Source organism: Ensifer sp. GW821-FHT05G01, assembly GCF_059419585.1.
Genome location: NZ_JBWKSC010000008.1, coordinates 265,550 through 315,030 on the forward strand (window position 1 = coordinate 265,550; position 49,481 = coordinate 315,030).

Annotated in this window: 54 protein-coding genes and 4 tRNA genes (1 of these 58 cut by a window edge); 22 read left to right on the forward strand and 36 right to left on the reverse strand. The window is 59.8% G+C overall.

Features of this window, described 5'->3' with window-relative positions; translation table 11 throughout:
• Together AC07UR_RS20835 and AC07UR_RS20840 are read right to left on the reverse strand one after the other, a co-directional pair.
• A protein-coding gene (locus tag AC07UR_RS20835) for a DsbA family oxidoreductase (RefSeq protein WP_209792382.1) crosses the window boundary here: on the reverse strand, positions 1 to 128 show its 5' portion. The gene continues 529 nt to the left of window position 1, outside the view; only the first 128 of its 657 coding nucleotides appear in the window; the start codon lies at positions 126 to 128; its stop codon lies off the left edge, out of view.
• An 89-nt stretch (positions 129 to 217) separates the two neighbouring features.
• On the reverse strand, positions 218 to 2,032 hold the full coding sequence (locus tag AC07UR_RS20840) for an extracellular solute-binding protein (protein ID WP_209792391.1): 1,815 nt from the start codon (positions 2,030 to 2,032) through the stop codon (positions 218 to 220).
• 271 nt (positions 2,033 to 2,303) lie between these two features.
• Between AC07UR_RS20840 and AC07UR_RS20845 the strand changes: the two genes are divergently transcribed.
• A complete protein-coding gene (locus AC07UR_RS20845) occupies positions 2,304 to 2,933 on the forward strand; it encodes an invasion associated locus B family protein (protein WP_173419940.1) in 630 nt (209 codons plus the stop codon).
• A gap of 124 nt (positions 2,934 to 3,057) precedes the next feature.
• Here AC07UR_RS20845 and hspQ read toward each other — a convergent pair whose 3' ends face one another.
• The 3 genes from hspQ to AC07UR_RS20860 all read right to left on the reverse strand — a co-directional run bounded on the left by hspQ (position 3,058) and on the right by AC07UR_RS20860 (position 5,413).
• The gene (gene hspQ, locus AC07UR_RS20850; RefSeq protein ID WP_025427014.1) at positions 3,058 to 3,387 is read right to left on the reverse strand and encodes a heat shock protein HspQ; all 330 of its coding nucleotides are present in this window, start codon (positions 3,385 to 3,387) and stop codon (positions 3,058 to 3,060) included.
• Positions 3,388 to 3,599: 212 nt separating this feature from the next.
• A complete protein-coding gene (glnA, locus tag AC07UR_RS20855) occupies positions 3,600 to 5,009 on the reverse strand; it encodes a type I glutamate--ammonia ligase (protein WP_025427015.1) in 1,410 nt (469 codons plus the stop codon).
• A gap of 65 nt (positions 5,010 to 5,074) precedes the next feature.
• Positions 5,075 to 5,413, reverse strand: a complete 339-nt coding sequence (locus AC07UR_RS20860; protein WP_003528058.1) for a P-II family nitrogen regulator — start codon at positions 5,411 to 5,413, stop codon at positions 5,075 to 5,077.
• A gap of 343 nt (positions 5,414 to 5,756) precedes the next feature.
• On the opposite strand from AC07UR_RS20860, the gene AC07UR_RS20865 reads away from it, so the two are divergent.
• Positions 5,757 to 7,232, forward strand: coding sequence for an NAD(P)H-hydrate dehydratase (locus AC07UR_RS20865; RefSeq protein WP_209792393.1), 1,476 nt, complete (start codon positions 5,757 to 5,759; stop codon positions 7,230 to 7,232).
• 82 nt (positions 7,233 to 7,314) lie between these two features.
• Here the strand turns inward: AC07UR_RS20865 and gpt are convergent, their stop codons facing one another.
• On the reverse strand, positions 7,315 to 7,812 hold the full coding sequence (gene gpt, locus AC07UR_RS20870) for a xanthine phosphoribosyltransferase (RefSeq protein ID WP_025427018.1): 498 nt from the start codon (positions 7,810 to 7,812) through the stop codon (positions 7,315 to 7,317).
• A gap of 159 nt (positions 7,813 to 7,971) precedes the next feature.
• The gene (locus tag AC07UR_RS20875) at positions 7,972 to 8,727 is read right to left on the reverse strand and encodes a competence/damage-inducible protein A (RefSeq protein ID WP_209792395.1); all 756 of its coding nucleotides are present in this window, start codon (positions 8,725 to 8,727) and stop codon (positions 7,972 to 7,974) included.
• Positions 8,728 to 8,891: 164 nt separating this feature from the next.
• Here AC07UR_RS20875 and wrbA point away from each other — a divergent pair, with 164 nt between their 5' ends.
• The 3 genes from wrbA to AC07UR_RS20890 all read left to right on the forward strand — a co-directional run bounded on the left by wrbA (position 8,892) and on the right by AC07UR_RS20890 (position 10,276).
• Positions 8,892 to 9,491, forward strand: coding sequence for an NAD(P)H:quinone oxidoreductase (wrbA, locus tag AC07UR_RS20880; protein ID WP_209792397.1), 600 nt, complete (start codon positions 8,892 to 8,894; stop codon positions 9,489 to 9,491).
• A 232-nt stretch (positions 9,492 to 9,723) separates the two neighbouring features.
• A complete protein-coding gene (locus AC07UR_RS20885; protein ID WP_053247390.1) occupies positions 9,724 to 9,966 on the forward strand; it encodes a DUF2188 domain-containing protein in 243 nt (80 codons plus the stop codon).
• 91 nt (positions 9,967 to 10,057) lie between these two features.
• A complete protein-coding gene (locus AC07UR_RS20890) occupies positions 10,058 to 10,276 on the forward strand; it encodes a hypothetical protein (protein WP_077503508.1) in 219 nt (72 codons plus the stop codon).
• Positions 10,277 to 10,360: 84 nt separating this feature from the next.
• On the opposite strand, the gene AC07UR_RS20895 is transcribed toward AC07UR_RS20890, so the two are convergent.
• The 7 genes from AC07UR_RS20895 to AC07UR_RS20925 all read right to left on the reverse strand — a co-directional run bounded on the left by AC07UR_RS20895 (position 10,361) and on the right by AC07UR_RS20925 (position 15,794).
• Positions 10,361 to 10,445 (reverse strand) — tRNA-Leu (locus AC07UR_RS20895).
• A 655-nt stretch (positions 10,446 to 11,100) separates the two neighbouring features.
• Positions 11,101 to 11,223 (reverse strand): hypothetical protein, encoded by a 123-nt coding sequence (locus AC07UR_RS20900; protein WP_256372324.1) that lies wholly within the window; start codon positions 11,221 to 11,223, stop codon positions 11,101 to 11,103.
• A gap of 896 nt (positions 11,224 to 12,119) precedes the next feature.
• Positions 12,120 to 12,365 (reverse strand): DUF982 domain-containing protein, encoded by a 246-nt coding sequence (locus tag AC07UR_RS20905; protein ID WP_173419944.1) that lies wholly within the window; start codon positions 12,363 to 12,365, stop codon positions 12,120 to 12,122.
• A gap of 175 nt (positions 12,366 to 12,540) precedes the next feature.
• Positions 12,541 to 12,798, reverse strand: a complete 258-nt coding sequence (locus tag AC07UR_RS20910; protein ID WP_209792399.1) for a hypothetical protein — start codon at positions 12,796 to 12,798, stop codon at positions 12,541 to 12,543.
• A 161-nt stretch (positions 12,799 to 12,959) separates the two neighbouring features.
• Positions 12,960 to 13,655: an HAD family hydrolase gene (locus AC07UR_RS20915; RefSeq protein WP_234942033.1), complete on the reverse strand. Its 696-nt coding sequence runs from the start codon at positions 13,653 to 13,655 to the stop codon at positions 12,960 to 12,962.
• 13 nt (positions 13,656 to 13,668) lie between these two features.
• Complete coding sequence (locus AC07UR_RS20920; RefSeq protein ID WP_209792401.1) at positions 13,669 to 14,259, reverse strand: hypothetical protein; 591 nt, start codon at positions 14,257 to 14,259, stop codon at positions 13,669 to 13,671.
• 80 nt (positions 14,260 to 14,339) lie between these two features.
• The gene (locus AC07UR_RS20925; RefSeq protein ID WP_209792402.1) at positions 14,340 to 15,794 is read right to left on the reverse strand and encodes a TrkH family potassium uptake protein; all 1,455 of its coding nucleotides are present in this window, start codon (positions 15,792 to 15,794) and stop codon (positions 14,340 to 14,342) included.
• Positions 15,795 to 15,946: 152 nt separating this feature from the next.
• On the opposite strand from AC07UR_RS20925, the gene ilvA reads away from it, so the two are divergent.
• Both ilvA and AC07UR_RS20935 read left to right on the forward strand, forming a co-directional pair.
• Complete coding sequence (gene ilvA / locus AC07UR_RS20930) at positions 15,947 to 17,197, forward strand: threonine ammonia-lyase (RefSeq protein WP_209792403.1); 1,251 nt, start codon at positions 15,947 to 15,949, stop codon at positions 17,195 to 17,197.
• Between the two features lie 86 nt (positions 17,198 to 17,283).
• The gene (locus AC07UR_RS20935) at positions 17,284 to 17,604 is read left to right on the forward strand and encodes an HlyU family transcriptional regulator (protein WP_209792404.1); all 321 of its coding nucleotides are present in this window, start codon (positions 17,284 to 17,286) and stop codon (positions 17,602 to 17,604) included.
• A 215-nt stretch (positions 17,605 to 17,819) separates the two neighbouring features.
• Here AC07UR_RS20935 and AC07UR_RS20940 read toward each other — a convergent pair whose 3' ends face one another.
• Positions 17,820 to 19,802, reverse strand: a complete 1,983-nt coding sequence (locus AC07UR_RS20940; RefSeq protein WP_209792405.1) for a bifunctional 2',3'-cyclic-nucleotide 2'-phosphodiesterase/3'-nucleotidase — start codon at positions 19,800 to 19,802, stop codon at positions 17,820 to 17,822.
• A gap of 233 nt (positions 19,803 to 20,035) precedes the next feature.
• On the opposite strand from AC07UR_RS20940, the gene AC07UR_RS20945 reads away from it, so the two are divergent.
• Positions 20,036 to 21,283, forward strand: coding sequence for a GGDEF domain-containing protein (locus AC07UR_RS20945; protein WP_209792406.1), 1,248 nt, complete (start codon positions 20,036 to 20,038; stop codon positions 21,281 to 21,283).
• 15 nt (positions 21,284 to 21,298) lie between these two features.
• Here the strand turns inward: AC07UR_RS20945 and AC07UR_RS20950 are convergent, their stop codons facing one another.
• Positions 21,299 to 21,760, reverse strand: a complete 462-nt coding sequence (locus tag AC07UR_RS20950; protein ID WP_209792408.1) for an Lrp/AsnC family transcriptional regulator — start codon at positions 21,758 to 21,760, stop codon at positions 21,299 to 21,301.
• Between the two features lie 155 nt (positions 21,761 to 21,915).
• Here AC07UR_RS20950 and ald point away from each other — a divergent pair, with 155 nt between their 5' ends.
• On the forward strand, positions 21,916 to 23,034 hold the full coding sequence (gene ald / locus AC07UR_RS20955; protein ID WP_173421013.1) for an alanine dehydrogenase: 1,119 nt from the start codon (positions 21,916 to 21,918) through the stop codon (positions 23,032 to 23,034).
• Between the two features lie 42 nt (positions 23,035 to 23,076).
• Here the strand turns inward: ald and AC07UR_RS20960 are convergent, their stop codons facing one another.
• From AC07UR_RS20960 to AC07UR_RS20980, 5 genes are all read right to left on the reverse strand, one after another.
• A complete protein-coding gene (locus tag AC07UR_RS20960) occupies positions 23,077 to 23,544 on the reverse strand; it encodes a DUF1203 domain-containing protein (protein ID WP_209792410.1) in 468 nt (155 codons plus the stop codon).
• Between the two features lie 91 nt (positions 23,545 to 23,635).
• Positions 23,636 to 24,199 carry a GNAT family N-acetyltransferase gene (locus tag AC07UR_RS20965; RefSeq protein ID WP_173419955.1) on the reverse strand — a complete coding sequence of 188 codons (564 nt, stop codon included), beginning with the start codon at positions 24,197 to 24,199 and terminating at the stop codon, positions 23,636 to 23,638.
• Positions 24,200 to 24,203: 4 nt separating this feature from the next.
• Positions 24,204 to 25,058 (reverse strand): 3-mercaptopyruvate sulfurtransferase, encoded by an 855-nt coding sequence (gene sseA, locus AC07UR_RS20970; RefSeq protein WP_209792412.1) that lies wholly within the window; start codon positions 25,056 to 25,058, stop codon positions 24,204 to 24,206.
• Positions 25,059 to 25,073: 15 nt separating this feature from the next.
• A complete protein-coding gene (locus tag AC07UR_RS20975) occupies positions 25,074 to 25,823 on the reverse strand; it encodes an alanyl-tRNA editing protein (RefSeq protein WP_209792414.1) in 750 nt (249 codons plus the stop codon).
• A gap of 8 nt (positions 25,824 to 25,831) precedes the next feature.
• A complete protein-coding gene (locus AC07UR_RS20980; RefSeq protein ID WP_176354813.1) occupies positions 25,832 to 26,872 on the reverse strand; it encodes a cysteine synthase A in 1,041 nt (346 codons plus the stop codon).
• Positions 26,873 to 27,196: 324 nt separating this feature from the next.
• Between AC07UR_RS20980 and AC07UR_RS20985 the strand changes: the two genes are divergently transcribed.
• Positions 27,197 to 28,039 carry an SDR family NAD(P)-dependent oxidoreductase gene (locus AC07UR_RS20985; protein WP_209792440.1) on the forward strand — a complete coding sequence of 281 codons (843 nt, stop codon included), beginning with the start codon at positions 27,197 to 27,199 and terminating at the stop codon, positions 28,037 to 28,039.
• Here AC07UR_RS20985 and AC07UR_RS20990 read toward each other — a convergent pair.
• The 5 genes from AC07UR_RS20990 to AC07UR_RS21010 all read right to left on the reverse strand — a co-directional run bounded on the left by AC07UR_RS20990 (position 28,027) and on the right by AC07UR_RS21010 (position 31,894).
• Positions 28,027 to 28,353, reverse strand: a complete 327-nt coding sequence (locus AC07UR_RS20990) for an SMR family transporter (RefSeq protein WP_209792415.1) — start codon at positions 28,351 to 28,353, stop codon at positions 28,027 to 28,029. The genes AC07UR_RS20985 and AC07UR_RS20990 overlap by 13 nt on opposite strands.
• Positions 28,340 to 28,711, reverse strand: a complete 372-nt coding sequence (locus AC07UR_RS20995; protein WP_209792416.1) for an SMR family transporter — start codon at positions 28,709 to 28,711, stop codon at positions 28,340 to 28,342. The genes AC07UR_RS20990 and AC07UR_RS20995 overlap by 14 nt, the downstream gene beginning before the upstream one ends.
• Before the next feature lie 81 nt (positions 28,712 to 28,792).
• Positions 28,793 to 30,046 (reverse strand): SAM-dependent methyltransferase, encoded by a 1,254-nt coding sequence (locus tag AC07UR_RS21000; RefSeq protein WP_209792417.1) that lies wholly within the window; start codon positions 30,044 to 30,046, stop codon positions 28,793 to 28,795.
• Positions 30,047 to 30,151: 105 nt separating this feature from the next.
• Complete coding sequence (locus AC07UR_RS21005) at positions 30,152 to 31,600, reverse strand: cryptochrome/photolyase family protein (RefSeq protein ID WP_209792418.1); 1,449 nt, start codon at positions 31,598 to 31,600, stop codon at positions 30,152 to 30,154.
• 219 nt (positions 31,601 to 31,819) lie between these two features.
• Positions 31,820 to 31,894, reverse strand: a tRNA-Asn gene (locus tag AC07UR_RS21010).
• Between the two features lie 172 nt (positions 31,895 to 32,066).
• Here AC07UR_RS21010 and AC07UR_RS21015 point away from each other — a divergent pair.
• From AC07UR_RS21015 to AC07UR_RS21025, 3 genes are all read left to right on the forward strand, one after another.
• A complete protein-coding gene (locus tag AC07UR_RS21015) occupies positions 32,067 to 32,363 on the forward strand; it encodes a hypothetical protein (RefSeq protein WP_412728408.1) in 297 nt (98 codons plus the stop codon).
• A gap of 302 nt (positions 32,364 to 32,665) precedes the next feature.
• Positions 32,666 to 33,367 carry a thermonuclease family protein gene (locus AC07UR_RS21020; protein WP_209792420.1) on the forward strand — a complete coding sequence of 234 codons (702 nt, stop codon included), beginning with the start codon at positions 32,666 to 32,668 and terminating at the stop codon, positions 33,365 to 33,367.
• Positions 33,368 to 33,818: 451 nt separating this feature from the next.
• A tRNA-Cys gene (locus tag AC07UR_RS21025) sits at positions 33,819 to 33,892 on the forward strand.
• Between the two features lie 888 nt (positions 33,893 to 34,780).
• On the opposite strand, the gene AC07UR_RS21030 is transcribed toward AC07UR_RS21025, so the two are convergent.
• Together AC07UR_RS21030 and AC07UR_RS21035 are read right to left on the reverse strand one after the other, a co-directional pair.
• Positions 34,781 to 35,212 (reverse strand): GFA family protein, encoded by a 432-nt coding sequence (locus AC07UR_RS21030; RefSeq protein ID WP_173419965.1) that lies wholly within the window; start codon positions 35,210 to 35,212, stop codon positions 34,781 to 34,783.
• Positions 35,213 to 35,703: 491 nt separating this feature from the next.
• Positions 35,704 to 35,850 (reverse strand): hypothetical protein, encoded by a 147-nt coding sequence (locus AC07UR_RS21035; protein ID WP_173419966.1) that lies wholly within the window; start codon positions 35,848 to 35,850, stop codon positions 35,704 to 35,706.
• A gap of 624 nt (positions 35,851 to 36,474) precedes the next feature.
• Here AC07UR_RS21035 and AC07UR_RS21040 point away from each other — a divergent pair.
• Complete coding sequence (locus AC07UR_RS21040; protein WP_173419967.1) at positions 36,475 to 36,807, forward strand: hypothetical protein; 333 nt, start codon at positions 36,475 to 36,477, stop codon at positions 36,805 to 36,807.
• Positions 36,808 to 36,926: 119 nt separating this feature from the next.
• Here the strand turns inward: AC07UR_RS21040 and lexA are convergent, their stop codons facing one another.
• Positions 36,927 to 37,646: a transcriptional repressor LexA gene (gene lexA, locus AC07UR_RS21045; RefSeq protein ID WP_209792421.1), complete on the reverse strand. Its 720-nt coding sequence runs from the start codon at positions 37,644 to 37,646 to the stop codon at positions 36,927 to 36,929.
• A 180-nt stretch (positions 37,647 to 37,826) separates the two neighbouring features.
• Here lexA and AC07UR_RS21050 point away from each other — a divergent pair, with 180 nt between their 5' ends.
• A complete protein-coding gene (locus tag AC07UR_RS21050) occupies positions 37,827 to 38,066 on the forward strand; it encodes a hypothetical protein (protein ID WP_209792423.1) in 240 nt (79 codons plus the stop codon).
• Between the two features lie 48 nt (positions 38,067 to 38,114).
• On the opposite strand, the gene AC07UR_RS21055 is transcribed toward AC07UR_RS21050, so the two are convergent.
• The 5 genes from AC07UR_RS21055 to AC07UR_RS21075 all read right to left on the reverse strand — a co-directional run bounded on the left by AC07UR_RS21055 (position 38,115) and on the right by AC07UR_RS21075 (position 40,283).
• Positions 38,115 to 38,402, reverse strand: coding sequence for a hypothetical protein (locus tag AC07UR_RS21055; protein ID WP_209792425.1), 288 nt, complete (start codon positions 38,400 to 38,402; stop codon positions 38,115 to 38,117).
• Between the two features lie 474 nt (positions 38,403 to 38,876).
• The gene (locus tag AC07UR_RS21060) at positions 38,877 to 39,020 is read right to left on the reverse strand and encodes a hypothetical protein (protein WP_171986879.1); all 144 of its coding nucleotides are present in this window, start codon (positions 39,018 to 39,020) and stop codon (positions 38,877 to 38,879) included.
• A 179-nt stretch (positions 39,021 to 39,199) separates the two neighbouring features.
• Entirely contained in the window at positions 39,200 to 39,487 is a 288-nt protein-coding gene (locus AC07UR_RS21065; RefSeq protein ID WP_173419972.1) for a DUF4242 domain-containing protein, read from the reverse strand.
• A gap of 315 nt (positions 39,488 to 39,802) precedes the next feature.
• A complete protein-coding gene (locus tag AC07UR_RS21070; protein WP_173419973.1) occupies positions 39,803 to 39,967 on the reverse strand; it encodes a hypothetical protein in 165 nt (54 codons plus the stop codon).
• A 226-nt stretch (positions 39,968 to 40,193) separates the two neighbouring features.
• Positions 40,194 to 40,283 (reverse strand) — tRNA-Ser (locus AC07UR_RS21075).
• A 277-nt stretch (positions 40,284 to 40,560) separates the two neighbouring features.
• Between AC07UR_RS21075 and AC07UR_RS21080 the strand changes: the two genes are divergently transcribed.
• From AC07UR_RS21080 to AC07UR_RS21095, 4 genes are all read left to right on the forward strand, one after another.
• Positions 40,561 to 41,592 (forward strand): septal ring lytic transglycosylase RlpA family protein, encoded by a 1,032-nt coding sequence (locus tag AC07UR_RS21080; RefSeq protein ID WP_209792427.1) that lies wholly within the window; start codon positions 40,561 to 40,563, stop codon positions 41,590 to 41,592.
• Positions 41,593 to 41,652: 60 nt separating this feature from the next.
• Entirely contained in the window at positions 41,653 to 42,813 is a 1,161-nt protein-coding gene (locus AC07UR_RS21085) for a D-alanyl-D-alanine carboxypeptidase family protein (RefSeq protein ID WP_173419975.1), read from the forward strand.
• Between the two features lie 80 nt (positions 42,814 to 42,893).
• The gene (tmk, locus tag AC07UR_RS21090) at positions 42,894 to 43,574 is read left to right on the forward strand and encodes a dTMP kinase (protein ID WP_327795890.1); all 681 of its coding nucleotides are present in this window, start codon (positions 42,894 to 42,896) and stop codon (positions 43,572 to 43,574) included.
• Positions 43,571 to 44,602 carry a DNA polymerase III subunit delta' gene (locus AC07UR_RS21095; protein ID WP_209792429.1) on the forward strand — a complete coding sequence of 344 codons (1,032 nt, stop codon included), beginning with the start codon at positions 43,571 to 43,573 and terminating at the stop codon, positions 44,600 to 44,602. Before tmk ends, AC07UR_RS21095 begins: the two co-directional genes overlap by 4 nt.
• On the opposite strand, the gene AC07UR_RS21100 is transcribed toward AC07UR_RS21095, so the two are convergent.
• On the reverse strand, positions 44,597 to 44,902 hold the full coding sequence (locus AC07UR_RS21100) for a pyrophosphohydrolase domain-containing protein (protein ID WP_209792431.1): 306 nt from the start codon (positions 44,900 to 44,902) through the stop codon (positions 44,597 to 44,599). The genes AC07UR_RS21095 and AC07UR_RS21100 overlap by 6 nt on opposite strands.
• 179 nt (positions 44,903 to 45,081) lie before the next feature.
• Here AC07UR_RS21100 and metG point away from each other — a divergent pair, with 179 nt between their 5' ends.
• Genes metG through AC07UR_RS21115 form a run of 3 tightly spaced genes read left to right on the forward strand, consistent with a single transcriptional unit; the run spans position 45,082 to position 48,265 of the window.
• The gene (gene metG / locus AC07UR_RS21105; protein ID WP_173419978.1) at positions 45,082 to 46,635 is read left to right on the forward strand and encodes a methionine--tRNA ligase; all 1,554 of its coding nucleotides are present in this window, start codon (positions 45,082 to 45,084) and stop codon (positions 46,633 to 46,635) included.
• 12 nt (positions 46,636 to 46,647) lie between these two features.
• Positions 46,648 to 47,427 carry a TatD family hydrolase gene (locus AC07UR_RS21110; protein WP_209792433.1) on the forward strand — a complete coding sequence of 260 codons (780 nt, stop codon included), beginning with the start codon at positions 46,648 to 46,650 and terminating at the stop codon, positions 47,425 to 47,427.
• Between the two features lies 1 nt (position 47,428).
• Complete coding sequence (locus tag AC07UR_RS21115; RefSeq protein ID WP_209792436.1) at positions 47,429 to 48,265, forward strand: MBL fold metallo-hydrolase; 837 nt, start codon at positions 47,429 to 47,431, stop codon at positions 48,263 to 48,265.
• A 34-nt stretch (positions 48,266 to 48,299) separates the two neighbouring features.
• Here the strand turns inward: AC07UR_RS21115 and AC07UR_RS21120 are convergent, their stop codons facing one another.
• On the reverse strand, positions 48,300 to 49,247 hold the full coding sequence (locus AC07UR_RS21120; protein ID WP_209792442.1) for a phosphoribosylaminoimidazolesuccinocarboxamide synthase: 948 nt from the start codon (positions 49,245 to 49,247) through the stop codon (positions 48,300 to 48,302).
• Positions 49,248 to 49,481 lie beyond the last annotated feature (234 nt).

Below are 49,481 nucleotides of genomic sequence, written 5' to 3' on the forward strand. Positions count from 1 at the left end.
GGGCGCCACTGCACCGCGACCTGCAGCTCAGCGCCGACATTGGCGATCGCCTGGTCGAGCCTCGCCTTTCCCAGATAGCACCACGGGCAGACGACGTCGGAGACGATATCGATGCTGACGGTTTGCATGATGTGGGGTGCCTTTCCTGTTGGATAAAGCTGCGAGATAAGCCGGTTCGATCCGGCTTTCAATGCGTTACCAAAAGGGAACCATCCCTTTACTGTACGTTCTCGTCCCACCAGGCGGGCAGCTGGTAGCCATAGAGCGGAACCGCCTCCGGCCGTCCGATATGCTTGCGCCGGGCGACCCATTGCGCATCCAGGTGGTAGAGCGGCACAAGGTAGGAATTGTTGACCAGCAACCGGTCGTGCGCACGAACGGCTGCGGTGAAGTCCTCTGTCGTTCTGGCCTGCAGGATGTTTTCGACCATGCGGTCGACTTCCTTGTCCGCAACGCCGGCGAAGTTGTCGCTTCCCTGGCGATCGCGCGACTGCGAGGTCCAGCGGCCGACCTGTTCGATGCCAGGCGAGAGCGTGGACGGGAACGACTTGATGATGACATCGTAGTCAAACGATTGGCTGCGTTGCTGATACTGCGAATCGTCGACGGTGCGCACCGAGGCCTTGATGCCGAGCGGCGCCAGGAAGCGCTGGTAGGCGAGGGCGATTTTCTCCTGCCCGGCATTCTGGCTCATGATCTCGAAGGCAAGCGGCGCGCCGTTGGCGTCGACCATCTTGCCGTCCTTGATCTGATAGCCGGCCTCGCGCAGCAGGGAGACGGCCACGCGCAGCACGTTGCGGTCGCGCCCCGATGCATCCGTCACCGGCAGGCGATAGGTGCCGTCGAGGATTGCCGGGTTGATGTGCTCGCGTGCATCGCCGATCAAACCGAGTTCACGGTCGTCGGCAGCGGCACCCAGAAACGAAAGCGTCGAGTTCTGCCAGTAGCTCTGGGTGCGGGTGTAGGCGCTGTCGAACAGGTTCTTGTTGACCCACTCGAAGTCGAAGACCAGCGCCAAGCCCTGGCGGAGCTTGAGGTTGTCGAACATCGGTTTGCGTGTGTTGAAGACGATGCCGAGCATGCCGGAGGGCGTCTTCGGGGTGAATGTTTCCTTGACGACGTCTCCGGAGCGAACCGCAGGAAAGTCGTAGCCGCGGGCCCATTTGGTGGCGCTGCCTTCGGGGTAGATGTCGATCTCGCCCTTCTTGAACGCCTCGAACAGGGAGTTCTCCTGCAGGAAGTACTCGACGGAGATCTCGTCGTAATTGTCGAAGCCGACTTTGGAAGGAAGGGTCTTTGCCCAATAGTCCGGGTTGCGGCGGTAGACGATGCGTTCGCCGGGCTTTACCTCGGCAACGCGATAAGGGCCTGAACCAAGCGGGGCTTTAAGTGTTGTCTGGTCAAACGTCGCCACATCGGTCGCGTGTTTCGGCAGGACCGGAGAGAGCCCAAGCAGCAGCGGCAGTTCGCGATCGGCGTCTTCGGTGAAGGTGAAACGGACGCTGAGGTCGCCGAACTTCTCGAGCTTGGCCACCTTCGCCATGCGGTTGGCAAAGGGCACGCGCCCCTTGTCGCGCATCAGTTCAAAGGTGAAGATGACATCGTCTGCGGTTACCGGCTGCCCGTCAGCCCAGCGCGCGGCCGGATTGATATTGAACTGAATGAACGTCCGGTCGTCGTCCCATTCCACCGACTGGGCCAGCAGACCGTACATGGTGAAGGGTTCGTCGCGGGAGCGCTGCATCAGTGATTCGTAGACGAGATTGCCGTATTCCGGATCCCACATACCGCGCGCCGTCGTGCGCATGCTCTTCAGGATGAACGGATTGAGGCTGTCGAAGGTCCCGACCACGCCGTACGAGATCTTGCCGCCCTTCTTCACATCGGGATTGACGTAGGGGAAATGCTTGTAGTCCGCCGGCAGCGCGGGCTCGCCATGCATGGAAATGGCGTGTACGGGAGCGGCCATCGCGGCATCGCCAAATGCGGTTGCGGCCAACAGGATGGCCAGACCGGAAAGAATTGTGCGCAACGTTATCTCCAGTGAAGTGGCAAATGGCCGATTCCCGGCACGTTACCAATGCCGGTCGACAATTCCAACCGACGCTATACCCAAATTCCGGCGGGCAAGAGGTCAAAAAAAAGCAAGAAACACTGGATAAACCGCACGAGCCAATGTAACAGGTGTTTCCGGAAACGGGGTCATGCATTTGCCTTATTTGGCCAACAGGACAACGGCGGCTGACGATACTCACCTGCGGAACGAATTGTTCCGTTACCGGATTTCAGGAGACGGAATCACAATGTTCTTCAAGTCGAACTTCACCAAACGTGCGGGTCTGGCAACGCTGGCGCTCTCGGTAGCAGCTGCGGGCGTCCCGGGCGTCGCATCTGCCCAGCAGGCTGGTGGCAAGCCTCCGCAGGGTTGGTTCAAGGTCTGCACCAAGCAGGAAGACAACGATGTCTGCATCGTTCAGAACCTCTTGACGGCAAACAACGGTCAGCTCCTGACCGCAGTTGGTCTCATCACCGTATCGGGCAAGGTCAACCGCAAGGTTCTGCAGGTTTCCGTGCCGTCCGCGCGACTGATCCCGACCGGCGTCCAGATGCAGATCGACGGCGGCAAGCCCGTGAAGCTCGACTACGCCATCTGCATGCCGGACAAGTGCGTTGCTGAAGCTCCGCTGTCTGACCAGCTGATCGCAAGCCTGAAGAAGGGCAATGAGGTGGTCTTCACCTCCGTCAACTTCCAGCGCGCACCGAACCCGATCAAGATGGGTCTTGAAGGCTTTACCGGTATTTTCGACGGCGAGCCGATCGAGCAGTCGCAGCTTGAAGAGCGTCAGCGCTTGCTGCAGGAAGAAATGCAGAAGAAGGCTGAAGACGCGCGCAAGAAGCTTGAAGAGGCCCAGAAGGCCGCCAAGCAGAACTAAGCGCTTCGGCTCTTTCGAGAATAAAAGAAACGCCCGGACGATGTCCGGGCGTTTTTCATTTGAGCGAGTGCCGACGGCGCGGTTTCCAGAGTATCCCCAGTGCGTTTATCCGAACGCACGGCCCTTAGTGGCGGAACGTGACCTTGGGCTTGTAGTGCCCGATATCGTCCTTTTCGAACAGGGCGTCGACCTGAGCGTGGCGGATCGGCCGATCGCTCTCGTCGGAAACCAGGTTCTGCTCGGACACGTAGGCGACATACTCGCTGTCGTCGTTCTCGGCGAACAGGTGGTAGAAGGGTTGATCCTTGCTTGGGCGGATCTCCTGCGGAATGGCATTCCACCACTCCTCGGTGTTTGCGTATTCCGGGTCAACGTCGAAGACGACGCCGCGGAACGGGAAAACCCGATGGCGAACCACCTGTCCGATCTCGAATTTCGCGTTTCTCTGTTTCATGACGCAACACATCCTTTCAAGGGATTATCTGGGTTGCCAAACCCAAAACATCAATAGGGTGTCATGCACGGCTTCGTGTACGCCTTCCTGGCCTTCCTGTTTCCCGCTGCAGCGTGGTTGAAAAAAACAAGCCGGCGAGGGTCCCTTGAACCCCGCCGGCTTGCCGCGTCGCTTGCGGACCGGTGCGGCATCCGCCGCCCGGCCCATCGGTCTTAGACCGAGTAGTACATGTCGTACTCGACCGGGTGCGGGGTCATTTCGTAACGCATGACTTCCTGCATCTTCAGCTCGATGAAGGAATCGATCTGATCGTCATCGAAGACGCCGCCAGCGGTCAGGTACTTGCGATCCTTGTCGAGGCTTTCGAGCGCTTCGCGCAGCGAGCCGCAGACCGTCGGGATCTTCTTCAGTTCCTTCGGCGGCAGGTCATAGAGGTCCTTGTCCATGGCCTTGCCCGGGTGCAGCTTGTTCTTGATGCCGTCCAAGCCGGCCATCAGCATTGCTGCGAAGGCGAGGTAGGGGTTGGCTGTCGGGTCCGGGAAGCGGACTTCGACGCGCTTTGCCTTCGGGTTGGTACCGAACGGAATGCGGCACGAGGCCGAACGGTTGCGGGCGGAGTAGGCGAGCAGAACCGGAGCTTCGTAGCCCGGGACGAGACGCTTGTAGGAGTTCGTCGACGGGTTGGTAAACGCGTTCAGCGACTTGGCGTGCTTGATGATGCCGCCGATGAAGTAGAGGCACGATTCCGACAGGCCGGCATATTCGTCGCCGGCGAAGGTCGGCTTGCCGTCCTTCCAGATCGACAGGTGCACGTGCATGCCCGAGCCGTTGTCGCCGAAGATCGGCTTCGGCATGAAGGTTGCCGTCTTGCCGTAGGCGTTGGCGACCTGGTGCACAACGTACTTGTAGATCTGCATCTTGTCGGCGTTGCGAACCAGAGCGTCGAACTTGACGCCGAGTTCGTGCTGGGCAGCGGCGACTTCATGGTGATGCTTTTCGACCGTGACGCCCATTTCGGACAGGACCGTCAGCATCTCGGAGCGCATGTCCTGGCAGCTGTCGATCGGCGGAACCGGGAAGTAACCGCCCTTGACGCGCGGACGGTGGCCGAGGTTGCCGGTCTCATAGTCGGTGTCGTCGTTGGACGGCAGTTCCGAGGAGTCGAGCTTGAAGCCGGTGTTATAAGGATCAGCCTTGTACTTGACGTCGTCGAAGACGAAGAATTCGGCTTCCGGGCCGACGAAGACGGTGTCGCCGATGCCCGATGCCTTGAGGTAGGCTTCGGCCTTTTTCGCCGTGCCGCGCGGGTCGCGGTTGTAGGCTTCGCCTGAAACCGGATCGAGAATGTCGCAGATGATGACCATCGTCGACTGCGCGAAGAACGGGTCCATATGCGCTGTTTCCGGGTCGGGCATCAGCACCATGTCGGACTCGTTGATGGCCTTCCAGCCGCCAATCGAGGAGCCGTCGAACATGACGCCATCGGCGAACATGTCTTCGTCGACACAGACGACATCCATCGTTACGTGCTGCAGCTTGCCCTTGGGGTCGGTAAAGCGCAGGTCGACGAACTTGACGTCGTTGTCCTTGATCTGCTTCAGAATATCGCTTGCAGTCGTCATTTTCCGTAATTCCCTGTGTGAGATGACGAGGTTTTAAGGTGAAAGGGCCGGGCGGCCCTTGAGGATCAGATGGCGTCGAGGCCCGTTTCGCCGGTACGAATTCGGATGACTTCCTCCACGTTGGAAACGAAAATCTTTCCGTCGCCAATCCGGCCGGTTTGGGCAGCATTGCGGATCGCCTCGATGACGGCCTCCGCGTTTTCGTCCGCCAGCACCACTTCGACCTTTACCTTGGGCAGGAAGTCCACGACGTATTCAGCGCCGCGATACAGCTCCGTGTGACCCTTCTGTCGACCGAAGCCCTTTGCTTCCGTGACGGTAATGCCCTGCAGACCGACTTCCTGAAGGGCTTCCTTCACTTCGTCGAGCTTGAAGGGCTTTATGATCGCTTCGATCTTTTTCATGAGAAAATGTCTCTCCGCTTCTCCCTTTAAAGCAGGATCATGCCCGCTCACCCGTCAATATGCACGTTGCATGCCAGTTTTTCTGCAAAATGATTGCCGAGGAGCAAAATTTCTTGGGATTGAGCGATGGTGACTGCATTCCATGCCTTTGGCTTCGGTCGATCTGCCTATTTTTTGTAAGGTTTCTGCCCAGCTTGTTCGGTTTGGGTCGAAGGTCGTGGCATCTGCACCGGGAAAGCACGTTATTTGAGCAACAAATATGTGCAAATGCATCATTGGTGAGCAATCCGGAATCCGTGGACACCACTTGCCGCGGGCTGATGGACGGGGGTAAGTCTGGACCATGCACTCTTTTCTTCGTGATCTGTTGATTACCCCGGCCGAAATGGCCGCAATAGACCTGGCAGCTGCGCGATCGGGGATCGACAGCTTCCTGTTGATGCGCAGCGCCGGGTTTGCTGTCGCTGCGGCTGCGCTCGGGCGCTTTCCGCAGGCACAACGCTATGTCGTTCTGTGCGGACCCGGCAACAATGGTGGTGACGGCTATGTCGCGGCCTCGGCGCTTGTCGAGAGCGGTGCGAACGTTGCTGTTTTTGCCTTCGGTGATCCAGCCGCACTTTCCGGCGACGCCGGCCGTGCACGGCAACTGTGGAATGGCACCATAGATCCACTTGCCTCCTACTTGCCGCAGCCCGCAGATGTCGTCGTCGATGCACTCTTCGGCGCAGGCCTTTCGCGCGATCTACCGGGACCGGTGGTGGAAGCGATCAAGCGGATCAACGGGCGGAACTTGCCCATTATTGCCGTCGACCTGCCGACCGGCGTTGACGGGCGGACAGGGCAGATCCGCGGCGCGGCATTCGCTGCGAACCATACGGTCACCTTCATGGCGAGGAAGCCGGGCCATCTGCTGCTTCCCGGCCGTTCGCTGTGCGGCGCTCTCGAGGTCTTCGACATCGGTATTCCGGCCCGGATCGTGCTCGCGGGGGGGAACGCATTGCGCGTCAACACACCGGCTCTCTGGTCCGACCATGCGGCAAGGCTCGATGCATCGAGCCATAAATTCCGTCGCGGTCATCTCGTCGTCTTCTCGGGCGGGGCGCAGGCGACGGGTGCCGCGCGACTGGCGGCGGCCGCCGGTCTCGCTGCCGGGGCCGGTCTGGTGACGGTGGCATCACCGACGGCGGCGCTCGACATCAATGCCGGGCAACTGACCGCCGTCATGCTGAAAGCGATAGACGATCCGCCGGAGCTCGCGCGCTGGCTGGAAGACACCAGGCTCGGGGCGTTTGTGCTTGGTCCGGGATTTGGAGTTGGTGAGCGCGCGCGCGCCTTTGCGCTAGCGCTCTGCGATCGCGCGCTGGTTCTCGATGCCGATGGCATTACGTCTTTTCAGGAGCACCGGTCGCAATTGTTCGCCCGTCTGGCGGCGGCAACGGGCAGGGCGGTGATGACACCGCATGAGGGCGAGTTTGCCAGGCTGTTTCCCGAGATTGCCCGAGACAAAAACCAGTCGAAGATCGAAAAGGCGCAAGCCGCGGCACATATCAGCCGTGCGACGATCGTCTACAAAGGAGCCGATACGGTGATCGCCAGCCCGGACGGGAAGGTTGCCGTCAATGCCAACGCTCCGCCGTCACTGGCGACAGCCGGATCCGGAGACGTGCTTGCAGGCATTATCGGCGCGCACTTGGCGCAAGGCATGCTAGCGTTCGAGGCTGCTGCCGCCGGAGTCTGGCGCCATGGGGCCGCCGGAGCGCAGGCCGGTCCTGGGTTGACGGCCGAAACTTTGGTGGCATCCATACCGCCGCTTGGCTGAAGCCTACATCGTCATTCGAGCGTGAAAAGAAAACGCCTTCGACACGCTGGCGCGTGACGAAGGCGTACATGACCCGATCGGATCAGCCGCGCGTGCCCTTGGCGATCGGCTCCTGATAGGTGAAGCCCAGATCCCACGGGAAGTAGATCCAGGTATCCTGGCTCACTTCGGTGACGAATGTGTCGACCATGGGCCGGCCCTTGGGCTTGGCGTAGACGGCGGCAAAATGCGCCTTCGGCAGCATGGCGCGAACTTCGGCCGCCGTCTTGCCGGTATCTGTCAGGTCGTCGATGATCAGTACGCCTTCGCCGCCATCCTTGGCGATCTCAGGCGCGATGCCTTTCAGCACCTTCATCTGACCCTGCGTGTCATAATCGTGGTAGGAGGCGATGCAGACCGTCTCGATCATGCGGATGTTGAGCTCGCGGCAGATGATTGCCGCCGGCACGAGGCCGCCGCGGGTAATGCACACCATGGCGCGCCATTCCTGCCCCTGATCTGCCAACCGCCAGGCAAGCGCACGCGCGTCGCGGTGGAACTGATCCCAGGAAACGGGGAAGGCTTTATCGGGCAGGGACATTGATGGGCTCCGGCTTGTCTGGACGAGGTAATGGCGAAGCATCCGGCAGATCGGGCATGTGCAGACGCTTCATCCTGATTTGCCGACATGCAATAGCGGCAATGACGGCCGATGCGCAAGAGCTACGCATCCTTGCCGTGCTCTCCGTAGGCTCTGCTGTCAGGTTTGAACGCGCGAAGCGGTAATCGCATCGATCATCGCCTGCACATCCGCGGCTGCGGCCGACAGAGCCTGCGGATCGCGCGCCCTGACGACGATATCGGTCGAGAAAACCTTGCCGTCGAATTTGGGGTAGGATCCGATGCTGGTTTCCGGGTGGTTCTTCTGCACTTCGGTGAGCGGCGTGCCGATATCGCCTTCGCCATAGGGAGAGCGTACCGATTGCGAGAGCAGCGGCGTGCCGGCCTGCAAGTCCGGCATGATCGCATCGAGCATCGCCTGAAACACCTGCGGCACGCCGGCCATCACATGCACATTGCCAATCGCAAAGCCCGGTGCGGTGGAGACCGGATTTGGGATCAACCGCGATCCCTGAGGCATGCGCGCCATCCGCTTGCGCGCGTCCGAAAATTCCATGCCGCGGCGTTCGTACATCGCGGCAAGCAACGCCATGGCTCGCTCATCATAAATGCAATCGACAGCAAAGGCTTTCGACACAGCGTCGGCCGTTATGTCGTCATGGGTCGGGCCGATCCCGCCTGAGGTGAAGATGTAGTCGTAGCGCGTGCGCAGCGCGTTGATGGCTTCGACGATCGACGCCTCCTCGTCAGGCACGATACGCACCTCCCGAAGGTCGATGCCGACCATCGTCATCATGTCGGCGAGATGGCCGATGTTCTTGTCCTTGGTTCTGCCGGACAACAGTTCGTCGCCGATGGCGACCATGGCGGCAGTAACGATCTTGGGGCTGCTCATTGGCGATCCTGCTTATGTGAGGCGATTGTTCAGTAGCATCTCGTGATTGTTCGAGAATTGAGAACGCTCTGTTGACCGTGTGGCTTCTGGCAACCGGACGCATTTTGATAAATCTTGCACGTGACGGTAATCAAGCGGAATTGCCTGAATCCAAAGGAGCATTTATGGCCAAGGTTCTCGTTCTCTATTATTCGGCATACGGGCACATCGAGACGATGGCTTACGCAGTGGCGGAAGGCGCCAAGTCAGCCGGTGCTGACGTCGTCGTCAAGCGCGTTCCCGAACTGGTGCCGGAAGACGTTGCCAAGGCATCGTACTACAAGGTGGATCAGGCTGCGCCGATCGCTACGGTCGACGAACTGGAGAATTACGACGCCATCATTTTTGGCGCTGGCACACGCTACGGCACGGTCGCCTCGCAGATGCGCAACTTCATCGACCAGACAGGCGCGCTTTGGGCCCAGGGCAAGCTGGTCGGCAAGGTGGGCTCGGTGTTCACCTCATCGGCGACACAGCACGGCGGCCAGGAAACAACCATTCTCGGCTTTATCCCAACCTTGATGCACCACGGCATGGTCGTCGTCGGCCTTCCCTATGCCTTCCAGGGTCAGATGGGTCTTGAGGAGATCAAGGGTGGCTCGCCCTACGGCGCTTCGACCATCACTGGCGGTGACGGTGCGCGCCAACCTTCGGCGATCGAACTCGACGCCGCTCGCTATCAGGGTGCGCACGTCGCCAAGATCGCAGCGAAGCTGTCGGCCTAAGCCACGGAAAAGTCTTGAAAGATCGACGGGAAAGCGGCTCTCGCAAAGGGCCGCTTTCTCGTTTCGGGACGGCCTGTCACATTCTGATTCGCGAAAGTGGCCTACTGGCCTGTACCTGTGTTAATATCCGCCGCGTTCGGCATGAGAATGCCATTGACGAGGAGGAATATTGGGCCGTGCGGCAACGGTCCGCGGAAGGCGGAATTGCCTTTCGGAGTGCAGGGAGAGAAGCATGGCGCGCATTACGTACTCCATCGTTCCCCATGACGGCGGTTGGGCCTACAAGGCAGCCGACGCTTTTTCGGAACCCTTTCCCAGCCGAGAAATGGCGCTGGCGGCCGCCAAGGCCGCCGCAGCCGAACAACAGGTCGGCGGCGACGACGAGGATATCAGCTTCCAGGACGAAAAAGGGAACTGGCACTTCGAACACACCGACGGCGGTGATCGACCTGAGGCAACCGTCGAAGACGGTTGACAGACTTTTCGGACGATTTGAGCGGTCCGTTCCATATCAGCATCTGCGAGAGTATTGCGTCCACTGCGTCGGCATTAGCGGAGGATTTTCAATGCAGCATTACAGCGTTCAGATCTTCACCTGGACCGCCCGCAACGGCGTGCAACAGGTCGGATCAGCAATCGAAGTCGATGCCCTCAATCCGAAGGCTGCAGCCGTCTCGCTGCTGGGCCTGCGGTTGGAGGATAAGGGAGCCTGCACGAAACTGGCGGTCAGGGTGTGGCACGACGATACCCACATGGCCGAATGCGACTGCTTCTACTACCACTGAGCGGCAAATCGATCCCAAGCGACGTTGCGCGACCCGTTCGTTGAACGGGCGTTCGCGCGCGGAAAGTCTCCAACGAGCATTATCTGGTGCGGGCGGCGGGGATCGAACCCGCACAGCCGAAGCCGAGAGATTTTAAGTCTCTTGCGTCTACCAGTTTCGCCACGCCCGCACTGAGTGTTTTCAGTACCTTGCGCTCTTCGGTTTTGGAAGGCCCGAACAACGGAATTTTCGGTGTCGGGTTCATGTGGGTTGGGCTGCCGGCAGTGTGGGGGGCAGCTTCGGACACAGTGGATCGTTGATATGCCCTGGTCACGGCGCGCACCCGCAAAGAGGTGGGGCAGGGCCTTCGCCGACGGCGGCAGACGCGTGCATTGGAAAGGGATCGGGAAGACGTACGGGCGGCCCGCGCCGCCCTTCTGTCTACTAGAAGATCGTTTTTGCTTGGCGGGCTTGGGGCGTTGTTCTGGTTGCCCGAAGTGCTGGTTCGATGGTCGCGAATTCGGCCGGCGGCCAGTTCACCCTCGTTCGTTGCTTTAACGAGGGTCTGCTTTCCGACCGGTGCCGAAGGCACGGCGGTATAGGCGCCGTTCGCAAATGCGAGCGATAGCACGGCGGCAATGACAATCTTCTTCGGTAGTCTCCTTGGTTCGGACCCGGCGCACAACGGTGAGCAAGCGGGGAACCTTGGCGTAGAACGGCCGATGTTTCAGAGACATACGGCAGATGCTGTACTTCGCTCGGGTCGACGTGGCGAGATCCGGAAATAATTATGAAAGCTTGAGGCGATGTCTCCCATCGCCTGCTCCATGCTCGAAGGGTCTAGATCAGAAGTTGGTGGTGATGCTGTGGTTATATATCCGGCTCTGTTCCGCCTTCTTGGCGGCAAGGGGCACCACGACAATGAATGCAACGAGTGCGAGAATGAAAGCCGGTCCAGGAAGTGCCACCAGAGATTTCCCCGATTTATGATTGTCCCCATTATTCGGGAATTAGGCTTAATTGAAGCTGAATGAAGCCTGTCGAAATGCTGTCGAAAAGCGGAAATAGCCGCCGACGTGCCGATGAAATAGCGGCACCGTTGTCATTTTTCATCGGTGATCGGGTCGTTGTCGCGTCCTGAACACGAAATCCGGAAGGAAGAATCTTGGCGGGCAGAGACGTTTCCCCGTTGAGATCCAGAATGATCGCGACAACGTCCGCAGATGCCGCAGCGTCGCCGCTTTCACCAATTGTTCTTCCCTCAAATGGGTGAGCAGGGCCAGAATAGACCGGGTTCGTACTGCGGATGTTCGCCCCCCGTTCGCCATGTTTTAGGTGTCGCTTTAGAGTGGGCGCGACCAATTTTCAGCTTCGATGTCGATTAAGATTCGGCGCACTGGCGGCTGAATATGGAACGACATCTCGAAAACCCGTGGCGAACAGACCATGCGGAGCGCTCGTCGTATTTGCCTTTAAAGGAGTGCGAAAAGTCTGGCTATGATCGCGGGGAGCGGTCCGTTGGTTCGGTGATACTGGAAAGCCCCACTAGCCGTCCGTAAGCTCTTCGGGCGTTGAAACGATTGCTGAATTCCCCAAGGCGCCATCTGCGTACTTGAAGGCAAGTATGCTCATGACGGAGGCGACTATGACCAGCAGGATGATCCGCATTCTTGTTTTTCCGGTTCGTTGCTCTGTCTAGCAACTCCGGTGGAGGCTCGTTGTTCCAACTCGGCGTTCGGCGACCTGTATCGTTCACCTCAACACAACACTGGCCGCTGCCGCCGGCGCCACGGTGCCCGACAGCGCCGTGCGTCTTACGACACGTAAAGCATGCAGTCGCTTGTCGGTGCCGGCAGACGAAGGATTACTCCTCTATGGCAATCCCTGCCTCACGCGCGGCATCAATGAAGGCTTGACGGGCGGTTTCGGCCGATTGCTTGCCCTCGATCACCGCCGCGCATGTATCAAGCGCGCGCGTCAGGAGCGCACTGTCTTCGATCGGCCAGTCCTCGATCATTGCCCAGGATGCTTCGGTCGTATTCGAGATGGTCGTAAATTTGCCCGGCCCCTCCAGGGCCAGGGTTACGGGCTTGTCCCAATTTTCGGCCATGTCGGTTACCTCAATTTCAGCTGGTGGCGGCCCTTAGCACAGATCCGGGCGATTCCGCGAGCAATGCGATCGATACTTATGTTGCGCCGAAGTCGAGCCATCCGCGCCGTAATTTCCGTCAAGCAACCGCATCGGCGAACGCTACCCGGACATCGGTGCGGCCCTTTTTGGTCCCCTACGATGGCTGACGCTTCGATCGCGAGAAATAGAAGATTGTGCCCGCGATCAACGCGCCAAGGCCGTAGGTGAAAAATGCCTGAAAGTATGGAGTGTCTGACGTCAGAAAATAGATCGCTGGCGCAACGAACATCATGACTGTCAAACCGATAAGGCGAGAAGCAAAGATGCTCATGTCCGAGCGTTTCTTGATTATCCACCCGATCAAGATGCTGGTGAATGTCATCACTATGCTGGCTCCGATGAGCTGCGCCATGCTGGTCCTCCATCAAGGTTTCCTCAGGACTTCCGCACATTTCTCCGGTTTGCAAAAGACCAATCGCTCTTCCGGTCAACAATTGATGGTTGCGTTGACGCGTCGGCTGGTACCGGGTTGCCACCAGTTCAATTGGTCGCGCTCACTTCGGCTGTGGCGCGCTATTTGTCCAGCGTCTGCAGCACATCCGGCAGTCCACCGAGATCGACAATCTCACGAAAACGCGGATGGCTGTCCGGCTTGTCGTGATGTTCGAACGCCCAGGTGAGGGCATGCGGTACGTAGATTCCCCAGCTGCCGGCGTCGAGTGCGGGCACAATATCGGATTTCAGCGAGTTGCCGACCATCAGGCTTTTTGATGGGCCGTCGCCGTGATGCGTGAAAATGCGATCATAGGTGGCGACGGTTTTGTCGCTGACGATCTCGACCGCGTTGAAATAGTCGCCGAGCCCTGAGGCGGCGAGCTTGCGCTCCTGATCGAAAAGGTCACCCTTGGTAATCATCACCAGCCGGAATGTGCCATGAAGAGCCTCCAGTGTTTCTTTGACATGGGGCAACGGCTCGACCGGGTGGACAAGCATTTCGCGCCCTGCGGCGAGAATCTCTGCAATCACCGATGACGGCACCCGGCCGTCCGTGACCTCGACGGCCGTCTCGATCATCGACAACACGAACCCCTTGATGCCGAAACCGTAGAGGCCGAGGTTGCGCTTTTCCGCGGCCAGAAGCCTTGCGGGCAGGTTTTCCGTGTCGGCATGCTGCCTGAGCAAGTCAGTGAAGCGCGCCTCGGTTAGGCGAAAGAACTGTTCGTTTTGCCAAAGCGTGTCGTCGGCATCGAAGCCGATTGTCGTAATCATGTCGGGCATTGTCTCACGGTCCGGCGATCTTGAACGGCTGATCGATCGTCGCCGTCTTGCCGCTGTTGATATCGTTGAAGTGGAAGCGCAGCACGTAGTCGCCTGCCGGCGCTCCGGAAACGTCGATTGTCAGGGTCGAATAGATTTCCTGGTTCTTGAGGTAGCCGGTGAAGGTGAAATCGCCGAATGCCTTCTGGCCGGCGAGGACTTTTCCGGCGGGATTGAGGATATCGAAATCGACGGTGAAGCGTGTTTCCAGCTTGTCCTTCACAGCCGCTTGCTTCCAGGTCAGTCCGACTGGCTCGACATAGGAAACGATGGCTTCCCCTGTCTTGAAGACAGTGCCGTCCTTGGGCTCATACATCGCGTAGCCGGCAGGTTCCTTGCTGATGAAGACGGCTTTGCCGATGGAAAAGGGCAGGGTCTGCGAAAAGTCGCCGACCGCCTGTCGCAGCAGCTCTCGCGCCTTGGCCGGGTCGCCGGAGGTTGCCAGTTGTTCGGCCTTGGTGGCAGCCTCGACGAGCGGTCCGGCCATTGCCTCGATGCTTATGCTGAGCATGCTTGCGGCGGTCAGCACCGCCAGCAGTGACCGATATATCGCCATGACGCCCCCCTTTGTCCGGTTGATCCGACTGTCGGCATTTGCCGCATCGAGTCAAGACGATAGGGCCGGCGCGGCGATGGTCAATGTTTCCAGAAGATCGGCGTCAGAATAACGAGCACTGTCAGCACTTCCAGACGACCAAGCAGCATCATGAGCGAAAGAAGGTAAAGCTCGGGATCCTGGAGCGTCGAAAAATTGCCGGCCGGGCCGATCAGGCTGCCAAGGCCAGGGCCGACATTGGAAAGGCAGGTGATTACCGCCGAGGTCGCAGTGATGAAATCGTAGCCGAGCGCACCCATGCCGAGACTGCCCAGCACCCACAGCAGGATATAGGTGGTGAAGAACAGGAAGATAGCGCGCTGCGTGTCGGCATCGACAGTGTTGTTGCCATAGCGCACTGCATAGATCGCATTGGGATAGATGAGCTTGTTGAGGCCGGAGCGAATGGCGTTGAAAAGCACGACGAAGCGATAGGCCTTGATTCCGCCTGCGGTCGATCCCGAGCAGCCGCCCATGAAGGTGGCGATGAAGGCCACCATCACGACGAACGGTCCCCACAGACTATAGTCCTCGCTTGCAAAGCCGCTGGTCGACAGGATCGAGGTGATGTTGAAGAAGGAATGGGCAAGCGCCAGGTGAAATTCGACGCCATTGGTGAGGCGATGGTAGATCGCCACTGCGATCGAGAAAGCCGAGAGGTATCCGAGAAAGACGATGATCTGCGGATCGCGCAGTGCGTCGAGGCGGCCACGCACGACGAGCACGATCAGGATCGAGAAAGGCAGGCTGCAGAGCGCCATGAAGAACGTCGCGGTCCACAGGAGCGGGATGCTGCCGAAATAGGCGAAGGACGCGTCATGGGTGGAAAACCCGCCCGTCGCTACTGTCGACATCGCGTGATTGATGGCATCGAACCGGTTCATGCCCGCCATGTTGTAAGCGACCGTGCAGAGCACGGTGATCGAGACATAGATCAGGAGGAAGGCGCGGCTGAAGCTTGCAAGCCGCGCGAACGGTTTGTCGCTGGTATCGGAGGATTCCATCTTGAAGAACGACATGCCACCCACCCGGAGATAGGGGATGATGAACAGGCCAAGCACGACGATGCCGATGCCGCCGAGCCAACACAGCAGCGAGCGCCAGACGAGCAACCCGGGCGGCGCATCGTCGAGCCCGACGATGACGGTCGATCCGGTGGTGGTGATGGCGGAGACGGACTCGAACAGAGCCTGCGCGAAGTCGAGCTTCAGCGAAGACAGCCACAGCGGGATGGCGCCGACGACCGAAAACACCGCCCAGAGAAGATTGACCAGCACGAACCCGAACTTCTTCGAGAATGGCGGCGGTCCCATCCGCGTTGCCATGAACGTCGCTGCCGACAGGCCGCCTACCATGAAGGCGGAGACGGCAAAGATCTGCCAGTCCGGATGGCCAAAATAGAGATCGACCATCGCGGGCACGAGCATCGCCAGCGAAAGGTACAGGCCGAGTATCGCCGCGATATGCACGGCGTGCCGGATCAGGGTTGCGTTCAAGCGTTCGAATTCCTGGAATGAAACATCGTGATCTGGCGAGGCGCGAGGCGGCAACATTGTCCACCGCCGGGCGATTCGTGTCAAAGCGATGGCCTCAGGCGCTGCAATGTGCAATAGCGGCTGCCATCGGCAAACTCAATGGATGACCTCACGTGACGAAGCAGGATGTTGACAACGCGACCGCGGCGATGCGCGATATTTTCCCGGCCACGCCGCTGCAATTGAACGAACATCTGAGCGGCCGCTATGGCGCCAATATCTACCTTAAACGCGAGGACCTTTCGCCGGTTCGTTCCTACAAGATCAGGGGCGCTTTCAATTTCTTCCGCAAGGTTCTTGGCGCCGGTGCCGCAGGCAAGACCTTCGTTTGTGCCTCGGCCGGCAACCACGCCCAGGGCTTTGCCTTCGTCTGCAGGCACTTCGGTGTTCCCGGTGTCGTGTTCATGCCGGTGACCACGCCGCAGCAGAAGATCGACAAGACCCGCATGTTCGGCGGCGAGTTCATCACGATCCGTCTCGTCGGCGACATTTTCGACCAATGCTACAAGGCAGCCCGCGACCATGTCGAAACGATCGACGGCGTCATGGTGCCGCCGTTCGACCACCTCGACATCATCGAGGGACAGGCAACCGTTGCCGCTGAAATTGCTGAACAACTGCCCGAAGGCGTCAGGCCGGATCTTGTCGTGCTTCCCGTGGGCGGCGGCGGTCTGTCGGCCGGTGTCACCGGCTATCTGAAGGATGAGGTCGCCGCCGACCATTTCGTCTTCTGCGAACCGTCCGGTGCACCGAGCCTCAGGCAGAGTCTTGAAACCGGCAGTCTCGTCACGCTTGAACAGGTCGATAACTTTGTCGATGGCGCGGCGGTCGGGCGGATCGGCGATCTGAATTTCGCAGCGTTGCGGCGCTTCTCAGCCGACCAGGTCATGCTTCTGCCGGAAAACGCAATCTGCATGACGATCATCGACATGTTGAATGTCGAAGGCGTCGTGCTCGAGCCCGCAGGCGCGCTGTCGATCACGGCGCTGGAGGCAATCGGGCGCGACAAGCTTGAAGGCAAGACGGTGGTAGCGGTCGTGTCCGGTGGAAATTTCGACTTCGAGCGGCTGCCCGACGTCAAGGAGCGGGCTATGCGGCACGCAGGCCTCAAGAAGTATTTCATCCTGCGCATGGCGCAGCGTCCGGGCGCCTTGCGCGACTTCCTCAACCTGCTCGGCGACGAGGACGATATCTCTCGCTTCGAGTATCTGAAGAAGTCGGCCCGCAACTTCGGTTCGATCCTCATCGGCATCGAGACCAGGCATGCGGAGAATTTCCCGATCCTGAAGTCGCGGTTCGACGCCGCCGGCCTGCGTTATCAGGACATCACCGAGAACGAGATCCTGTCCAACCTGATCATCTGACAGTTGCCGAGCTGGAAGGCAAAGCCGGAGTGCCAACTCGACACTTTGGCTTTGACAGCTTTCGCCGTCGCGTCTAAGTCTTGCTCATGGCATCATTTTTCTCAAAACTGTTCGGCCGCTCCGGCTCTACCGAAAACGAAGCTCAAGGCGCGTCGGGAAAATCCGAAGCCTATGCGGAGTGCACGATCCGTGCGACGCCGATGCGCGAAGGCTCGCAGTTCCGCCTGGCAGGCAGCATCGAGAAGACTGTCGGCGAAGACGGCGTGCGCGTACGCAGCTTCATCCGCGCTGACCTGTTCACCTCCGAGCAGGATGCGATTGACGCGACGTTCCGCAAGGGGCGCCAGATCATCGACCAGACCGGACCGTCGCTTTTCGCCGACGACGCCTCTTCGCGACAGGTCTGATTCCAAGCTGTCGCACGTTGGCCTTGCTTCCTGAGAATTGAAGACAATACAGTCTGTTGTCGCTGATAGATCATGTTGATCGTCAGCGTGGCGGGCTCATTGGCGCCGGATGGCCGTTCGCCGCTCCGGCTCGCCTGTTGACGCGTTCCGCCAACAGCGAAACGCCCATTTCGCGCTGGTGAGAATGTGCCCCCGTCTTGCGGGGGCACGATGGATCAGAGCTTGATGCGGAAACGGGCAAACCCGTCGGCGGCTTCGCCGGCATCCTCGATCGTCACGCCCTTGACCTCCGACAGGAACTGCCGTGCCTTCGGACCACTGTCGAAGGTGACGCTGGTATTGGCGAGCGGGACGAAGGTCCAGTTGGCATCTGCCGCCGGATTGATGGTTCCCTGGTCTATGATGTAGCGCACCACGACGTCGCGGTTGGTGTCCGGGGCCACGAAGATCACCTTGTCGGTTGCGATGTCGGGGAAATGGCCGCCGCCACCCGCACGGTAGTTGTTTGTCGCAACGACAAATTTCTGGGCTGGGTCAATTGGTTGCCCGTTGAAGCTCAGGTTCTTGATGCGATTTGCTGACGGGTTGATCGCATTGCCGTCCTTGTCGAATTTCGGCGGCTCGGAAAGGTCGATCTGATAGGTGACGCCGTCGATGACATCGAAGTTATAGGATGGGAAGTCGCCGTTGATCAGGGCGACATCGGAGGCCCCGGCCTTGACCTGGTTGAAGATGCCTGCGGACATTTCCAGCCAGTTGCGCACCTGCTCGCCGGTGATGACGACGGCCTGGACCGTGTTGGGATAAAGATAGAGGTCGGCCACGTTCTTGATGGCAATGTCGCCCGCCGGAACGTCGGTGTAGTAGTCGGCACCGCCGCGGCCACCGGCCTTGAACGGCGCTGCCGCCGAAAGCACGGGCAGGTCCTTATGCTCCGTGTCCTTCAGCATGTCCTTGATGTACCAGGTCTGCGCCTGACTGACGACCTGGACCGACGGGTCGTCAGCGACCAGGGCGAAGTAGGAATAGAGCGGCACTGAACTTTTGCCGACGGGGGTGCGGACATAGGCAAGTGTTGCCTCATGCTCCTTTTGCGCCGCCGCCAGAACTTCAGGCTTGTCGGCGACCTCGGCGATCACTTTCTTGTCTTCGCGCCGATAGATCGGGCGCGCTTCACTGGTGGAACTGACGACGCGCCAGGCGCCGCCTTCGCGCTCGATGAGCAGATCGATCAGCCCGAGATGCGAGCCCCAGAATCCGCCCATGACGCCGGGCTTGCCCGAGATCAATCCCTTGGCATTGTCGACGCCGGCAATCTTGTCGAACTTCGGACCGGGGAAGTCGAGATGGCTATGGCCGGTCACGATCGCGTCGATGCCCGCGACCGCAGCGAGCGGTACGGAGGCGTTTTCGAGATTCTCGGCGTAGTCCTGCTGGCCGATGCCGGAGTGGGAAAGCGCGATGACGATATCGGCACCTTCCTCGCGCATCTGCGGAACCCAGGCTTGTGCTGCCTTGACGATATCGCGGGCATTGGCCTTGCCCTCGAGGTGCTTGGCATCCCAGCTCATGATCTGCGGCGGCACGAAACCGATGAGCCCGACCCGGATCGCATGTTCAGTGCCTGCGCCGTCCTTCACCTTGCGGTCGAGAATGACATAGGGTTTGAGGAACAGTTCATCCTGGCGGGCATCGGCTGCGAGTGCGCCCTTCGTCAGGTTGGCGCACACGAGCGGGAAGTTGGCGCCGTTCAGCACCTTGAACATGAAGTCGAGGCCATAATTGAATTCGTGGTTGCCGAGCGTGCCGCAGTCATAGCCGAGCACGTTCATCGCCGCGATCACGGGATGGATGTCGCCATCCTTCATGCCACGCTGATAGGCAATGTAGTCGCCCATCGGATTTCCCTGCAGGAAGTCACCGTTATCGACGAGGATGGAGTTGGTTGCTTCGGCCCGGATGGCGTCGACGATGGAAGCCGTGCGTGCAAGCCCCAGCGTGTCGTTCGGCTTATCGCCGTAGTAGTCGTAGGGGAAAACGTGAACGTGGAGGTCCGTCGTTTCCATGATGCGCAGGTGCGCCTGGTTGGCGGCTGCGCGCGCCGAGAAGGGATGAAGCATCACGAGGGCCGAGGAGGCCACGACGCCCGACAGAAGCGAGCGGCGCGAGAGGTGGAGCGGAGATGTCGTCGATTGCATGCTTGCCCTCCATTGATAGGATGTCATTGCAGTTCGGTTGATTGCAATCCGCGGTTTCGTCATTTGAAGGCGAACCACGGTGGGTTGGTCGCGACTATGCCGCAAAGGCAACACTTCGCAAAGCAGTTGATTCTCGCATGCCAATTCCGTGCCGCCGGCCGCCAAGGTAAAGTTTTCTTTAAGCTTTCCGCCTAACGGTTCGCGTGGCGAAACCGGAAATTTTCCTCACGAGCATGCCCAACGCCAATCTCATTCTTTTCGTCGGCGAAGCACTGGTCTACGTCACGGCGATGATCTGGCTGTTGCAGCTTCGTGCCCGGCTGGGTCTCGGAGTCTTCGTCGCTGCACTGGGTGTGATGCATTTCATCGAGACCTATCTGGCAGCGGTGTTTTACGTGCAGTTGCCCTTCGGGATTGTCTCGCCGGGATCAGTCGTGCTTTTCTCCGGAAAGCTCATGATCATCCTGCTGCTGTATGTGAAGGAGGATGCGGCGACCGTCCGCCAGCCGATCTACGGCCTGCTTGCCGGCAACTTCCTCACGGTTGCGCTCAGCCTTCTGCTACGCCAGCACGAAACGGTTTCGATCGTCTCCGGCCGCTCGGCCGACATCGGCTTCATCGACGAAATGGGCGTGCTGATGGTGTGGGGGACGCTGATCCTGTACCTCGACACCCTGCTGATTATCCTGCTCTACGAGCGTCTCGGCAAATGGTTGCGCCGCTTCGTAACCGTCCGTTTCCTGATCTGCGGCCTTGTGATCCTCAGTTTCGATCAACTGGCGTTCTTTGCTGCCCTGCACTGGCTGAACGATGCGCCCACCGAAGTGCTTTGGGGCGGATGGATCGCCAAGATGCTGGCCGCCACTTTCTACGCCATCGTGATCGGCGTGTACCTCAATGTGTCGCGCCATCCTTTCCTGGCAATGTCGGACCGGCCGCTCGGCGACATCTTCAACGATCTGACCTTCCGCGAGCGCTACGAAGACCTGCTCTCCCGGTCTGGCCAGGACACACTGACGGGATGTCTCGATCGCAGCCGTTTCGATATCGAAGGACCGCAAATGCTGCGCGCCGCTGTGGCCTCAAAGGCTCCGGTCAGCCTGTTGATCATCGACGTCGATCACTTCAAAGGTGTCAACGACCGCTTCGGCCACCAGGAAGGCGACCGTATCCTGCAGAAACTTGTGGAGGTGATGAAGGCGAACCTGCGCGAGGGCGACCGGCTGTTTCGCTACGGCGGCGAGGAGTTCGTCGTCTTGTGTCCGGGACTGTCGCATGCCGACGCGCTGAGGCATGCCGAGACCATCCGGCTGGCCGTATCCGCCGGTGTGTTCACTCCCGACAATGAACCTGTGACTGCCAGCATTGGCTTGTCCTCAACCCCAGACGATGGCGCAGCTATCGCGCACCTTTTGTCCGAGGCCGATCTCCGGCTCTATGCGGCGAAGGGACGTGGCCGCGATTGTGTCGTCGGCCGCTAGCACAACCTTCGTCGGCTATATGCCGACATTCGGCCGGTCGATGACTTCCCGCAGGGAGAAGCTGGAATTGATCTTGACCACGTGGGGCAGGGCGGAGAGCCAGTCCCGATGGATGCGCTCGTAGTCCTGTAGATCCTTGGCCGCGACCCGGAGAATATAGTCGTATTCGCCCGACATCAGGTAACAGACGAGCACATTGGGACAGAGTTTTACCGCCGCCTCGAATTCGGTCAACGTCTTGGCAAATTGTCCTGATAGCGAAATGTGCACGATGACCATGATCTGGTAGTCGAGCGCCTTGTGAGCGAGGCGGGCATGATAGCCGCTGATGGTGCCGGATTTTTCCAGGATATCGACCCGGCGCGAGCATGCCGATGGCGACAACCCGACCTTTGCGGCGAGATCGGCGTTCGAAATCCGGCCGTTCTGCTGAAGAATGCGCAGAATCGCATGATCGATGGTATCAAGTTCACTCATTCGCGTTTTCCATCACTATCCCACGAGCAAACGCAATCTTCTTCGAAATTGATGCCTTCGCGGAGGCATCTTTGCAAGGACATTCGTTCCGCTGCGTGTTTTGCTGAGTGGGCGTCAATGAGGCGAAATTGCCCACAACAGGAGAGGAACGCTCGATGCGTGTCGGTTGCCCGAAGGAAATCAAAAACCATGAATACCGAGTCGGCCTGACCCCCGGGTCGGTACGTGAATATGTCGCTCACGGCCACGAGGTTATCGTTGAAACCAAGGCAGGTGCGGGGATCGGCGCGGATGACGATACCTACCGCGCCGCTGGCGCGAAGATCGTCGCGACGGCAAAGGACGTGTTCGAAAAATCGGACATGATTGTCAAGGTCAAGGAGCCGCAGCCATCCGAATGGGCGCAGCTGCGCGACGGCCAAATTCTTTACACCTATCTGCACCTCGCTCCTGATCCGGAACAGACCAAGGGTCTGATCAATTCCGGCGTCACCGCGATCGCCTATGAAACCGTCACGGACGAGCGCGGTGGTTTGCCGCTTCTGGCGCCGATGTCGGAAGTCGCCGGGCGCCTCGCCATTCAGGCCGGTGCAACATCGCTACAAAAAGCCAATGGCGGCCGCGGCATTCTGCTGGGCGGCGTGCCCGGCGTGCTTCCTGCCAAGGTCGCGATCATCGGCGGCGGCGTCGTTGGCCTGCACGCAGCCAGAATGGCGGCAGGGCTTGGTGCCGATGTCAGCATTCTCGATCGCTCCATCCCGCGCCTGCGGCAGCTCGACGATATCTTTGGCGGCCGCGTTCATACGCGCTTTTCCACGATCGATGCACTTGAGGATGAAGTGTTTTCTGCCGATCTGGTCATCGGTGCCGTCCTCATTCCGGGCGCTGCCGCACCGAAACTCGTGACGCGTGAAATGCTCACCGGCATGAAGAAGGGCGCGGTCATCGTCGATGTCGCGATCGACCAGGGCGGCTGCTTCGAGACATCGCACGCAACTACCCATTCCGATCCGACTTACGAGGTCGAAGGGATCGTGCACTACTGCGTGGCCAACATGCCCGGCGCTGTCCCGGTCACATCGGCGCATGCGCTCAACAATGCAACGCTGTATTACGGCCTGCAATTGGCAGATCGCGGCCTGAAGGCCATTGCAGAAGATCGCCACCTGCGTGCGGGCCTCAACATCCACCGCGGGCGGGTGACCAACGCGCCCGTTGCCGAGGCGCTCGGCTACGACGCCTACGCGCCGGAAGCGGTGCTCAACGTCGCCTGATAGCCTTCACGGCGTCGGTCCGGCTTCGGTCGGACCGACGCTTCAGGCGCTTTCGATCCTGCACTGATAACAATTGTTCCTCGCCGATCGCACGTGTACGCTCGCGACCTCAGGCATGGCGAGCAGCGCGTGGGCGCGGGATTCGAGCTGCTCAGTAGGAACCACTCCGCCAGTGCCATAGATGATACGCTCGTTGCTGCCATAGCCGCGCAGCAGATAGTCCTTGCTCGTTGTCAGGATAGGCGGTTGTGCCCGGTCGTGATAGGCGGGGCATGCGTCGGCGTGCATGAAAACCGGACCGGTCTCCGCGTAGGGTTGCAACGACGTGAAAGGCCGCAGCGCAAAGATCAGATAGGCGTCGCCCGCCTCCACGTTGCGAAGGCAATGCCGACAAGGAACACCATCGCCATCGGATATCTGCCGTTCCGGCAGGTTGCCATAGGCATCCGTTCCGCCTTGTCTCAGGCTTTCGGCCTGATCGGTTGGCATTGAAATATAGCGCAGGGACATGGTGCATCTCCAGATCGATTGGGATCATTCGATGCACAGAGTGCTCCGACCGAGGCGGCGGCGACACCCGAAACTTGCGGTTGGATGGACTTCAAAGGTTCTTGGCGAAAGCCAGCAACTCTTCATCCGTCAGTGGCTCAATGGTCGCTTCGCGGGTCGCGACAGGCGAGAAGCCGAATTGCTGATAGAGCTGGAGCGCGCGCGGGTGATCGAGATTGTTCGTCGTCACCGTCACTTTGCTCGGATTCAAGGTCCAGGCGGCAAACAGCGTCTGCAGCAGAAACCATTTGCCGAGGCCAAGACCAAGTGCGTGCTCCATCAGCCCGAAATGGGTAAGCTCGACGACGTCGTCCTCGGCCTGGTGAAGCTCGAAGAAGCCGGCAGGCGCGCCGTTGACATAGAGCACGGTGACACTCGTGCGTTTGTCGGCAAGCAGTGCCGCCAGCTTGTCGTCGCTCATGCGGATGCGGTCGGCCCAGTGCCAGCGTTTGCCGACGCGCAGGTAGAGGAACCGATAGTAATTGAGCGGGATGTCCGACACGCGAAGGATCGCCGTCTGGATGTTGACCGGCATCGGCAAGCTCTGCTTGGGCGGTGCGGACATCTCCAGTTCGGTGACATGGGCGGTCAATGAAGCGAGCTTGGGAGGGCGCATGATATCACTCGCTGCCGGTCACTACTGTTGTATCCGCACGTCCGCCCCATTCGGACCAGGAGCCGTCGTAGAGGGTGTTGTCGGTATGACCAAGGGATTGTAACGCCAGCGTGATGATCGCCGCGGTGACACCCGAACCGCAGGTCGTCACCACGGGCCTGGAAAGATCGACGCCCGCCTCGGCAAATGTCTTGCGCAGTGTGTCGAGATCCTTGAACTTGCCGTTCTCGGAGAACGTGGTGGACGGCAGGCTGCGGGCGCCCGGCATGTGCCCCGAGCGCATTCCCGCGCGCGGCTCGGCCTCGACGCCAAGGAAGCGTCCGGCGCCTCTCGCATCGGCAATCTGGATCGTGCCGGACTTGACGATGTCCTGCATGCGTTCGAATGAGGTGACTGCCGAAGGGGTGAAGGTGACGTTGAACGTGACGGGCCTAGGCGAGGGAACGTCTGTCGTGACCGGGCGCCCGTCCTTCTTCCAGCCGTCCATGCCACCATCGAGCACGTAGACGTCCTTTGCACCCATGATGCGCAGCATCCACCACACGCGCGGCGCGGTCATGATGCCGGGGCCGTCATAGACGACGACCGTATCGGTCTCGCTGACACCAAGGGCACCGACCGCCTTGGCGAAGGCTTCCGGCGTCGGCAGCGTGTGGGGCAGGCCGCTTGTATGATCGGCGATCGCATCCTGGTCGAAGAATACGGCACCGGGGATATGGCCCGCGTCGTATTCCGCTTTCGGGTTTCTGTTCTGCGCCGGCAGATACCAGGCGGCATCAAGGATGCGGACGGAGGGGGCCTCGAGGCGCTGTTGCAGCCAGTCCGGAGAAACGACGAAGGCGCTTTTGGTGTTGGTCATGGTCGTATCTCCTGTTCAGATTGCCTGGCGGTCGTCTGGTGTGCCGAAGCGGATGCGAAAGCGGCGGTTTTCCTTGCCCTTCTTCTCGATCTTGGCGATGTGGATTGTGCCAACTTCCTGGGTTTCGGACACATGCGTTCCGCCGCAGGGCTGGCTGTCGACCGCCGAATTTTCGCCGATGCAGACAAGACTGACGCGGCCGAGGCCGATGGGTGGGCGCACGTTCTTCGATTTGACGATACCGGGGTTGGAAGCAAGCTCCTCGTCGGTGATCCACTGCAGATAGACCGGATGGTTCTCGTCGATGAGCTTCTTCAGCGCCGCCGTCACCTCGTCCTTGTCGATTGTTTCGCTCATGTCGAAATCGACGCGGCTCTCATCTTCGCCGACCGCAGCGCCGGTGATCGGGAAGGGGCAGACGACGGAAAGCAGATGGCAGGCCGTGTGCATGCGCATCAGCCGGTAACGGCGTGGCCAGTCGATATGCAGGACGAGCTTTTCGCCGACAACAGGCGCCGGCTGCCCTTCCGCCGGCATGTGGATGATGACGTCCTTGGTGGCGCCATGGCGGGCGACCGCAATGTCGATGCGGCTGCCGTCGCTGCGCTCCAGAAAGCCGCTATCGCCCGGCTGCCCGCCCGATGTGGCGTAAAAGCAGGTCTGATCAAGCTCGATCCCGCCATCCTCCAGAATTCCGGTGACACTTGCTTCGCAAGTCGAGAGATAGAAATCTTCGCGGAAGAGGGCAGTCACGGTCTTGGTCATCGCAAATCTTATCCGACTGATTCGTATGGAACGGTGATGCTTGAAGATCCCTTCAACCAGGCCGGGACAGGCAGGCCCTTCGAGGCCAGGAAGTCCGGGTTGAAGAGTTTCGATTGATAGCGGTTACCATAGTCGCAAAGGATCGTCACGATCGTATGTCCCGGACCGAGCTCCTTGGCGAGCCGGACGGCACCCGCAATGTTGATGCCGGTCGATCCCCCGACGCAGATGCCCTCGCGTTCAATGAGGTCGAATACGAGAGGCACGGCTTCGGAATCGGGGATCTGATAGGAGAAATCGGGCGTAAAGCCTTCAAGATTGGCGGTAATGCGGCCCTGGCCGATACCTTCGGTGATGGAGCTTCCGCTCGCCTTCAACTCGCCATGTGCGTAGTAATTGTAGAGCGCGGCACCATCCGGATCGGCAAGGCCGATCTTGATGGCGGGGTTTTTCGCCCGCAGCCCCTGCGCCACGCCGGCAAGCGTGCCGCCGGAACCGACCGCGCAGATGAAACCGTCGACCTTACCGTCCGTATCCCGCCAGATTTCGGGTGCAGTCGTCGCTATGTGCGCGTCACGGTTGGCGACATTGTCGAACTGGTTGGCCCAGATCGCGCCGTTCGGCTCGGTCTTGGCGAGCTCGGCGGCGAGGCGCCCGGAGATCTTCACGTAATTGTTCGGATTCTTGTAGGGCACTGCCGGCACTTCGACGAGTTCGGCACCAAGAAGGCGCAAGGCATCCTTCTTCTCCTGGCTCTGAGTTTCCGGAATGACGATGACGGTCCGGTAGCCGAGCGCCTGGGCGACGAGCGCCAGGCCGATGCCGGTATTGCCAGCTGTGCCTTCGACGATGACGCCGCCCGGCTTCAATTGCCCTGCCTTCTCCGCCTCACGGATGATCCAGAGTGCAGCGCGATCCTTCACCGACTGTCCCGGGTTGAGAAACTCCGCCTTGCCGAGGATGGTGCAGCCGGTCGCGTCGGAAACGGTCTTCAGCCGGATCAGGGGCGTATTGCCGATTGCTTCAAGAACGGACGGAAGAATGGCCATTTGCAGAACCTCGTGCTTGAGAACGGCCGCCGAAGCGGGCCGCGTTACCGAAGAAAAACGCCGAGTGGCCGGCGAACATTGAGAACGACGCCGGATCGCCGAAATATTGGCGTGTTTTCGGCTCAGCCTGCTTCCCAGGCAAGAAATAGCGTTTCACCGCTGCCCTGTCCCGAACAAAAAACGTCTTCAAGGGGAAAGCTTAGGGTTGAGGCAGCTCTGGGTGCGCGCCGGATATCGGAGGGGGTTGGTCTGGGCCGGGGTGTCAGGTTTCTCGGCCCCTTGAGTTGAGCGTGCACCGGGTGGGTGCGTGCCGAGGTTTGGGCAATGAGTATGCACAAGATGAATTCCGAGCATGGGTTGGCCTGGGTAACGGGCGCGAGTTCGGGAATAGGCCGGGCGCTGGCTCTGCGCCTGGTTCGCGGCGGCTATTCGGTGGTCGTCACATCAAGAAATCACGCCAAATTGGTTGCCTTGCAACAGGAGGCTGCTCCTGACGGTCGCATCATCGTTCTCGACGGCGATGTCACCGACCCGCAGGACATGGAGCGTGTGCTCGCATCGATCGAATACGACCACGGCGATCTGTCGCTGGCTGTATTTACTGCGGATGTGACGCTGCCCGTGCGAGGCGACGACCTGCATCGCGAGGCATTCGAGCGTAGCTTCGCGGTCAACGTCAACGGTGTCGTCAACTGTCTGTTGCCGGCCGTGGCCCACATGAAGGCGAGGGGGCATGGCCAAATCGCCATCATGTCGGGAGCGGCCGGTTACGGCGGCCTGCCGGGCAACGCAGCCTATGGTGCGACGAAGGCGGCTCTCATCAACATGGCGGAGAGCCTGAAGTTGGACCTGGACCGGATCGGTATTCGCCTGCAAGTCATCAGCCTGGGGCTTGTCGAGGCGAGCGGATCGCCTCGTCCTGGGCTTGCAGCCTCCGACGTGGCCAGCGCTGACGAGGCCGCCGAGCATATCGTTGCAGGCTTGAAGTCGACACATTTCGAAATCAACGTGTCGAAACGCGCGAACGCCGTGGCAAGACTGTCACGATGGCTGCCCTACAGTGCATACTTCGCGCTGGTCGACCGGTTGACTCGGCAAGGTTCGGCGCCGGCGATGGCGACAACGAAACACGCCAGTGCCGAGAATCAGCCGCATCAGGCCGTGTGAAGCACCAGCACTGCGCCGAAGATGAGCGCGAGGCCGACCCAGCCGATCGGCTTGAGCTTCTGGCCGAAAAGCAGGCGACCGCAAATGGCTGTGCCGAAAATCCCGGTTGCGCCGAGAACGGCATAGGCAATGGCCAGTTCCATGCCCTTAACGGCTTCTGCAAGGAAGGCAAAGGCGGCAAGCACGAGAATGATGGAAAGTGCTCCCCAGCCTCGGCGCGCAAAGCCATCGGATTTAGTCGAGGCCAGATTGGCGGCGATGTCGAGAATGCCCGCGATGACGGCAAAGATGAAGTAGATGCTAGGCGCGCTCATCGACGGCTCCTTCGGTGGCCGGTACTTCCTCTTCTCGGTGTTCGCCGGCGTTGACGAGCAGGATGCCGGCGACCGCCATCGAAAGGCCCAGCATTTCCCGGCCGGTCAGAACGTGGCCGAATACGAACACCGAAACGAGCGTGATGATCGCGACACCTGATCCCTCCCAGATGGCATAGGCGACACCGACGGAGATGGTCTTCACGGCCTTCGCCAGGAAGACGTAGGAAAGCGCGATGGAGACGTACATCACCACGTGGCCGACGTAGGAGCCACTGGCCGATGCGGCCTTCATCGCCGTCAGGCCCGCCACTTCGGTTGCGATGGCGAGCGCCAGGAAAAACCATGCAAGACGCATGAGGAACCTTCAAGAAGAGATCTGGATCGGTTGCCTCATAGGCGTTGTCGCGCGAACGGTAAAGCCTGCAGGTGGACCGGTTTACTCGAAGACGATCTGCCGGACATCGATGTTTCGCGCGCGGAAGCCCGCTTCGCAGTAGTAGAAGTAGAATTCCCACAGCCGCTTGAAGCGCAGATCGAAGCCCAGCGGCTCGATCTTGCCCCAGACAGACCAGAAGCGTTGCCGCCATTCACTGAGCGTGCGGGCATAGTCGCTACCGAACCCGAAATCGTTGATCATGCGCAGGCCGACATTGCGCCCGAGGTCGACCAGATGGTCGCGTGTCGGCAGCATCCCCCCTGGGAACACGTATTTCTGAATGAAGTCCGGATTGGATCGGTATTCCTCATAGGCTTCGGGCTTGATCGTGATGATCTGAAGTCCCGCTTTGCCGCCAGGTTTCAGGCACCGCTTCAGTTGAGAAAAATAGGTCGACCAGAATTTTTCCCCGACTGCCTCGAACATCTCGATCGACACGATCCGGTCGTATCGTCCGGTTTCCTCCCGATAGTCCTGGAACTTCAGCTCGACCCGATCGGCAATTCCGGCCTTGTGCATGCGCTCGCGGGCAAAGGCGAGCTGTTCGCGGCTGATGGTCAGGCCGGTGACCTTGCAGCCGATCTCGGTTGCGGCAAATTCTGCAAAACCGCCCCAGCCGCACCCGATCTCGAGCACGTGGTCGCCCGGGCGCAGATTGGTGGCTTCGGCCAAGGCTCGGTATTTGGCGACCTGAGCGGCCTGCAGATCGTTTGCGCCACCGGCGTAAAGCGCCGACGAATAGGTCATGCTCGGGTCGAGCCATTCACGGTAGAAGGCGTTGCCGAGGTCGTAATGGGCGGAGATGTTGCGCTCGGCACCCGTCTTGGTGTTGGCATTGCGCCAATGGAGGAACTTTTCGACCAGCCGCATCAGGCCGCGCGCGCGATTCGGGAAGCGGTTGCCGATATCGGCATTCACAAGGAATAGCTCGAGAAAGGCGCCGACATCTGGGCTGTCCCAGTCACCGTCGATATAGCTTTCCGCAGCGCCGATCGTGCCGCCGGTAATGGCCCGGTGCGGGAGGTTCCAATTGTGCAGGGTCACAGTGGCGCATGGCCCCGCCACCTTTCCCTTGACCACCAGTCGGCGGCCATTGGGCAGAGCGAGTGCCAGTGCGCCCGCCTCAAGGTGAACGAGGCCGCGAAGGACCATCTGGGCCTTGAGCGGAAAGTCCTTCAGCACCCGTGAGAGATTGTCATTCGAAAGCAGCTCGGCGTTGTCGAAATCGGCAAAGCAGGCTTCAGTATCATGCATAAACCACCCTCCGGCAATCGTTGCATCCGTAACGTGAGCCTAGCGACAATCCTGTCAGAGGCCAACCACGGATTTGTACCGGTGGTGGTGCAGTTGTAGCGATTTTTAACTGGCGTTTCTGATTTCCTGAAACGCGGCCAGCGCGCGGTCGCGCGCAAAGGCATGATCGATGACAGGGGCAGGGTAGGTCACCCCCAGCGTAATGCCGGCAGCAGCAAGTGCGGGTTGGGGCGCCGAGAACGGGCGATGAATGTAGCGTGCGTCGAGATCGGCCAGTTCGGGAACGAAGCGCTTCACATAGTCCCCGTTCGGATCGAATTTCTCCCCCTGAAGCACGGGATTGAAGATACGGAAGAATGGCGAAGCGTCGGCGCCGGAGCCGGCCACCCACTGCCAGCTGGCGGCGTTCGAAGCTGGGTCAGCATCCACCAGCGTGTCCCGAAACCACGCCTCTCCGCGGCGCCAGTCGATCAGCAGGTCCTTGATCAGGAAGGAGGCGGCGATCATCCTGACGCGATTGTGCATATAGCCGTGGCGCCAGAGTTGCCGCATGCCGGCGTCGACGATCGGGTAGCCTGTGTGGCCCATTGTCCAGCGCTCGAAGTGGTCGTCGTTGTCGAGCCAGCGAAAACCGTCAAAGCGACGATCGAGATTCCGACGCCCCAGGTCGGGATTGTGAAACAGGAGATTGTAGGAAAATTCGCGCCACGCGAGTTCCTTGCGGAATGTGACGATATCGTCGACCGGAGTCTCCGTCAGGCCGCGCGTGGCGTGCCAGATCTGCGTCGGCGAGATCTCGCCGAAGGCAAGGTGCGGCGAGAGCAGGGATGTGCCCGCATCGGCCGGGACATCTCTGGCGGTCTTGTAGCCGTCGAGCGTGTCTTCGATGAATGTCTGCAAGCGGTCCGCCGCCCCGACCTCACCCGGTGTCCAGATTTCGGTGAAGCGCGATGCCCAGTTCGGTTGCGTCGGCAGCAGGTTCCACCGATCAGGGTCTTCGGACGCAGGCCAGCGCTCAGGCGCGACAAGTCTTTCGGGCGGATCGATCGGTGCCGGCGGCTCGCCGCTTGCTTCGAGCGCGCGCCAGAATGGCGTAAACACGCGATAGGGGCCACCGGTCTTGTTGAACAGGCGGGTTGGTTCGTGAAGCAACTGGCCGGCAAAGCTGTTGACGGTAAAGCCGCGATCCACGAGCGCCTTCTTCAACGGCGCATCCGTCGCCGTTCCGTTCGGATCATAGCGCCGATTCCAGAAGATGGTGGCGCTGCCGGCTTCTCGCGAAACATCGGCGATGACATCGAGCGGATCGCCGGAGCGAAAAACAAGATCCGATCCGATCTGTTGCAGCGATTCCCGAAACGCCGACAGTGAGTACTGCAGCCACCATCGCTGCGCATCGCCGAGCGGCCCGTTGCCGCTGTCGGCCGGCTCACGAATGTAGAGAGGAATCACCGCTGCGCCATCGGCCGCAGCGGCTGCAAGCGCATGGTGGTCGCCAAGCCTGAGGTCTTTGCGAAACCAGACTAGAATGGGCGACGACGATTTCACGCGCATGACATCCCGGGGTGAGGGTAAGGTGGTTTACTCGCCACCATAGCCGCAAAATGAAAAAGAGCCACTCCGGCGCCTGTGGTCCGAAAAGTAGCCAAAATGTAACCAAAGAAGCGAGGTGGGAGGGCGAACGGCAAAGGGCGGTGCACCCATATGTCTGGAGAAGCCTCTGATATCCCTAAATGAAAAGGGCCGTTCCTTTCGGAACGACCCTTTAGAAACTGGCTCCCCGGGCCGGATTCGAACCGGCGACCTGTCGATTAACAGTCGAATGCTCTACCGCTGAGCTACCAGGGATCATCTGCAGTTTTTTCTGCAGAAGTTCTGCGCGGTTTGTGTCCTGCAGAAGTGAGGCTGCTAATACAAATGCTTTTCCGATTTGCCAAGCGGTTTTTTCAAAAAAAGTGAGAAGATTTGTTGCGAGCCTGTGGAGAAGTCCCCAATTGTGGGAAACGCAGGCGGATAGGGAATGATGAATAAAAACAGAAAACAGACGCATTTCGGCATCGACCCCCACACCCGGCAGATCATTCTGGGCAAGTGGCGCCTGGCGCTTCCGGAATCACCGTTGCTGCGCATGCTCGTCGGCGGCTTGCTGATTTTCGGTGGCTTTCTCGGCTTCCTGCCGGTGCTCGGCTTCTGGATGGTGCCGCTGGGGTTGCTCATCCTCTCACATGACATTCCCGCGGTTCGCCGTCGCCGTCGCCGGTTCGCCGTCTGGTGGGCACGCCGCCGCGGCCGTGCGGGCTCTTCAAGGGAGTCGTGAGCCTTCGAGGCTACCGCTGAAAGTTCGAGCCAGTGCAAAAATCCTGCATGACCGATTCCTAGGGCTTTGGCGGCAGGTGAGATATCTGGTCGACTGATTCTGAAAATCTTCCGCCAGCAATGTCTGCCTCTGTCCGAACTGGGCGCGGTATCCGGTTGCGGCGAGCGGGGCAGGCGAGGTCGCGCATGCCGCCGATGAATCCCAGGCCCATTGCTGGTGAACCTCCGCAATCAAGTGGCCGCTGAAAACCATTCGGCAACGGATCGCCAGCATAATGCCGGCCGGATCAAGGATGAGGCGGAATGGGTAAAGCCACAACAAGCCGTGGGCGTCGCCGCGCCAGCCGGACAAAGAAGCAGGGCGGCATGCTGCCGTGGTATCTCGCCGCTGTGCTGACGGTCGGTGGCGTGGTTGCCTACGATCACCGCGGAGAGTTGCGCGACCTGCCGGCCATTTCGGATATGTTCGCATCGGCCCCCAAGGCCACATCGACATCCAGGGTTGAGGATCGGCCGAAGGTGGCAGTGCGTGCGGCCGTACCGCCCGCTGCAAACAGGACGAAGGCCGTCGATGGTCCAATCCCCGCGGTCAACGTCGGATTGGCCGCGCCAACCCCGGTCGAACGGCCTGTGGTGCAGCCGGCCGCGCTCCAGCCTCAGGCGAATCAGTTTTATTTCTGCGGTATCCGCAACGACAACTGCGTCATCGACGGCGCGACCTTCCGTTATCACGGCGAACTAGTCCGAGTCGCCGATATCGACGCGCCGAGAACCAAGCAGGCAGCTTGCGATGGCGAACGCGCGCGTGGCTTCTACGCCAAGCAGAGATTGCGCGAACTGTTGAACGCCGGAGATTTCAGGCTGATCGAGGCGATCGGCAGGGATGACGACAAGGCCAGCGAGAAGCTGCGCGTCGTGATGCGTGACGGCCGTTCGCTCGGAAGCATTCTCGTCTCGGAAGGGCTTGTGCGGCCATGGAAGGGACGATCGACGCCTTGGTGCTAGGTGGATGGAAAAATCCGCGGATGTAACTACGTGGGGCGGCACTAGACCTCAAACCGCGGCGACCTGACAGGCAAAACGCGTCACGCGAGGGCGCGCCGTCGACGCCCGGCAGCCAAGACTGTCGCTTCATCTTGTCGATAAACGCCGTTGAGGCGGCATTTCCCCCGATGTGAGCGTCGCGCACCCTTTTGAGGTCCGCCCTTGATCACGAGTGTCCGCCCGGTTGAACTGCCGATCGTCCGCCGTGTTGCTCCGCTAGGGGGATGTCGGCGGGGTCTTCCCGTTGGTCCTGAAGGCGACGACAGCGCAGGGGCATGCAGCATCCATCCACAGAACGGAATGGAAACGCTCGTTCAAAATGAAAAAAGGATCGCATTCAGAATGAACCCTCTTGCACTCTTTCTATATTCATTCTAAACGCTCGCCACGACTTGATAATCTCAGTCGGTGAGGCCTCGTGGCGGAGTGGTGACGCAGAGGACTGCAAATCCTTGTACCCCGGTTCAATTCCGGGCGAGGCCTCCAAAATTCCACATAACGAATTGATTTCGCGACGAAATTCATCGTCACGGGATGCCAGGATTTCCACATTGGCATGGCGATTCCTTGCCGTTTTCCCCTTCTGTATCTTCCTCCACAGCCAACTGAAGATCACCGATTCCGTCGCATTTGATCCGGGCCACGCTCTTCCGTGCCGGGCCTCCACGGCCTTTGACCACGAAAGCACTTAAGCCAGCAACACTTGATGATCGTCGTCTATGCAGTAGGGGGCGTGGTTACGTCTCGTTTTGGTAGGGCTCGGTCAGTGTCGCTTCATGCAGAGACTGGCTGAACGGAAAACCTATAAGCGCCGCACTGGCCATGCGATCGGCGACTATACATTCACAATAGAAGCCGGGAGTTCCGAGCCTCTCGCAGTATGCCCGCGGGCTGTCGAGCAGATGGACCCCGCTATCAGAGCCGCGAATTAGGATTGCGGTGGAGCCGTTCTTGTTTGCGCCCATTGGCGGAATCACGGCAAGTCCCGGCTCTGCCCACCATAATACGGGGGCTAAGAGAAGGATTATGAGCGTGGCCCAGCGCGCTAAAGTAATCACGGTTGCTCCAGGTCGTTGCTCGCCTGGGTTTAATCATTCGGAGTAACGGCATCAATGTGTACGCGCGGAAGTAGTTAATTTCGCATACTTCAAGTCGGCGTAGAGCATCTCGCCGGCCTCATAAGCTGGAGTGTGTCGCAACCCACGCTTTCTTGGGCGTTGGGAGAATGTCAACGTACCGAAGCCTCGGCACTGATTTCTCGGCTTCGCCAACCGTCGCCTGTCAGGGCGGACGGCAACAGTGGTGCCGCGACGGTGTCGTTATCATCTAGCGCATACTTGCCGCATGGTTCCGCTGCTGCCTTGAACGCGTCAGTCATTCCGCCGGAATGAATTTCAGTGTTCCCGCGAGCCTTGGTCCGCTCAAATCCTTGGTGTCCAGTGGGTGATTGATGCCGTCGTTGACGGGCAGTTCTACGAAATCGAATGGGCTGACGCCCTGGAGGCATGCGGCGTTGACGCCGTAGAAGTCCGGGTTCGCGCGCGGTTTGTGGAACGTATAGATCCCGCATTTCGAGCAGAAGTAATGTTCTGCGGCCTTTGTATTGAACTGGTATTTGGTGAGAGCCTCGCCTCCGGAAAGAACCGTGATCCCGTCCTTGGCAGCGGAGACGGCAACCGCACCCTTCAGCTGACAATAGGAGCAGGTGCAGCGGCGAGCGGTATGAAGACCGTTTTTCAGTTTTACATTGAAACGAACCGTTCCGCAGTGGCAGGCTCCGTCGAGGTCCTGAACGTCGAGATTCATGCAACCATCCATCTGATTTTGAAGCACATTTGCACGTCTTCAATATGGGGCGGATTGCGCATGCTCAAGCGTATTCGTACGCTGAGGCATTCTTGAGGATGATCTTGCCATCCGGGTGGCTCTGCGCGTCGGCCACCTCGGCCAGGCGTGTTGCGCGTCGCAATGTCTGTGAAGCCCGCGAGCTTCCACACCACATGCCGCCGTCCCATCGGCGCGACGGTCGACGACTTGCGGTGGAGGCTATCTGCGAAGAGAAAGCGCTTGATTGAGCATCGGGCGCCCACTCCACGCTGAGGGTGGGCCCAATGCATGGCTTGGGCAATCATGGCGCGGGGCTCTATGGTCTCAAATTGCCGGTGCAGCAAATTTCAGCCGTTGCTAGCCTAGCCCCACCTGAGCAACCAGTAATCTGGAGGTGGTGACAACGCGACGCGCTGCCGCCGATCAGAAATCAGCCGCTCGTTGCCGCATTGGGAAAATGCGCGGCCTGCTCAATTCTCCTGAACGGAAACGCCGCCCTCGCCAATCTTGATCTCGACACCGGCAGGTTTCGTTTCCTCACGATAAGCATAGACGCCGAGCCCGATGACGGCGACAGCGAGCACGGCGATGACGAGATAGAGGCTATTACGGTTCATTCAGCAGTTCCTCACTTGGTTACGCGAATGGGTAACTAGGCTGCCATCGTCGAAAGGCAACGGTGCGATCGTCGGGTGCGTTGGGCTCAAGGGATCCATGGCTCTGAGGAAGATCAGATTCGGTTTCCGTGCGTAGGCAGCGTATCCCTTTTCCCTAGCACCCTTTGTGCCTGACGCGCTGACCCGCGCCCTCGGTGGGCGAGTGACAATCGCTGCAAGTGCGATGCATGATTGAGCCGCCGACTCATTCTAATTTGCTCCTCATGCCGCGACGTCACTCATCTGTGGGCTATCGCCTTTGCAGGCATGCCCGGCTTCGCGGGCTGCCAAGATTCGGGGCACACCTGGCGCAGCAGTGGCGATGTCAGCCTGTTCCTTATTCTCCGCCGATGTCAGTTATTCTTCATGGGTGATCCGACGCGCGCGCGTGCGCTTCACGCGTTTGCGCCGCGAATAGGCATGCGCGGATCTGGCTTGCCGGCGACCTGCCCCGAAATGGTGATTCTGCCCGTATTGTCAGTGCAAAGATTATTGTCTCTAGACGACATCAGGAATGAATATTCCAGCGATGCGACCCGTATAGGTAGCGTCAAACAAAACCGACAATGGAGGAAATGACATAAAATGAAATGTAAGATCGCCCTGACTGCTCTTGCCATTTTTGCCGCAACGACGGCCACCGCAAGCGCTGAGGATCTCGTCTTTCAGCTGAAGAACAAGACGAAAGCCGTTCTGACGAACTTCTATACCTCGCCGGTTGGCGTCGATCAGTGGGAAGACGATGTCTTCGGGCGGCAGGTGCTTAATCCGGGCGAGAGCATGGAAATTACCATCGCCGACGGACGCGATGTCTGCAAATACGACATGCGCTTCGAATTCGAGGAAGGCTCCGGTCTCGACACGACCGAAGACATGCAGGACCTCTGTGAGTTGGGCGAGTACTCCATTCACGAATGAAAATTGTCGAGCGCGTAAAACGCTCAACCTGACCACATCCGTCTCGCTACCTCTTGGGTGGCGAGACGTTCAAGCACAAGAAGGCCTGTCCAGCAGAAAGACAGCCATCATCATCTGGCTTAGTGATAGCGACGGATCAAGCCAACGAGCTTGCCCTGTATCTTGACGCGGTCCGGGCCGAAGATGCGCGTCTCGTAGGCCGGATTGGCCGCCTCGAGTGCAATCGATGCGCCTTTGCGCCGGAAGCGCTTCAACGTCGCTTCCTCGTCATCGACAAGTGCGACGATGATGTCGCCGGGGTTTGCCGTCGTGGCATTGCGGATGATCACCGTGTCGCCGTCGAAGATGCCGGCCTCGATCATCGAATCACCCTTCACTTCAAGGGCGTAGTGCTCGCCGCTGCCGATCATATCGAGCGGCACGGTAATATCGTGTGTGTTGTTCTGTATTGCCGAGATCGGTACGCCGGCGGCAATGCGGCCCATGACCGGAACCGAGACGGAGCTGTTGTCTGCCGCCGGCGGCGCTTTCGCGGCAACCGGGGCGGGGGCGGGAGGTTTGCCGAGACTTCCTTCGATGACGCTTGGTGAAAACCCGCGACGCGGCTGAGCGCTTCCCGCGTAAGCTTCCGGCAGCTTGATGACCTCAAGCGCCCGGGCGCGGTTGGGAAGGCGTCGAATGAAACCGCGTTCCTCTAGCGCCGTAATCAGCCGGTGAATGCCCGACTTCGATGCCAGGTCGAGTGCATCCTTCATCTCGTCGAAGGATGGCGGTACACCGGACTCCTTCATGCGTTCGTGGATGAAAAGAAGCAATTCCTGTTGCTTGCGGGTCAGCATGGCAAGTCGCTCCAGAGGCGTGAAACAAATCAAGAACAGACACTATCTGTTCCATATGTGTTCCGCAAGTGCCTAAAATTCCGTGAATGTTGTATCAATCGTGCGCCTATCCGCTGCCTCGATGCTGGGTATGCCATGCGGAGCTGCCATGCCTCGCGCTTTTCACCGAATGAGGATGCAATGAAAACGCTGATTCGGATCCTGTCGACGATCGTTATCGCAGCGACCGCCGTCCTCGGGTTTCGCTGGTATCAATATGTCGACAACAGGCAGAGCCCGTTCGATGAAGTCGGCATCGCATTGAATGCGATGATGCCGGGGCCGGTCCGCCAGTGGGGTTGTGACCGGTTAAAGTTCACCTTTGGCAAAGGATTGCCACCACGAGGGTGTGCCACGAGCGATGGTAAAGAATGGAAGTAGCGCCGAGATAAGCGGTTGGGACAGCGGGCATGTCGAGGAGAGGGCGTTTCAAGCCGGCTGCGTTGCCGAACAGGCGTCCTCGAACTCCTTCACGGTCTCGGCAGAGTTGTCCTCCGGCAGCACGGCATCTGCCGCGTCGGTCGCCACCGGCGTGTCGCCTTGGTAGACGAATGACTGGATATAATAGGCGATCGAGCCTTTCCAGACATTCCGACCGTCGATCTGCTGGCAGGGGATGGCCGATTCGAAGTCCGTTTGCAGGTCGTCGACCGTGGCCGCGCTAAGGGCGATGTGGGGCGATGCGAAAATCGAGGCGATAAGCAAGGCTGCAAGCACGATGGACGTCCGCTAGGTCAGAAGTGGTGCCGATAGATTGGTTAACGATGTGAACCGTGCTTTCGTTCCGGAGTCCAGCAAGCAGGCCGCGTACCCATGCCGTGTTCAACAGTTCTTTGCGAAAGGCGACGATCGCTCTTCAAGCTGTGGCAGCGAAGACACGAAGATTGTTTGGAAGAGCGAGTGTTTCGGGGCGTTTGTTGCTTCTCCGGTATCGGCCCCGAGCGGCATGGCTGGCGGCAGATCGGCCTTGGGGGTCGCGACGGGAGACGACTGGCAAGCGCCGCCGGCAGTGTTTCCTGTGTCTGCGGGAAGGTTCACGCGCCGGTCGGGTGTGCTGCGGAGCCGGCATCATTGCTGGTTTGTTGTCGCGGGACCAGTCGCCCTTGATGTGCGGAGACGTGCACATCCGGTCCGACTGGCCACTGATAAAACCTAAAGGCGTATTTGATTTTCGAGGTTGGAGCGGCTGCCTTACTTTTTGTCTTTCTTGCCCAAAGAGAAGCTGCTGCCTGCAAGCTTCACCTGGGAGCCTTCTGGCGTAACGGCGGCTTTGACGGTCTTGTCCTTCTTGGGCTTTCTAACCTCGCGGTTGCTTCGCACTTGACCTTTTGCCATGTTCGTCTCCTTGGAAAGGCGTGCCGGGGAGCCCATGTGGGCGCCGAATGACCGGCGGACTAGCGTGCATTGATACGGCCGGAAGTCAATGACGGCGCTCGGTGTGCATTGGTTCGGGCGGGCGCCATGGCCTGAAATGAGGTCAATGTTCCGCTGGCGTGATTATAACACCGACTCTGTTATTTGCCGCGCCCCTGAGAGGCTGTCGTGGGCCCAATCACGGCGGCGACCTCGGTGATCTTGTTGGCCGGAAATCCGCCTCGTTCGGCATGTTCGCGAATAACGTCGGCGCTTGGCGCCTCGTGGACGCAGTAGATCTTGTCGCCGGCGACATAGCTGGTGATCCATGTGTAGGGGACGCCGAGATCTGCAACGACTGCGTTGGATTTCGCCGACAGCGCGCAGAGGTCGTCCTGACTAAGCTTGTCGGCTCCGGGTACTTCGCGCTCTATGATGAAGGTGGGCATCGCTCAGTTCCTCAACTGTTGGATGACCACATATGAAGGCGCCCTAATGAAGCGGGAGTCAACGTTTTCGGTTGCCATAAGTTGTTTCACGGCGAATTCGCCGAATGTATCCCGATCCGGTCGAAAGCCGCGTTCCGGCCAGATTTGAAGCAAGCCGCATCAAACGGCCAGAGGATTCAGAACCCTCGTTCTATCGAGATTGCTGTGGTGCCGGATCGTGTTCGATAGCCCCAGCGCGACGCTTTCGCACCTTGGCCCAATAATTGGCGGTCGCACGGACGAGCTGTCGCTCTCCGTGGCAAAAAAGACAGCGCCTCAGTAGCTGAGGCGGAAGCCGCCGGGGCTGGCTGCCGATGGATCTGGTTCCGGCGAAGGCCCTTGCCATTGGGCGTAGGTCGTGTTGGCGTCGCCAGTGCTTGCGCAGCCCGACAGCGTCAGAACAGCAAAAAAAGCGGCTGTCGTCAGATATTTAAGAGGCATGGTTTTCTCCAGTTGTGGGAGATTGCCCAGGCCTCGAAGGGCCGGAATCAGACTTTCACCCAATTCCTCCGGGATGGCAAGCGGACCTGACGCCCGCCTTCCAAATGCATGCCTGAATACCGGCGCGACGGCAGCATGTGCGCGCCAAAGGGGCAATCGGAAACCGCTCGAACACTCGCGGTTTCGATCGAGCTCGACGTCGAATGGCAAGAAATGAGACAGTGGATGGCGGAGGAGGTGGGATTCGAACCCACGGTACGCTTTCACGCACGCCGGTTTTCAAGACCGGTGCCTTAAACCGCTCGGCCACTCCTCCGGGCAGGGCGTTATTGCGCGAAGGCTTGTCACTTTGCAAGATTTAACATGCGTCGGCGGCAAGATTTTCTGAACGCGTCAGCTTGCCCATCTGTCTTGGTAATCATTCGTAAACCATAACCGGAGATTTCGGGCGCTCGGCTGTTCGCCGGTTCGCATTTTTGCCTTGTTGCTGTCATGATTAATCGACTGTTCCGTTTCGGGACGCCGAGATTTCCGCTTGGGGGCAAGAGTGGAAGGTTTCGAGTACGGCTTGTTCGAATGATGTTGTGGGACAGATGACATCCAGTAAAAATGCGGCATATCTGATCAAGGGACTGCGCCTTGCGGCGGTTCCCGTGCTTTGCGCAACGCTTGCGGCGTGCGGATCGACGTCCAGTATCAAGAAGAGCAAGCCGAGGAGCAAAGAATACTTTGCCGAGTCGGTTTATGGCGTGAAGGCGAGCCCCCGTGTCGCCACCGGCAAGAACATCCCGAAGGGCGGTGGCCGGTTCCAGGTTGGTAAGGCCTATCAGGTCAAGGGCAAGTGGTATCAGCCGAAGGAAGATTTCGGCTACAACAAGACAGGTGTCGCGTCCTGGTATGGTTCGGCTTTCCATGGACGCCTGACCGCCAATGGCGAGGTCTACGACAAGCTCCATCTTTCGGCGGCCCATCCGACATTCCCGTTGCCGAGCTATGCGCGTGTCACCAACACCGAAAACGGCACCTCCGTCATCGTTCGGGTGAATGATCGCGGCCCCTATGAATATGGCCGGATCATCGACGTATCCTCGAAGACGGCGGATCTGCTCGACATCAAGCAAAAGGGCAGTGCCAAGGTTCGGGTGCAATATGTCGGTCGCGCACCGCTCGAAGGCAACGACATGCCCTACCTCATGGCGTCCTATGTCAAGAAGGGCGACCGTAGCCCGGGCGTCATGCCGGAAGGCCAGATTGCAACAGGCGTGATGGTTGCCTCGAATGAGCCCATGCGCAATCAGCTCGGCACGCTCACCATTCCGTCCAAATCGTCTCTTGATGAAAGCAGCCCGGTGACGGCCCTTGCGGCACCCGTTCCGCAGTTTTCCGCACCGCAGTCGCTGGAAGAATTCGTGATGCTGCCGGAGATCGGGCCGATCCCGCGCGAGCGGCCGGAATACATTCCGATGCCGGACGGCAATATGGCCTATGCGGCCGCTTACGTGGAAGTGCGGGTGAGCGATGCCAAATCGCCGTTTGAAGCGATCATGGTCGAGACCAATCCGCTTACACCCGAATCCATCGTTGCCCATGCCAAGCGTGAAGGCAGAACCGGCGCGATCCGGTAGATCGGGACGTTGTGCCATTCTGATGACGCTGCTATGCCCAATGGGAAGCCGGAGTTTCCCATGCGCTTGAAGATGCTTTCGGTCGTGTTTGGTTGCGCGGCATTGCTTGCGGGCGCTGCTGCGGCTCAGACGCCACCGGTGGCGTTCGACACCAAGGCCAAACAGATCCTGTTGGTGGATGCCGAAACCGGCACCGTCCTGTTCTCCCGCGCCGAGAACGACCCCGTTCCACCCGCCTCGCTTGCGAAGTTGATGACGATGGAAGTCGTCGCCGAGGCGATCGCCAAGGGTGAACTGTCGGCCGAAACTGTCTTCGAGGTTTCGGAACACGCCTGGCGCACCGGCGGCGCACCGTCCGGCACTTCGACGATGTTCGCGGCGTTGAAGTCACGCATCCGCGTGGCCGATCTGCTGCAAGGGGTGGCCGTTCAGCTTGCCAATGATGCCTGCATCATCCTTGGCGAGGGGATGGCCGGCAGTGAGGCTGCCTTTGCCGAAAAGATGACAGCCCGTGCCCGCGTGCTCGGTATGCCGATCGCCACCTTCCGCAACGCAACCGGTCTACCGGATCCGCAGAACCAGATCACCATGAGCGAACTGGTGGCTTTGACCCGTCATCTGCACGAGGCGCACCCCGATCTCTATCGGCTCTACGCGCAGCCTGAGTTCGAGTGGAACAAGATCCTTCAACGCAACAAGAACCCGTTGATTGCGGCTAATGTCGGGGTCGACGGGGTGGCGACGGGGTTTGCGGAAGGCTACGGCTTTTCGCTGGCGGCCTCGATGCAGCGCGGCGATCGCCGTGTCTACCTCGCGATGGGCGGCCTTGAGACCGATAAGGAACGCACCGAGGAAAGCCGAAAGGTGCTCGATTGGGCAATGACGGCGTTTGAAAAGCGGCGGATCTTTGCCGATGGCGAAGCGATCGGTGAAGCCAGCATCTACGGTGGTGCTGCCCCGCATGTGGCGCTTGTCGCCGGCGGGCCGGTCGACGTGCTGCTGCCGGTCAACAACCCGGAACGCCTGACGGCCCGCGTCGTCTACAAGTGGCCGCTGCGCGCTCCCGTCGAAGCGGGGGCCGAAGTCGGCGTCGTGCGACTTTGGAACGGCGAAAAACTGTTGCGCGAGGTGCCCGTCAAGACCGCCGAGGCTGTTGGCCAGGGCACCTTGGCAAGCCGCGCTCTCGACGCACTCCAGGAACTGCTCTTCTTCTGGCTGTAACAAAACCGATCCCAGTGGTTTCATCGTTTGGGCCAATCGGCTAAACAGGGCAAAATTGCATGCCGATATAGGAAAGCACCGTGCCGCTGGCAAAAGGTCTGTTTGTAACATTCGAGGGCGGGGAAGGGGCTGGCAAGTCGACCCAATTGCGCCTGCTCGCCGAATCGCTGCGTTCGCTGGGCCATGAAGTGCTGACAACGCGCGAGCCGGGCGGATCTGTCGGGGCCGAGGCGGTGCGTCACGTGTTGCTTTCGGGGGCTGCCGAAGCCTTTGGCGTGCGGATGGAGGCCATCCTGTTTGCTGCGGCGCGCAGCGATCATGTCGAAGAGGTCATCCGCCCCGCGCTTTCCAGGGGAACGATCGTGCTTTGCGACCGCTTCATGGATTCGTCGCGCGTCTACCAGGGCATCACCGGCAATCTGGAGCCGGCCTTTGTCGAGACGCTTGAGCGGGTAGCGATCAACGGTGTCGTGCCTGATCGAACGGTTATCTTTGATCTGCCGGCGACTATCGGTCTCGACCGTGCCCAGCGCCGCGCCGGCGATGACAGCCCGGATCGGTTTGAGAAGGAAAAGCTGGAGACGCACGAAAAGCGCCGCGAGGCTTTCCTCGATATAGCAAAGGCCGATCCGGACAGATGCCGCATCATCGACGCCACTCAATCCGCCGAGGCGATTGCCGCCGAGGTGCTTGGTCTCCTTGAAAACCTGCTCGCAGACGCCGACATGTCCGAGCCTACATCCACAGGGTCCGCACCATGACGACGGAGACGCCCGGTGTGCTCGAAGGGGCGATTGCCCCGGTCCAGAACGACCGGCTGTTTGGCCATGAGCAGGCGGAAGCGTTTCTGGCGCAGAGCTACCGATCGGGCAAGGGGCACCATGCCATCCTGATCGAAGGACCGGAGGGGATCGGTAAGGCAACGCTTGCGTTTCGCTTCGCCAGCCATATCCTCAATCACCCGGATCCGGCGACCGCGCCTGAAAGTCTTGGGGATCCCGACCCCGCTTCGATCGTCGGCCGGCAGCTGGCCTCGGGCGCATCGCATAATCTCCTCCATCTGACACGGCCGGTCGACGAGAAGACGGGTAGGGTGAAGGGCGCGATCACGGTTGACGAAGTGCGAAGGGCTGGCAAGTTCTTCGCTCAGACATCGGGCACCGGCAATTGGCGCATCGTCATCATAGACCCGGCCGATGATCTAAACCGCAACGCCGCCAACGCCATTCTGAAAATTCTCGAAGAGCCGCCGCGTCGGTCGTTGTTCCTGGTGCTGACGCATGCGCCAGGTAAGCTGCTGCCGACGATCCGTTCGCGTTGCCTGCCGCTACGGCTGAAACCGCTGGAGCCGCCGGCGCTGCGCCAGGCGCTCGACCATCTTGGCTTTGATCTCCAGAGCGAGAATGCCGACCGCATTCTGGCCTCGGCCAACGGCAGCGTTGCGGAGGCGCTGAAGCTGATCAACTACGGTGGCCTTGAGATCGCCGCGACCTTTGAGGGGATCCTCCAAGGGCAGGGGCCGGCAATTCGCAAGGACATGCACAAGCTTGCCGACGTTCTCTCGGCAAAGGACAGCGAAACGATTTTCGACTTCTTCACATCGCTGCTGACCGGGCGGCTCATGCGCGAGGCCCGCGATGCGGCCGTTGCCGGCGATATCATGCGCGCCGAACGCTTCGCCCGGCTTTCGGCCACGACCGGTGAACGTCTCACCGTCAGCGACGCCTATAATCTCGATCGCAAGCAGACCATTCTTTCGTTGCTGGATGACGTCAAGGCAGCATTATAGCTCGATCTCAAACTTCCACTTTCGTTTGATTGCCGCGACGAGATCGAGATCGTGATGATGGGCGAAAAGCAGCACGTGACCCAGCAGATCTGCAGCTTCGTCGGCCATGTCTGCCTGCAAATCGTCCTCTGATTTACCATGCCGTCTGCCGCGGCCGGTGCGCTTGTTCCAGGCCTGGGTCAGTTCGCCGATTTCTTCCTGCATCTTCAGGATAAACCAGTCGGTATCCCGCTCGATGCCGTTGTCCTCGGCGTAGCGGGCAGACGCTGCTTCAAATTGACGTTCAAGACGGCGCAGCATGGCGATTCCTTTATGTTTGTTTCTGTTATGTTCTATTGTTTCGTTCGCGTCGGCACAAGCAGGCGTGGCGTCCGGCCATTGCTTTCCATGCGGGCTTTTCTCCCATCTCCCGGTTCCTTCCTTGCGGCGTATGCGCTAAGAGCGTCGGTAGCTTCATCCGAGATAGATTGAATCCGCCTATGAGAGACACGTCCCCCTTTTACATCACCACTGCGATTTCCTACCCGAACGGCAAGCCGCATATCGGCCACGCCTATGAGTTGATCGCCACGGATGCAATGGCGCGCTATCAGCGCCTGGACGGACGGGATGTCTTCTTTCTGACGGGCACGGACGAACACGGTCAGAAGATGCAGCAGACGGCGCGCCGCGAAGGGGTGACGCCACAGGAGCTTGCCGATCGGAACTCCTCGGAATTCCAGAAGATGGCGGTGCTCCTCAACGCATCGAATGACGATTTCATCCGCACTACCGAGAAGCGCCACCACGAGGCGTCGCAGGACATATGGGTCCGGATGGGGGAGGCGGGCGACCTCTACAAGGATTCCTATGCCGGCTGGTACTCGGTGCGTGACGAAGCCTACTACCAGGAAAACGAGACAGAGTTGCGCGCCGATGGCGTGCGCTATGGTCCGCAGGGCACGCCGGTCGAATGGGTCGAGGAGCAGAGCTATTTCTTCAAGCTGTCGGAATACCAGGACAAGCTGCTGAAGCTCTATGAAGAGAACCCGGATTTCATCGGTCCGGCCGAGCGCCGCAACGAGGTGATCTCCTTCGTGAAATCAGGCCTCAAGGATCTGTCGGTTTCGCGCACCACCTTCGATTGGGGCATCAAGGTGCCGAACGATCCCAGCCACGTCATGTATGTCTGGGTCGACGCACTGACCAACTACATCACCGCGACCGGCTATCTCGACAACCCGCAGGGGCCGCGTGCGAAATTCTGGCCCGCGAACATTCATATCATCGGCAAGGACATCATCCGCTTCCACGCGGTCTATTGGCCCGCTTTCCTGATGTCGGCCGGCCTGCCGCTGCCCAAGCGCGTTTTCGCGCACGGCTTCCTGCTCAACAAGGGCGAGAAGATGTCGAAGTCGCTCGGCAACGTCGTCGATCCCTTCAACCTCGTCGAGCATTTCGGCCTCGACCAGATCCGCTACTTCTTCCTGCGCGAGGTTTCCTTCGGCCAGGACGGAAGCTACAGCGAGGAGGGGATCGCCACCCGCATCAACTCCGACCTTGCCAATGGCATCGGCAACCTGGCGAGCCGTTCGCTGTCGATGATCGTCAAGAACTGCGATGGCCAGATTCCGGTCTGCGGTGCGTTGACCGACGAAGACAAAGCGATGTTGGCGGCCGCCGACGCTCTGCTCGAGATTACCCGTGACGAAATGGGCAAGCAGATGATCCACCGCGCGCTTGCGGCAATCATTGCCGTGGTTTCGGAGACCGATCGTTACTTCGCCGGCCAGGAACCCTGGGCGTTGAAGAAGACCGATCCGGCGCGGATGGCAACCGTGCTCTATGTCACCGCAGAGGTTGTGCGCCAGATCGCCATCCTCCTGCAGCCGTTCATGCCGGAATCCTCCGGGAAGCTGCTCGATCTCGTGGCGGCCCCGGCCGACAAGCGCGATTTTGCGGCATTGGGCGAGGCGGGCCGCCTCGTCTCCGGCACGCCGCTCGAAGCGCCGAAGCCGGTCTTCCCGCGTTACGTCGCGCCGGAAGCGCAATAAGGCACGATCGGCATGCTTATCGATACCCATTGCCATCTGGATTTCCCCGACTTCGAGGCCGAGCGCGACGCCATCATCGGGCGTGCGCGCGCGGCCGGCGTCGGCCAGATGATCACGATCTCCACCCGCGTGAAGCGCTTCGATACGATCCTTGCGATCGCCGAAGCCTATCCGAACGTCTTCTGTTCCGTCGGCACGCACCCGCACAATGCTGATGAGGAGCTCGATATTACCGCGGATGATCTCGTCCGGCTTTCGGCGCATCCGAAGGTGGTGGCGATCGGCGAGGCGGGTCTCGACTACTTCTACGACAACGCGCCGCGCGACGCGCAAGTCGAAGGTCTGCGCCGGCACATAGCGGCGGCACGCGAAACCGGGCTGCCGCTCGTCATTCACAGCCGCTCCGCAGATGACGACATGGCGGCGATCCTGACCGAGGAGGCGGAGAAGGGCGCATTCCCCTTCCTTCTACATTGCTTCTCGTCCGGTCCGGAGCTCGCGCGCATCGGCGTCGAGCTCGGCGGCTATGTCTCGTTCTCTGGTATCCTGACGTTTCCGAAATCGGAGGAGTTGCGCGAGATTGCCAAGACGGTTCCGCATGACAGGATGATCGTCGAAACCGACGCGCCTTACCTTGCGCCTAAGCCGTTTCGCGGCAAGCGCAACGAGCCGGCTTATGTGGCGCACACCGCCGAGGTGCTGGCCGATACGATCGGCGTGTCAAAGGACGAAGTTGCGGCGCTCACGACCGAAAACGCGTTCCGCATCTTCTCCAAGATGCCGAGGCTCTAAGGTGGCATTCAGGCGCGCCTTCACCATTCTCGGCTGCGGTTCTTCACCCGGCGTGCCGCGCATCACCGGTGACTGGGGTGCCTGCGATCCCGGCAATCCGAAGAACCGTCGCATGCGAGCCGCCTTGCTGGTCGAACAGATCGCGCCGGATGGTGGCAAGACGACCGTGGTCGTAGACACCGGTCCTGATTTTCGAGCGCAGATGGTTGCGACCAACATCCACCACATCGACGCTGTGCTCTACACGCATTCGCATGCGGATCATCTGCACGGGATCGATGACTTGCGCGGTTTTGTCATTGAAAACAAGAAGCGCATACCGATCTGGGCCGATGCCTTTACGATGGGCCGGATCCGCGAAGGGTTTCATTATTGCCTGGAATCGCCGCCTGGAAGCGGCTACCCGCCGATCGTAGACGGCCACATTATCGCTGACGATCTGTCGCCGGTCGTCATCAGCGGAGCCGGCGGGCCGATCGCCTTTCAGCCGCTGATGCAGTTTCACGGCAATACTCATTCGCTCGGATTTCGTGTCGGCGATTTTGCCTATTGCAGCGACGTCAGCGACTTTCCGCCGGAAACGGTCGGCCGGCTGGGCGACCTGGACCTTCTGGTGCTCGATACGCTGCAGTACAAGTTTCACCCGAGCCACCTGTCGCTGGTGCAGTCGCTCGGCTGGATCGAGCGGCTTCGCCCGAAGCGCGCCGTGCTGACGCATATGCATGTGCCGCTCGATTACGACACCGTCCATGGCGAAACGCCTGACCATGTGGAGCCGGCATATGACTTGATGCGGCTCGAGTTTGAGGTTGACGTCACGGTACTCGGCGACGCCTGAATTTCGCTGCGTTCGAAATTTCTAATATATCGACTTACTTCGAAAAATAGGGCGTCAGGTTCTTGCGAATGCGCTCCAGTACCGTGCCGCCCGATAGGTTCGGAACGAACGTCCGTCCGGTGATCTTCTCGTAGGCTTCGATGTAGACGGCGGATGTCTGCTCGACGAGTTCCTGGGGGATTGCCGGAACGGGATCCTTGTAGGGGTCGCAGCGCTCGGTCACCCAGGCGCGTACGAAATCCTTGTCGAAGCTCTTCGGCCGTTCGCCGGCTTCAAAGCTCTGCTGATAGCTGTCGGCGATCCAGTACCGGCTACTGTCGGGCGTATGGATCTCGTCGGCGAGGATGATGGTGCCATCCTTGTCGGTGCCGAATTCATACTTTGTGTCGACCAGGATGAGGCCGCGCTCGGCGGCACGCGCCTGGCCGCGGGCAAACAGCGAGAGCGCGTAGCTCCATACGGTATCGAGTTGCTCTCTCGTCAGCAGGCCTTGCTCGAGAATCTCGTCTGTGGAAAGCGGCTCGTCATGGCCGCCGTCGAAAGCCTTGCTGGTCGGCGTTATGATCGCCTGCGGAAGTTTCTGATTGTCGCGCAGACCGTCAGGCAGACGGATACCGTACATGTCACGTTCGCCGTTGCGGTACTTCGTCAGAATGGAGGTGCTGGTGGTTCCGGCGAGATAGCCGCGCACGACGATTTCGACCGGCAGGATATCGAGCCGCTTGCCGATGACGACATTCGGGTCAGGATAACTGATCACATGGTTCGGGCAGATGTCGGCCGTTTCTTCGAACCAGTAGCGTGCTGTCTGCGTCAGCACATGGCCCTTGTGCGGAATGGACGTCAGGATGATGTCGAAGGCGCTGAGCCGGTCTGTTGCGATGATGATGCGCTCGCCACCGGGAAGATCATAGTTTTCACGCACCTTGCCATTGTAGCGGTTTGGCAGTTCCGGAATGAAAGCATCTGAAAGAACGCGCAATTCGCTCATCGCATAGGGCCTTGCAAAACGAGGTTTCGTGATGAACGACTAATCAGTCGGCAACGGCTGGGTCAAGCCAAGAGTGGGTGCAATATGCCCGAAAACCAGCATTCTGGATCATCTATAGTTCCATAATCTATCTTATCTGATCTTTGTATGTAGTGGCTATTTAGTAATGCGACAGTTGGGCCAGTTAGAGATGCGACAGTCTCGCCTCTCGACGCACTGGTCAAA

Excerpts from the sequence above, each read along its gene's own strand:
- AC07UR_RS20845 (WP_173419940.1), top strand. The coding sequence starts at position 2,304 with ATGTTCTTCAAGTCGAACTTCACCAAACGTGCGGGTCTGGCAACGCTG.
- hspQ (WP_025427014.1), bottom strand. The coding sequence starts at position 3,387 with ATGAAACAGAGAAACGCGAAATTCGAGATCGGACAGGTGGTTCGCCAT.
- glnA (WP_025427015.1), bottom strand. The coding sequence starts at position 5,009 with ATGACGACTGCAAGCGATATTCTGAAGCAGATCAAGGACAACGACGTC.
- AC07UR_RS20860 (WP_003528058.1), bottom strand. The coding sequence starts at position 5,413 with ATGAAAAAGATCGAAGCGATCATAAAGCCCTTCAAGCTCGACGAAGTG.
- AC07UR_RS20865 (WP_209792393.1), top strand. The coding sequence starts at position 5,757 with ATGCACTCTTTTCTTCGTGATCTGTTGATTACCCCGGCCGAAATGGCC.
- gpt (WP_025427018.1), bottom strand. The coding sequence starts at position 7,812 with ATGTCCCTGCCCGATAAAGCCTTCCCCGTTTCCTGGGATCAGTTCCAC.
- AC07UR_RS20875 (WP_209792395.1), bottom strand. The coding sequence starts at position 8,727 with ATGAGCAGCCCCAAGATCGTTACTGCCGCCATGGTCGCCATCGGCGAC.
- wrbA (WP_209792397.1), top strand. The coding sequence starts at position 8,892 with ATGGCCAAGGTTCTCGTTCTCTATTATTCGGCATACGGGCACATCGAG.
- AC07UR_RS20885 (WP_053247390.1), top strand. The coding sequence starts at position 9,724 with ATGGCGCGCATTACGTACTCCATCGTTCCCCATGACGGCGGTTGGGCC.
- AC07UR_RS20890 (WP_077503508.1), top strand. The coding sequence starts at position 10,058 with ATGCAGCATTACAGCGTTCAGATCTTCACCTGGACCGCCCGCAACGGC.
- AC07UR_RS20905 (WP_173419944.1), bottom strand. The coding sequence starts at position 12,365 with ATGGCCGAAAATTGGGACAAGCCCGTAACCCTGGCCCTGGAGGGGCCG.
- AC07UR_RS20910 (WP_209792399.1), bottom strand. The coding sequence starts at position 12,798 with ATGGCGCAGCTCATCGGAGCCAGCATAGTGATGACATTCACCAGCATC.
- AC07UR_RS20915 (WP_234942033.1), bottom strand. The coding sequence starts at position 13,655 with ATGATTACGACAATCGGCTTCGATGCCGACGACACGCTTTGGCAAAAC.
- AC07UR_RS20920 (WP_209792401.1), bottom strand. The coding sequence starts at position 14,259 with ATGGCGATATATCGGTCACTGCTGGCGGTGCTGACCGCCGCAAGCATG.
- AC07UR_RS20935 (WP_209792404.1), top strand. The coding sequence starts at position 17,284 with ATGGCATCATTTTTCTCAAAACTGTTCGGCCGCTCCGGCTCTACCGAA.
- AC07UR_RS20940 (WP_209792405.1), bottom strand. The coding sequence starts at position 19,802 with ATGCAATCGACGACATCTCCGCTCCACCTCTCGCGCCGCTCGCTTCTG.
- AC07UR_RS20945 (WP_209792406.1), top strand. The coding sequence starts at position 20,036 with ATGCCCAACGCCAATCTCATTCTTTTCGTCGGCGAAGCACTGGTCTAC.
- AC07UR_RS20950 (WP_209792408.1), bottom strand. The coding sequence starts at position 21,760 with ATGAGTGAACTTGATACCATCGATCATGCGATTCTGCGCATTCTTCAG.
- ald (WP_173421013.1), top strand. The coding sequence starts at position 21,916 with ATGCGTGTCGGTTGCCCGAAGGAAATCAAAAACCATGAATACCGAGTC.
- AC07UR_RS20960 (WP_209792410.1), bottom strand. The coding sequence starts at position 23,544 with ATGTCCCTGCGCTATATTTCAATGCCAACCGATCAGGCCGAAAGCCTG.
- AC07UR_RS20965 (WP_173419955.1), bottom strand. The coding sequence starts at position 24,199 with ATGCGCCCTCCCAAGCTCGCTTCATTGACCGCCCATGTCACCGAACTG.
- sseA (WP_209792412.1), bottom strand. The coding sequence starts at position 25,058 with ATGACCAACACCAAAAGCGCCTTCGTCGTTTCTCCGGACTGGCTGCAA.
- AC07UR_RS20975 (WP_209792414.1), bottom strand. The coding sequence starts at position 25,823 with ATGACCAAGACCGTGACTGCCCTCTTCCGCGAAGATTTCTATCTCTCG.
- AC07UR_RS20980 (WP_176354813.1), bottom strand. The coding sequence starts at position 26,872 with ATGGCCATTCTTCCGTCCGTTCTTGAAGCAATCGGCAATACGCCCCTG.
- AC07UR_RS20985 (WP_209792440.1), top strand. The coding sequence starts at position 27,197 with ATGAGTATGCACAAGATGAATTCCGAGCATGGGTTGGCCTGGGTAACG.
- AC07UR_RS20990 (WP_209792415.1), bottom strand. The coding sequence starts at position 28,353 with ATGAGCGCGCCTAGCATCTACTTCATCTTTGCCGTCATCGCGGGCATT.
- AC07UR_RS20995 (WP_209792416.1), bottom strand. The coding sequence starts at position 28,711 with ATGCGTCTTGCATGGTTTTTCCTGGCGCTCGCCATCGCAACCGAAGTG.
- AC07UR_RS21000 (WP_209792417.1), bottom strand. The coding sequence starts at position 30,046 with ATGCATGATACTGAAGCCTGCTTTGCCGATTTCGACAACGCCGAGCTG.
- AC07UR_RS21005 (WP_209792418.1), bottom strand. The coding sequence starts at position 31,600 with ATGCGCGTGAAATCGTCGTCGCCCATTCTAGTCTGGTTTCGCAAAGAC.
- AC07UR_RS21015 (WP_412728408.1), top strand. The coding sequence starts at position 32,067 with ATGATGAATAAAAACAGAAAACAGACGCATTTCGGCATCGACCCCCAC.
- AC07UR_RS21020 (WP_209792420.1), top strand. The coding sequence starts at position 32,666 with ATGGGTAAAGCCACAACAAGCCGTGGGCGTCGCCGCGCCAGCCGGACA.
- AC07UR_RS21030 (WP_173419965.1), bottom strand. The coding sequence starts at position 35,212 with ATGAATCTCGACGTTCAGGACCTCGACGGAGCCTGCCACTGCGGAACG.
- AC07UR_RS21035 (WP_173419966.1), bottom strand. The coding sequence starts at position 35,850 with ATGAACCGTAATAGCCTCTATCTCGTCATCGCCGTGCTCGCTGTCGCC.
- AC07UR_RS21040 (WP_173419967.1), top strand. The coding sequence starts at position 36,475 with ATGAAATGTAAGATCGCCCTGACTGCTCTTGCCATTTTTGCCGCAACG.
- lexA (WP_209792421.1), bottom strand. The coding sequence starts at position 37,646 with ATGCTGACCCGCAAGCAACAGGAATTGCTTCTTTTCATCCACGAACGC.
- AC07UR_RS21050 (WP_209792423.1), top strand. The coding sequence starts at position 37,827 with ATGAAAACGCTGATTCGGATCCTGTCGACGATCGTTATCGCAGCGACC.
- AC07UR_RS21060 (WP_171986879.1), bottom strand. The coding sequence starts at position 39,020 with ATGGCAAAAGGTCAAGTGCGAAGCAACCGCGAGGTTAGAAAGCCCAAG.
- AC07UR_RS21065 (WP_173419972.1), bottom strand. The coding sequence starts at position 39,487 with ATGCCCACCTTCATCATAGAGCGCGAAGTACCCGGAGCCGACAAGCTT.
- AC07UR_RS21070 (WP_173419973.1), bottom strand. The coding sequence starts at position 39,967 with ATGCCTCTTAAATATCTGACGACAGCCGCTTTTTTTGCTGTTCTGACG.
- AC07UR_RS21080 (WP_209792427.1), top strand. The coding sequence starts at position 40,561 with ATGACATCCAGTAAAAATGCGGCATATCTGATCAAGGGACTGCGCCTT.
- AC07UR_RS21085 (WP_173419975.1), top strand. The coding sequence starts at position 41,653 with ATGCGCTTGAAGATGCTTTCGGTCGTGTTTGGTTGCGCGGCATTGCTT.
- AC07UR_RS21095 (WP_209792429.1), top strand. The coding sequence starts at position 43,571 with ATGACGACGGAGACGCCCGGTGTGCTCGAAGGGGCGATTGCCCCGGTC.
- AC07UR_RS21100 (WP_209792431.1), bottom strand. The coding sequence starts at position 44,902 with ATGCTGCGCCGTCTTGAACGTCAATTTGAAGCAGCGTCTGCCCGCTAC.
- metG (WP_173419978.1), top strand. The coding sequence starts at position 45,082 with ATGAGAGACACGTCCCCCTTTTACATCACCACTGCGATTTCCTACCCG.
- AC07UR_RS21110 (WP_209792433.1), top strand. The coding sequence starts at position 46,648 with ATGCTTATCGATACCCATTGCCATCTGGATTTCCCCGACTTCGAGGCC.